The 57671-nt window shown below is 71.3% G+C and carries 50 protein-coding genes (1 of these 50 running past the window's edge); 31 read left to right on the top strand and 19 right to left on the bottom strand.

Annotation, left to right across the window (positions count from 1 at the left end; genetic code table 11):
* Positions 1-1189: the 3' portion of an adenosylhomocysteinase gene (locus tag ACZ6SA_RS07970; RefSeq protein ID WP_443152896.1), read on the top strand. 47 nt of this gene lie to the left of the window's left edge; the window shows 1189 of its 1236 coding nt (coding positions 48-1236); its start codon lies beyond the left edge, outside the window; the stop codon is at positions 1187-1189.
* Positions 1190-1279: 90 nt separating this feature from the next.
* Here the strand turns inward: ACZ6SA_RS07970 and ACZ6SA_RS07965 are convergent, their stop codons facing one another.
* Positions 1280-1915, bottom strand: coding sequence for a DUF305 domain-containing protein (locus tag ACZ6SA_RS07965; RefSeq protein ID WP_347643252.1), 636 nt, complete (start codon positions 1913-1915; stop codon positions 1280-1282).
* Between the two features lie 166 nt (positions 1916-2081).
* On the opposite strand from ACZ6SA_RS07965, the gene ACZ6SA_RS07960 reads away from it, so the two are divergent.
* Complete coding sequence (locus ACZ6SA_RS07960) at positions 2082-3479, top strand: LVIVD repeat-containing protein (protein ID WP_465827130.1); 1398 nt, start codon at positions 2082-2084, stop codon at positions 3477-3479.
* 36 nt (positions 3480-3515) lie between these two features.
* Positions 3516-4895: an LVIVD repeat-containing protein gene (locus ACZ6SA_RS07955; protein ID WP_347643254.1), complete on the top strand. Its 1380-nt coding sequence runs from the start codon at positions 3516-3518 to the stop codon at positions 4893-4895.
* A gap of 297 nt (positions 4896-5192) precedes the next feature.
* Here the strand turns inward: ACZ6SA_RS07955 and ACZ6SA_RS07950 are convergent, their stop codons facing one another.
* Positions 5193-6194, bottom strand: a complete 1002-nt coding sequence (locus ACZ6SA_RS07950; protein ID WP_465827129.1) for an RDD family protein — start codon at positions 6192-6194, stop codon at positions 5193-5195.
* Positions 6195-6245: 51 nt separating this feature from the next.
* Between ACZ6SA_RS07950 and ACZ6SA_RS07945 the strand changes: the two genes are divergently transcribed.
* On the top strand, positions 6246-7238 hold the full coding sequence (locus tag ACZ6SA_RS07945; RefSeq protein ID WP_132516475.1) for a stage II sporulation protein M: 993 nt from the start codon (positions 6246-6248) through the stop codon (positions 7236-7238).
* Positions 7239-7355: 117 nt separating this feature from the next.
* Here ACZ6SA_RS07945 and ACZ6SA_RS07940 read toward each other — a convergent pair whose 3' ends face one another.
* From ACZ6SA_RS07940 to ACZ6SA_RS07920, 5 genes are all read right to left on the bottom strand, one after another.
* Positions 7356-8729 carry a DUF58 domain-containing protein gene (locus tag ACZ6SA_RS07940; protein ID WP_465827127.1) on the bottom strand — a complete coding sequence of 458 codons (1374 nt, stop codon included), beginning with the start codon at positions 8727-8729 and terminating at the stop codon, positions 7356-7358.
* Between the two features lie 125 nt (positions 8730-8854).
* Positions 8855-9835 (bottom strand): AAA family ATPase, encoded by a 981-nt coding sequence (locus ACZ6SA_RS07935; protein ID WP_347643257.1) that lies wholly within the window; start codon positions 9833-9835, stop codon positions 8855-8857.
* Positions 9825-11000: a DUF4350 domain-containing protein gene (locus tag ACZ6SA_RS07930; protein ID WP_465827126.1), complete on the bottom strand. Its 1176-nt coding sequence runs from the start codon at positions 10998-11000 to the stop codon at positions 9825-9827. Before ACZ6SA_RS07930 ends, ACZ6SA_RS07935 begins: the two co-directional genes overlap by 11 nt.
* Positions 10997-11662 carry a DUF4129 domain-containing protein gene (locus ACZ6SA_RS07925; RefSeq protein WP_347643259.1) on the bottom strand — a complete coding sequence of 222 codons (666 nt, stop codon included), beginning with the start codon at positions 11660-11662 and terminating at the stop codon, positions 10997-10999. The genes ACZ6SA_RS07930 and ACZ6SA_RS07925 overlap by 4 nt, the downstream gene beginning before the upstream one ends.
* Positions 11659-12690: a DUF7847 domain-containing protein gene (locus tag ACZ6SA_RS07920; RefSeq protein ID WP_443152889.1), complete on the bottom strand. Its 1032-nt coding sequence runs from the start codon at positions 12688-12690 to the stop codon at positions 11659-11661. Before ACZ6SA_RS07920 ends, ACZ6SA_RS07925 begins: the two co-directional genes overlap by 4 nt.
* 503 nt (positions 12691-13193) lie before the next feature.
* Between ACZ6SA_RS07920 and mtrA the strand changes: the two genes are divergently transcribed.
* The 6 genes from mtrA to ACZ6SA_RS07890 all read left to right on the top strand — a co-directional run bounded on the left by mtrA (position 13194) and on the right by ACZ6SA_RS07890 (position 20297).
* A complete protein-coding gene (gene mtrA, locus ACZ6SA_RS07915; RefSeq protein WP_043620615.1) occupies positions 13194-13871 on the top strand; it encodes an MtrAB system response regulator MtrA in 678 nt (225 codons plus the stop codon).
* Positions 13872-13889: 18 nt separating this feature from the next.
* Positions 13890-15638, top strand: a complete 1749-nt coding sequence (gene mtrB, locus ACZ6SA_RS07910) for an MtrAB system histidine kinase MtrB (RefSeq protein WP_465827124.1) — start codon at positions 13890-13892, stop codon at positions 15636-15638.
* Positions 15625-17361 carry an LpqB family beta-propeller domain-containing protein gene (locus tag ACZ6SA_RS07905; RefSeq protein ID WP_443152887.1) on the top strand — a complete coding sequence of 579 codons (1737 nt, stop codon included), beginning with the start codon at positions 15625-15627 and terminating at the stop codon, positions 17359-17361. Before mtrB ends, ACZ6SA_RS07905 begins: the two co-directional genes overlap by 14 nt.
* A gap of 85 nt (positions 17362-17446) precedes the next feature.
* Complete coding sequence (locus ACZ6SA_RS07900; RefSeq protein WP_347643263.1) at positions 17447-18145, top strand: ComF family protein; 699 nt, start codon at positions 17447-17449, stop codon at positions 18143-18145.
* 612 nt (positions 18146-18757) lie between these two features.
* On the top strand, positions 18758-19426 hold the full coding sequence (hpf, locus tag ACZ6SA_RS07895) for a ribosome hibernation-promoting factor, HPF/YfiA family (protein ID WP_347643264.1): 669 nt from the start codon (positions 18758-18760) through the stop codon (positions 19424-19426).
* Positions 19427-19598: 172 nt separating this feature from the next.
* The gene (locus tag ACZ6SA_RS07890; RefSeq protein WP_347643265.1) at positions 19599-20297 is read left to right on the top strand and encodes a response regulator transcription factor; all 699 of its coding nucleotides are present in this window, start codon (positions 19599-19601) and stop codon (positions 20295-20297) included.
* 93 nt (positions 20298-20390) lie between these two features.
* Here ACZ6SA_RS07890 and ACZ6SA_RS07885 read toward each other — a convergent pair whose 3' ends face one another.
* Positions 20391-21587, bottom strand: a complete 1197-nt coding sequence (locus tag ACZ6SA_RS07885; protein WP_465827122.1) for a winged helix-turn-helix domain-containing protein — start codon at positions 21585-21587, stop codon at positions 20391-20393.
* Positions 21588-21860: 273 nt separating this feature from the next.
* Positions 21861-22121 (bottom strand): HGxxPAAW family protein, encoded by a 261-nt coding sequence (locus tag ACZ6SA_RS07880; protein WP_132596035.1) that lies wholly within the window; start codon positions 22119-22121, stop codon positions 21861-21863.
* A 223-nt stretch (positions 22122-22344) separates the two neighbouring features.
* Here ACZ6SA_RS07880 and secA point away from each other — a divergent pair, with 223 nt between their 5' ends.
* A complete protein-coding gene (secA, locus tag ACZ6SA_RS07875) occupies positions 22345-25134 on the top strand; it encodes a preprotein translocase subunit SecA (protein WP_465827120.1) in 2790 nt (929 codons plus the stop codon).
* A 95-nt stretch (positions 25135-25229) separates the two neighbouring features.
* On the opposite strand, the gene ACZ6SA_RS07870 is transcribed toward secA, so the two are convergent.
* From ACZ6SA_RS07870 to ACZ6SA_RS07855, 4 genes are all read right to left on the bottom strand, one after another.
* Entirely contained in the window at positions 25230-25682 is a 453-nt protein-coding gene (locus ACZ6SA_RS07870) for an Rv3235 family protein (protein ID WP_347643268.1), read from the bottom strand.
* A gap of 205 nt (positions 25683-25887) precedes the next feature.
* Positions 25888-27147 carry a PTS transporter subunit EIIC gene (locus ACZ6SA_RS07865; protein ID WP_347643269.1) on the bottom strand — a complete coding sequence of 420 codons (1260 nt, stop codon included), beginning with the start codon at positions 27145-27147 and terminating at the stop codon, positions 25888-25890.
* A gap of 43 nt (positions 27148-27190) precedes the next feature.
* Positions 27191-28534: a PTS transporter subunit EIIC gene (locus ACZ6SA_RS07860; RefSeq protein WP_347643270.1), complete on the bottom strand. Its 1344-nt coding sequence runs from the start codon at positions 28532-28534 to the stop codon at positions 27191-27193.
* Positions 28535-28565: 31 nt separating this feature from the next.
* A complete protein-coding gene (locus ACZ6SA_RS07855; protein WP_347643271.1) occupies positions 28566-29291 on the bottom strand; it encodes a GntR family transcriptional regulator in 726 nt (241 codons plus the stop codon).
* 124 nt (positions 29292-29415) lie between these two features.
* On the opposite strand from ACZ6SA_RS07855, the gene ACZ6SA_RS07850 reads away from it, so the two are divergent.
* The 6 genes from ACZ6SA_RS07850 (at position 29416) to nagZ (ending at position 34596) form a co-directional block, all read left to right on the top strand.
* A complete protein-coding gene (locus ACZ6SA_RS07850) occupies positions 29416-30450 on the top strand; it encodes an SIS domain-containing protein (protein ID WP_347643272.1) in 1035 nt (344 codons plus the stop codon).
* A gap of 51 nt (positions 30451-30501) precedes the next feature.
* Positions 30502-30738: a PTS sugar transporter subunit IIB gene (locus ACZ6SA_RS07845; protein WP_347643273.1), complete on the top strand. Its 237-nt coding sequence runs from the start codon at positions 30502-30504 to the stop codon at positions 30736-30738.
* 10 nt (positions 30739-30748) lie between these two features.
* On the top strand, positions 30749-31195 hold the full coding sequence (locus ACZ6SA_RS07840; RefSeq protein WP_347643274.1) for a PTS sugar transporter subunit IIA: 447 nt from the start codon (positions 30749-30751) through the stop codon (positions 31193-31195).
* A 113-nt stretch (positions 31196-31308) separates the two neighbouring features.
* Positions 31309-31569: an HPr family phosphocarrier protein gene (locus ACZ6SA_RS07835; RefSeq protein WP_132596043.1), complete on the top strand. Its 261-nt coding sequence runs from the start codon at positions 31309-31311 to the stop codon at positions 31567-31569.
* On the top strand, positions 31566-33233 hold the full coding sequence (gene ptsP / locus ACZ6SA_RS07830; RefSeq protein WP_465827118.1) for a phosphoenolpyruvate--protein phosphotransferase: 1668 nt from the start codon (positions 31566-31568) through the stop codon (positions 33231-33233). Before ACZ6SA_RS07835 ends, ptsP begins: the two co-directional genes overlap by 4 nt.
* Positions 33234-33294: 61 nt before the next feature.
* Positions 33295-34596, top strand: a complete 1302-nt coding sequence (gene nagZ, locus ACZ6SA_RS07825) for a beta-N-acetylhexosaminidase (RefSeq protein WP_347643276.1) — start codon at positions 33295-33297, stop codon at positions 34594-34596.
* A gap of 46 nt (positions 34597-34642) precedes the next feature.
* On the opposite strand, the gene atpB is transcribed toward nagZ, so the two are convergent.
* The 4 genes from atpB to ACZ6SA_RS07805 form a co-directional block, all read right to left on the bottom strand.
* Positions 34643-35455 (bottom strand): F0F1 ATP synthase subunit A, encoded by an 813-nt coding sequence (atpB, locus tag ACZ6SA_RS07820; RefSeq protein WP_465827116.1) that lies wholly within the window; start codon positions 35453-35455, stop codon positions 34643-34645.
* A gap of 99 nt (positions 35456-35554) precedes the next feature.
* On the bottom strand, positions 35555-36331 hold the full coding sequence (locus tag ACZ6SA_RS07815; protein WP_347643278.1) for an ABC transporter permease: 777 nt from the start codon (positions 36329-36331) through the stop codon (positions 35555-35557).
* Positions 36328-37902 (bottom strand): DUF1349 domain-containing protein, encoded by a 1575-nt coding sequence (locus tag ACZ6SA_RS07810; protein WP_465827115.1) that lies wholly within the window; start codon positions 37900-37902, stop codon positions 36328-36330. Before ACZ6SA_RS07810 ends, ACZ6SA_RS07815 begins: the two co-directional genes overlap by 4 nt.
* The gene (locus ACZ6SA_RS07805; RefSeq protein ID WP_465827114.1) at positions 37899-38816 is read right to left on the bottom strand and encodes an ATP-binding cassette domain-containing protein; all 918 of its coding nucleotides are present in this window, start codon (positions 38814-38816) and stop codon (positions 37899-37901) included. Before ACZ6SA_RS07805 ends, ACZ6SA_RS07810 begins: the two co-directional genes overlap by 4 nt.
* A 135-nt stretch (positions 38817-38951) precedes the next feature.
* Here ACZ6SA_RS07805 and ACZ6SA_RS07800 point away from each other — a divergent pair, with 135 nt between their 5' ends.
* The 6 genes from ACZ6SA_RS07800 to ACZ6SA_RS07775 all read left to right on the top strand — a co-directional run bounded on the left by ACZ6SA_RS07800 (position 38952) and on the right by ACZ6SA_RS07775 (position 44508).
* Positions 38952-40355: a sensor histidine kinase gene (locus tag ACZ6SA_RS07800; RefSeq protein WP_465827112.1), complete on the top strand. Its 1404-nt coding sequence runs from the start codon at positions 38952-38954 to the stop codon at positions 40353-40355.
* The gene (locus ACZ6SA_RS07795) at positions 40352-41023 is read left to right on the top strand and encodes a response regulator (protein WP_465827111.1); all 672 of its coding nucleotides are present in this window, start codon (positions 40352-40354) and stop codon (positions 41021-41023) included. Before ACZ6SA_RS07800 ends, ACZ6SA_RS07795 begins: the two co-directional genes overlap by 4 nt.
* A gap of 54 nt (positions 41024-41077) precedes the next feature.
* Positions 41078-41725 (top strand): HAD family hydrolase, encoded by a 648-nt coding sequence (locus ACZ6SA_RS07790; protein WP_347643283.1) that lies wholly within the window; start codon positions 41078-41080, stop codon positions 41723-41725.
* 272 nt (positions 41726-41997) lie between these two features.
* Positions 41998-42498 carry a DUF6912 family protein gene (locus tag ACZ6SA_RS07785; RefSeq protein ID WP_347643284.1) on the top strand — a complete coding sequence of 167 codons (501 nt, stop codon included), beginning with the start codon at positions 41998-42000 and terminating at the stop codon, positions 42496-42498.
* Between the two features lie 546 nt (positions 42499-43044).
* Entirely contained in the window at positions 43045-43671 is a 627-nt protein-coding gene (locus tag ACZ6SA_RS07780) for an HAD family hydrolase (protein WP_347643285.1), read from the top strand.
* 129 nt (positions 43672-43800) lie between these two features.
* Positions 43801-44508, top strand: coding sequence for an HAD family hydrolase (locus ACZ6SA_RS07775; RefSeq protein ID WP_347643286.1), 708 nt, complete (start codon positions 43801-43803; stop codon positions 44506-44508).
* Between the two features lie 30 nt (positions 44509-44538).
* Here ACZ6SA_RS07775 and ACZ6SA_RS07770 read toward each other — a convergent pair whose 3' ends face one another.
* A complete protein-coding gene (locus tag ACZ6SA_RS07770; protein ID WP_465827109.1) occupies positions 44539-46071 on the bottom strand; it encodes a penicillin-binding transpeptidase domain-containing protein in 1533 nt (510 codons plus the stop codon).
* 171 nt (positions 46072-46242) lie between these two features.
* Between ACZ6SA_RS07770 and ACZ6SA_RS07765 the strand changes: the two genes are divergently transcribed.
* The 3 genes from ACZ6SA_RS07765 to ACZ6SA_RS07755 are packed head-to-tail and all read left to right on the top strand — an operon-like array spanning position 46243 to position 50108.
* The gene (locus ACZ6SA_RS07765; RefSeq protein ID WP_347643288.1) at positions 46243-47172 is read left to right on the top strand and encodes a LysR family transcriptional regulator; all 930 of its coding nucleotides are present in this window, start codon (positions 46243-46245) and stop codon (positions 47170-47172) included.
* A 43-nt stretch (positions 47173-47215) separates the two neighbouring features.
* The gene (locus tag ACZ6SA_RS07760; RefSeq protein ID WP_465827107.1) at positions 47216-48073 is read left to right on the top strand and encodes a serine hydrolase; all 858 of its coding nucleotides are present in this window, start codon (positions 47216-47218) and stop codon (positions 48071-48073) included.
* Positions 48074-48131: 58 nt separating this feature from the next.
* Positions 48132-50108: an acetoacetate--CoA ligase gene (locus tag ACZ6SA_RS07755; protein WP_465827106.1), complete on the top strand. Its 1977-nt coding sequence runs from the start codon at positions 48132-48134 to the stop codon at positions 50106-50108.
* On the opposite strand, the gene ACZ6SA_RS07750 is transcribed toward ACZ6SA_RS07755, so the two are convergent.
* Complete coding sequence (locus ACZ6SA_RS07750; protein ID WP_465827104.1) at positions 50095-51780, bottom strand: alcohol dehydrogenase catalytic domain-containing protein; 1686 nt, start codon at positions 51778-51780, stop codon at positions 50095-50097. The genes ACZ6SA_RS07755 and ACZ6SA_RS07750 overlap by 14 nt on opposite strands.
* Positions 51781-51883: 103 nt before the next feature.
* On the opposite strand from ACZ6SA_RS07750, the gene ACZ6SA_RS07745 reads away from it, so the two are divergent.
* The 5 genes from ACZ6SA_RS07745 to rhaS all read left to right on the top strand — a co-directional run bounded on the left by ACZ6SA_RS07745 (position 51884) and on the right by rhaS (position 57571).
* Positions 51884-52882, top strand: coding sequence for an AraC family transcriptional regulator (locus ACZ6SA_RS07745; RefSeq protein WP_347643292.1), 999 nt, complete (start codon positions 51884-51886; stop codon positions 52880-52882).
* A 106-nt stretch (positions 52883-52988) separates the two neighbouring features.
* Positions 52989-54485 carry a sugar ABC transporter ATP-binding protein gene (locus tag ACZ6SA_RS07740; protein ID WP_347643293.1) on the top strand — a complete coding sequence of 499 codons (1497 nt, stop codon included), beginning with the start codon at positions 52989-52991 and terminating at the stop codon, positions 54483-54485.
* A complete protein-coding gene (locus tag ACZ6SA_RS07735; protein WP_347643294.1) occupies positions 54482-55525 on the top strand; it encodes an ABC transporter permease in 1044 nt (347 codons plus the stop codon). The genes ACZ6SA_RS07740 and ACZ6SA_RS07735 overlap by 4 nt, the downstream gene beginning before the upstream one ends.
* Entirely contained in the window at positions 55518-56504 is a 987-nt protein-coding gene (locus ACZ6SA_RS07730) for an ABC transporter permease (RefSeq protein WP_347643295.1), read from the top strand. The genes ACZ6SA_RS07735 and ACZ6SA_RS07730 overlap by 8 nt, the downstream gene beginning before the upstream one ends.
* Positions 56501-57571, top strand: a complete 1071-nt coding sequence (rhaS, locus tag ACZ6SA_RS07725; RefSeq protein ID WP_347643296.1) for a rhamnose ABC transporter substrate-binding protein — start codon at positions 56501-56503, stop codon at positions 57569-57571. Before ACZ6SA_RS07730 ends, rhaS begins: the two co-directional genes overlap by 4 nt.
* Positions 57572-57671 lie beyond the last annotated feature (100 nt).

Raw genomic sequence — 57671 nt, 5'->3', positions numbered from 1 at the left:
TTCGATGCCGGTGTTGACGGCGATCGGCGAGCGCTTCGGCCTCGAACGGCCGCTCGCCGGGCTGAAGATCGCGGCCTGCCTGCACGTCACCGCGGAGACGGCCGTGCTCATGGGGGCGCTGAAGGCCGGGGGCGCCGAGATCGCGCTCGCCGCCTCCAACCCGCTGTCGACGCGGGACGACGTGGCCGAGGCGTTGCGCGCGTACGGGATCGCGGTGCACGCGAGGGCCGGCGTCGACCGGCCGACCTACTACCGGCACATCCACCAGGCGCTCGATCTCGGGCCCGATCTCGTGCTCGACGACGGGTGCGACCTGGTGAACATCCTGCACACCGAGCGTACCGACCTGCTCGACGGCGTCGGCGGCGGCTGCGAGGAGACCACCACGGGGATCATCAGGCTGCGCCAGATGACCGCGGAGCACGCGCTGAAGTTCCCGGTCGTGGCCGTGAACGACACCCGCACCAAGCGCATGTTCGACAACCGCTACGGCACCGGGCAGTCGACGCTCGACGGGATCATGCGGGCCACCAACATCATGCTCGCGGGGCGCACGGTGGTCGTGGCCGGGTTCGGGTTCTGCGGGCGCGGGGTGGCCGAGCGGGCCAAGGGCTTCGGCGCGCGGGTGATCGTCACCGAGATCGACGCCGTCAAGGCGCTCGACGCGACGCTGCAGGGCTACGAGGTGCGGCCGATGGCGCAGGCGGCGCTGCTCGGCGACCTGTTCATCACCGTGACCGGCAACCGCGACGTGATCAGGGCCGAGCACCTGGCCGCCATGAAGGACGGCGCGATCCTGGCCAACGCGGGGCACTTCGACGTGGAGATCGACGTGCGGGCGCTGGACGAGCTGGCCGTCGAGGTGATCCGTGGCGTGCGGCCCAACACCGACGAGTACGTCATGCCCGACGGGCGCCGGCTGCTGCTGCTCGCGGAGGGCCGGCTGGTCAACCTGACGGCCGCCGAGGGGCACCCGGCCGCGGTCATGGACATGTCGTTCTCGGCGCAGGCCCTGGCCGTGGCCTGGTTGGCCGGCGAGCGGGCACGTCTGGAGCCGGGCGTCTACGACGTGCCGCCGGAGATCGACCACGAGGTGGCCAGGCTCAAGCTGGCCGCCACCGGCATCGGCATCGACGAGCTCACCGCCGAGCAGGAGGACTACCTGCACTCCTGGCGCGTCGGCTCCTGAGCGTCGCGGCGTCTCCGGCACGCGCCTCCTGAGGCAGGCGGCTCCTGAGGTTGCGCGCTCTTGGGAGGCGCGGCTTCTGAGGTCGCGCGGCTACAGCGCCGACTGCATCTCGCGCATGCGGCGGATCTCGGCCATCTGGGTGACGCTCACGTCGCCGGCCAGCTCCTCGATCCTGATGTGGGAGCCGCTGGTCAGCACCTTCTCCGACATCGTGATCGCGCCCTGGTGGTGGTTGATCATGAGCTGCAGGAACATCCGGTCGAAGTTGCTGCCCGTCGCCGCCCGCAGCTCCTCCAGCTGCTCCGGCGTCGCCATGCCCGGCATGCCGTCGTGCGCCGCGTGGTGGTCGGGCACCTTCTGCTCCTGCTCCCGCAACCACGTGGTCATGTACTGGATCTCGGGTGCCTGGGCGGCCTTGATCCGGCCGGCCAGGCTCTTCACCTTGGCCGACTCCGCCCTGTTCGGGGCCAGCAACGCCATGTCCAGGGCCTGCCGGTGATGGACGATCATGTCCTGGACGTAGGTCACGTCGGCGGCGTTGGGGGTGGGGGAGGGCACCGCGGTGGCGGCCTCGGCCGGCGAGAGCGTCCGGTCCTGCTCGCCCGGCCGGCCGGGCGCGATCACGGGGGCGGTCGAGCCGGCCCGTGGCGCCTGAGGTGACGTGCTGGAGCTGCAGCCGGTGAGGGTGACGACCGTGGCCGTGACGACAATGAGCGCGGCTCGCACCCAGCCTCCCTGACAAACGTGGTGGAGAATGCGCACTCTAAGTCATGAACCCGGGTTATGAAAGAGGTCGAACCGGAACAAAAATTGACAGATTGGACGCTGGTCAACGGCGGTGAAGAGAGCGACCATAACGGAGGTTTATGCCCCCTTTATCGGAGGTCCCCGAGTGTTCACCCGCCGCAGGGTCCTCATCCTGGTCGCGGCCCTGGCCGCGCTGGCCGGCGTCACCCTGCCGGTCCAGGCTGCGGACGTCCCGGCTCCTGGCGAGATCGTCATGAGCCCGAACATCAAGCACGTCACGAACGTGCCCAAACCCGAGGCCCTGGCCGACATCCACACGGACATGGCATTCCACGGCAACTACGCGTACGTCGGGAACTACTACGGCTTCTCGATCTACGACATCCGCAACCCCAAGCGGACCTCGCTCGTCAGCTCCGTGGTATGCCCCGGCGGCCAGATGGACGTGAGCGTCCACGGCGACCTGCTGTTCGGCTCGGTCGACTCCTCGCGTAACGACGACTCGTGCAACAGCACCTCGCAGCCCGCCTCGGTCAAGGAGTCGTGGGAGGGCGTACGCATCTTCGACGTCTCCGACAAGTCACACCCGAAGTACATCAAGGCGGTCGAGACGAACTGCGGCTCGCACACGCACACCCTGGTCCCCGACCGGCGGGGGCGCAACGTCTACATCTACGTCTCCTCCTACGGCCCGAGCGACGCGTTCCCCGACTGCCGGACGCCGCACGACCTCATCTCGATCATCAAGGTGCCGCTGCGGAACCCGTCCGCCGCCACCGTCATCGCGACGCCCAACTTGTTCCCCGACGGCGGCTACCCGGGCAAGCAGCTGCCCTATCCCGACGGCAGGTCCGCCACCACGGGCTGCCACGACATCACCGCCTACCCGGAGAAGGGCATCGCGGCGGGCGCCTGCATGGGTGAGGGCATCCTGCTCGACATCCGTGACCCCGAGCGGCCCAAGGTCACCGCGACCGCGCGCGACGAGGAGAACTTCGCCTTCTGGCACTCGGCCACGTTCAACAACGAGGGCACCAAGGTGATCTTCACCGACGAGCTCGGCGGCGGCGGCGCGGCCACCTGCAACGAGGCCATCGGACCCAACCGGGGCGCCAACGCCTACTTCGACATCAAGCGGGGACAGCTGGTCTTCAGGAGCTACTTCAAGATCTCCCGCCACCAGGACGACAGCGAGAACTGCGTCGCCCACAACGGCTCGCTGATCCCGGTCAAGGGCCGCGACATCATGGTGCAGGCGTGGTACCAGGGCGGCATCTCGGTGGTCGACTTCACCGACTCGGCGCACCCCCAGGAGATCGCCTACTTCGAGCGCGGCCCCGACAACACCGCACCGGCGCTCAGCGGCGGATTCTGGTCGGCCTACTACTACAACGGCCACATCTACGGCTCCGACTTCAACCTGGGCCTCGATGTGCTGAAGATCAACGACTGGCGTACGAACCGGGCGAACGGCGTCAAGATGCGCGAGCTCAACGCGCAGACCCAGACGTCCTACCCCGAGCGTGGCCACGGTCACCACTGACCAGCCGCCGGTCCCCGTACGAAGGAGGCATCCCGCATGTCCAGCCCGCGCCGTGTCCTCGCGATGGCCGGGGCAGCCGTCGCCCTGCTCCTCACCGCGTTACCCGCGACCGCCAGTGACATCCCGCCACCTGACGCCGTCGTCACCAGCCCCAACGTGACCCACGTCAGGAACGTCCCCAAGCCGGACGCCATCGCCTCGTCCATCAACACCGACATCGCCTTCCAGGGCGGCTACGCCTACGTCGGCAACTACGGCGGCTTCTCCATCTACGACATCAGGAACCCCAAGAAGGCCAGGGTCGTGAGCTCCGTCGTCTGCCCCGGCGGGCAGATGGACGTCAGCGTCTACGGCAACCTGCTGTTCGCCGCCGTCGACAGCTCCCGCAGCGACGACTCCTGCGCCAGCACGGACCGGCCCGCCTCCGAGAAGGACGCCTGGGAAGGCGTTCGCATCTTCGACATCTCCCACAAGACCAGGCCGAGGTACGTCAAGGCGGTCGAGACGGCCTGCGGCTCCCACACCCTGACCCTGGTGCCGGGCAAGGGCCGCGACCGGAACAAGAACGTCTACGTCTACGTCTCCTCGTACCTGCCGGCGGCGAACTTCCCCGACTGCCAGCCGCCGCACGACAAGATCTCGATCATCAAGGTGCCGCTGCGCCACCCGGAGGCCGCCCACGTCGCGGCCACCCCGGTCGTCTTCCCCGACGGCGGCAACGAGGACCAGCCCGGCCTGCTCATCCCCACCACCGGCTGCCACGACATCACCGCGTACGCCGAGAAGGACATCGCGGCGGGCGCGTGCATGGGCGACGGCGTGCTGTTCGACATCTCCGACCGGCTCGACCCGAAGGTCACCGCCAGGACCACCGACCCCAACTTCGCCTTCTGGCACTCGGCGACCTTCAGCAACAACGCCGAGAAGGTCGTCTTCACCGACGAGCTCGGCGGCGGGGGCGCGGCCACCTGCAACGAGGCCACCGGCCCGAACCGCGGCGCCGACGCGATCTACGACATCGCGCGCGGGCAGCTCGTCTTCAAGAGCTACTTCAAGATCTCCCGCCACCAGGACGACAGCGAGAACTGCGTCGCCCACAACGGCTCGCTGATCCCCGTCAAGGGCCGCGACATCATGGTCCAGGCGTGGTACATGGGCGGGCTGTCGGTCTGGGACTTCACCGACTCCACCAGCCCGAGGGAGATCGGCTACTTCGAGCGCGGCCCCCGCTCGGGCGGCGGTGGCGGCGGCATCTGGTCCGCCTACTACTACAACGGCTACATCTACGCGGCCGACTTCCACGAGGGCTTCGACGTCGTCAAGATCGACGACCGGCTCACGGACAGCGCCAGGCACGTGCGTACCGACCGGTTCAACGCGCAGACGCAGGAGTCGTACCGCAACGGAAGGCACTGAGTTGATGGCCTCGCTCCGCTCGGCGGGTTCGGTCGCCCGATGCCGCCGCCTTCCCCCGCTCTGGTCGCTGCGCTCCCGCCGCTCCTCCAGACGACGGCGCTCCCTCACGTGTTGGGGGCCTCGCTCCGCTCGGCGGGTTCGGTCGCCTGATGCCGCCGTCTTCCCCCGCTCTGGTCGCTGCGCTCCCGCCGCTCCTCCAGACGACGGCGCTCCCTCACGTGTTGGGGGCCTCGCTCCGCTCGGCGGGTTGATGGCCTCACCCCGTGAGGCGGGTTCGGTCGTTCGGGGCCGTCCCGGTCACTGGGGTGGCGCGAACCCGCCCGGGGTCGCCTGTGGCGGCTCCGGCGCGGGTGCGGGCGGCGGAGCCGGTGGGCCAGGCTGCGAGTACGGGCCGGGCGCCGGGTGGGGAGGCCCCGGCTGGGCGTAGGGGCCGTACGAGCCCGGCGGAGGAGGGCCGGGCTGCGGATATGAGCCCGCCGGAGGAGGGCCGGGCTGCGGGTACGGGACCGGCGAGGGCGGCGCGTACGGGCCCTGGGGCGCGCCGCCGTTTCCCGCCCGCTGCGCGAACCGGGCCTGCTCACGGCGGCGGCGCTCGGCCAGGACGGCGCTCAGGTAGGCGTACGGCGGCGTCCCGGCAGGGGCGGCGGGAGAGACGAAGGACGCCACCTGGGTCGCGATGCGCACGCCCATCTCGTGCTGGACCTGCGGCGACAGGTCAACCCAGCGCAGCAGGTACTGCCTGGCCGCCTGCGCCACCTCGTCGGGCAGCTGGGAGAGCTCCAGCGTGGCCGCCCAGCTCGCCAGCGGCGGCGGCATCATGATGGCCTGCCCCGCGTCGCGCGGCGCCCGGTCGGAGATCACGATGGTGCCCGCGAACACGTCGCCCAGCCGCTTGCCCCGCTGCGAGACCAGCGAGGCGATCAGCGCCGGCGCGCCGGCGAGCAGCCAGAACTCCACCACCCCGGCCAGCCCGCGGAACAGCGCCTGCCGGAAGCGCTCGGGGCTGCCGTCGTCGCTGACCACCCGGAGCCCGAGCGCCAGCTTGCCGAGGCTGCGGCCCCTGGTGACGGACTCGAAGATCACGGGGTAGCCGATCATCACCAGCACCAGCAGCACGATCATGACCGCGCTGAACATGGCCAGATCCGTGACGCCGGCGAACGCTCCTAAGAGCGCGTAGGCGCCGAACATCGCCGTGAACTGCACCGCCATGTCAATGACGACCGCCAGCGCCCGCGAGGGCATCTGGGCCACCCGCACTTCGACGACGACGGCGTCGCCGGTCACTACCTCCGACATAAGTGGAGCCTAACGGCTATGTCGCACTGATTGAGCGGCCAGAATGTTCGGGTGGACATCGATGCTTTCGTCGCGGCGCACCGCCCCGTGTGGGACCGGCTCGACTACCTGGTGAAGAATCGTTCGTCGCTGACGGGCGTCGAGGTGGACGAGCTGGTCGACCTGTATCAGCGGGTTTCGACGCATCTGTCCATCGTGCGTTCCTCGTCGAACGACCCGATGCTCGCCGGGCGGCTGTCCGCGCTGGTGGCCAGGGCCAGATCCGCGGTGACCGGCGCGCACACGCCCGCCTGGCGGGAGCTGACGAGGTTCTTCACGGTGACGTTCCCCGTGGTGGCCTACCGGGCCCGGTGGTGGTGGCTGGCGAGCTCGGCCGCGTTCCTGGTGGTCGCCTTCGTGATGGGCGCGTGGGTCGCGAACAACCCCGAGGTCCAGGCCGCCATCGCCAGCCCTGAGGAGATCACCCAGCTGGTCGAGGAGGACTTCGCCGACTACTACTCGGAGAATCCCGCCGCGTCCTTCGCCAGCCGCGTGTGGGTGAACAACGCGTGGGTCTCGGCGTTGATGATCGCCTACTCGGTGTTGCTGGGGCTGCCGATCCCGTACGCGCTCTACGCGAACGCCGAGAACGTGGCCGTCTCCGGCGGCCTCATGGCCTCCAGGGACAAGCTGGATATCTTCTTCGGCCTCATCATGCCGCACGGGCTCCTGGAGCTGACCGCGGTGTTCCTCGCGGCGGCCGTCGGCATGCGCCTGGGCTGGACGGTCGTCGACCCCGGCCCCCGCAAGCGGGTCGAGGCGCTGGCCGAACAGGGCAGGGCGGTGATGAGCGTGGCGCTCGGGCTGGTCGTGGTGCTGTTCGTGTCGGGGCTGATCGAGGCGTTCGTGACCCCGTCGGGACTGCCGACGTGGGCGCGGGTGGGCATCGGGGTGCTCGCCGAGGCGGTCTTCCTGACGTACGTGATCGTCTTCGGCCGCCGGGCGCTGGCGCGGAACGAGACCGGCGACCTCGAACGCGCCCCCGACGTCGCCCCGTCAGCCTGACCACAGGCCGTCAGGGGCGCCCTGCCGCAGCCGGCCTCCGGGGCGGCCTCCGCGGCGTCCTCCGCGGCGTCCTCCGCGGCGTCCTTCTGGGCCCCGCCCTCGCGGCGCCCTCCGGCGTCAGAGGCGTCCCGCGGCCTTCAACACCAGGTACGCGTCCGCGAGCGCGGGCGCGATGTCGTCCGGCGCCGCGTCGACCACCTCGACCCCATGCCGGCGCAGCCTGGCGGTGATGCGCCTGCGCCCGAGCCGCGCGTGCTCGGCGGCGGCCGCGTCGTAGACCTCCTCGGTCGAGTCGCGACGGCCGGCCATGGCCGCCACCCGGGGATCGGAAACCCCGGCCACCAGCACCAGGTGCCGCGCGGACAACTGCGGCAGCACCGGCATCAGCCCTTCGTCCAGCGCCGCGGAGTTCAGGTCGGTCAGCAACACGACCAGGCAACGCCGCTTGGCCCTGGACAGGATGGCGGCCACCATGCCCTGCGAGTCGGCCTCGATCAGCTCCGCCTCGATCGGCGCCATCGCGTTGACCAGCGACGACAGCAATTCGGTACGAGACTCGCCGCTCACCCACGCGCGTACCGCGCGGTCGTAGGCCAGGAAGTCCACCTGGTCGCCGGCCCTGGCGGCCAGCGCGGCCAGCAGGAGCGCGGCGTCCATCGACCAGTCGAGCCGCGGCCAGCCGGGCGCCGGCCGCGGATCGGGCCGCATCAGCAGCCCGCCGCCGCCTCCCCCCGCGCCGGCCAGGGGGATCGGCGCGTCCCCCACCCTGCCCGCCGAGGTGCGGCCGGTATCGAGCACGATCAGCACGCGGCGGTCACGCTCGGGACGCCAGGTGCGCACCACGACGTCGTGGCGGCGCGCGGTGGCCCGCCAGTCGATGGAGCGTACGTCGTCGCCCACCACGTATTCGCGCAGCGAGTCGAACTCGGTGCCCTGCCCGCGCACCAGCGCCGGATGTTGCCCGTCCAGCTCGCGCAGCCTGGCCAGCCTGGAGGGCAGATGCTTGCGCGACAGGAACGGCGGCAGCACCCGCACCGACCACGGAGCCTGGTGGTCGCCCTGGCGGGCGGCCAGGCCGAGCGGGCCGACCGAGCGCACCGTGACGGCCACGGACGTCCGGTCGCCGCGCCTGGTCGGATCGAGGGTCACGACGATCTTGCGACGCTCGCCGGCCGGCACGTCCAGCGGGGCGACGCGGGGCGAGGCTCCCGCCGAGGGCTGCCAGGCGTCCCTGAGCACGCCGCGTACGCGCCGGGGACCCGGATTCTCCACCACCAGCTCCACCGTGGCCCGCTGGCCCAGGCGCATCAGGGTCTCGCCGGAGCGATGGAACCTGAGCGGGCGCACCGCGCCGGCGAACACCAGGTCCACGATGATCGCGGCGGCCAGCAGCAGGCACACCCCGGCCAGCGCGGGCCCCGGCAGGGGCGCGAACATCACCACCAGGATCCCGATCGCCGCGAGAAGCCCGGCACGTCCGGTCAGCGCCATAGATCGCTCACCCTCCTCACTCGCTGCGCGGAGTGCCTCCTGCGTCGGCCCTCCACTCCGCTCGCTGCGTCGGGTTCGCTCAGCGCCATAGATCGCTCACCCTCCTCACTAGCCCGGCTTTCCTGTCAGCGGGGGACGGGGACGGAGGCGAGGATGCCGTCGAGCAGGCCGTCCGCGGTCGCCCCTTCCAGCTCGGCCTCGGGCCGGAGCTGGACGCGGTGCCGCAGCGCGGGCCTGGCCAGCGCCTTCACGTCGTCGGGCGTGACGTACTGGCGCCCGGACAACCACGCCCACGCCCGGGAGGCCGCGAGCAGGGCGGTGGCGCCGCGCGGCGAGACGCCGAGCTGCAGCGCCGGCGAGCTCCTGGTGGCGCGGGCGACGTCGACGATGTAGCCGAGCACCTCAGGCGCCACGTGCACGCCGGCCGCCGCCTCCCGGCCCGCGGCCAGGTCGGCGGCCGTGGCGACGGCCTTGACCTCCGACAGGTCGCGGGGGTCGAAGCCGCGGGCGTGCCGGTCGAGCACCGAGATCTCCTGCTCGCGCGGCGGCAGCGGCACGGTCAGCTTGACGAGGAACCGGTCGAGCTGCGCCTCGGGAAGCTGGTAGGTGCCTTCGTACTCGACGGGGTTCTGGGTGGCGCACACCACGAAGGGGTCGGGCAGCGCCCGGGCCGCGCCCTCGACGCTGACCTGCCGCTCCTCCATCGCTTCGAGCAGGGCGGCCTGTGTCTTCGGCGGGGTGCGGTTGATCTCGTCGGCGAGCAGCAGGTTGGTGAACACCGGGCCCTCGCGGAACTCGAACCGCGCGGTCTTCGCGTCGTAGATCAGCGACCCCGTCACGTCGCCCGGCATCAGGTCGGGCGTGAACTGCACCCGCTTGAAGTCGAGCGACAGGGCCGCCGAGATCGTGCGCACCAGCAGCGTCTTGGCCACGCCCGGCACGCCTTCGAGGAGCACGTGGCCCTTGCACAGCAGCGCGATGACCATCCCCGTCACCACCGCGTCCTGACCGACCACGGCCTTGGACACCTCGGTGCGCAACGCCGCCAGCGCCTCTCTCGCCGAGTCGCCCGAACCCGTCACGCGGTAGGTCTCGTCAAAGTTCACTCAACTGCCTTTCGATCAAGTCCAAGTATCCGGCCAGTTCGACGAGCCCGGCGTCGTCCGCCGGCGGCGGCCCGTACAGTGCCGCGCCGAGCTGGTGCGGGTCCTCCACCGTGCGGGCGGCGAGCGCCGCGACGACCTCATGCGGCCCTGCGCCGTGGCCCAGCCCCAGCCTGGCCGTGAGCCGGTCGATCGTGCCCGCGCGCAGCGCGGCGGCCGCGCGTTCCCTGGCGTGCCTGGCCCGGTAGAGCCTGCCACGCCCCTCGACCGTCTCGGCGGCCCTGACGACGACGGGCAGCTTCTCCACCACCACCGGCCCGAGCCGCCTGCCCCGCCAGAACGCCGTGAGCGCCACGGCGATGATCGCCATGAAGACGACCCAGCGGACGTTGCCGGGCATCAGGTCGTACATCGACTGGCCCTGCTCGCCGGCCAGCTCCCTGGGCGGCGGGTTGTCCGGGGGGACGAGCCAGGTCACGGGCTTGCCGGTGCTGAGGAGGTTGAGCGCGAGCGCCGCGTTGCCGTCCTCGGCCAGCCGCTGGTTCGTCATGAAGCCGCCGTCGCCGACGACGGTGGTGACGCCCCCGCCGCTGGCGTAGCTGACCAGCGTGTGCCCGTCGCCCGCCGGGTAGCAGGCGGTCGAGCCGGGCGGGCCGCGGAAGGCGACGCCGCCCATGTAGGCACTGCCGGCGGCCCGGGCCGCCGGCAGCGGGCACTCGGGCTCGCGCGATCGGGGACGCGGGCGTTGGGGCAGCGCGCGCACGCCGGGGGCCAGGGCGGACAGGTTGATGACGTCGCCGACGATCAGCCGGTCGCCGGGGAGACCGGCGAGGCGGCGCTCGTCGACGTACGTCCGGTCGGTGATGAGCAGCAGGCGGTCGCCCGTGGCGGCCTTGTCGACGGCGGCCTGGGCGGAGTCGACCCGGTCGACGGTGACGCCCTTCTCGCGCAGCAGCTCGGCCAGGGCCTTGGAGCCGGCCAGCGAGGTGTCGTCGGGGTCGAGGGGCCGTGCGGGGGCCCCGCCGGAGCCGAGCAGCACGCTCGCCACCGCCGCGAGCACGACGACCAGGCCGAGGAGCACGATGAGCCGGCCGGCGCGCCAGGTGGAGCGGGGGGTAGGGGAGGTCGGCCGGGATCGGGTGGGGGGAGGGGCAGTGGTCACGTTCATGGGGCTCCTCCGCTCCCCGGCCACGGGCTCGCGCCGGGCGCCGCCGCAGCGGGGGACACGATGGGGACCGGGCGGGCCTGGCCGAGGCGGTCGTCGAGGCCGGCCATCCGCGTGTAGGCGTCGCGGGTGCCGGGCACCCCGCCGTACGTGACGTCGTCGAACGAGCGGGCCGCCGCGGCCAGCTCGTCCGCGAAGCCCGGCAGGGAGACGGCGGCCTCTGCGGCCAGCTCGTCGGCCGTGCGCCCGGGCATGCCGTCGACGAGCGCGCGCTCTTCCAGGTCGCGGGCGATGGCACGGAGTCGCTCCTGGACGGCGGGAGTCCACTGCCCTTCGCCGGCCAGCCCTTCCGCCGCCTGCCGGTGCTCGGCCGCGCTCATCGCCCGCTCGCCGAACAGCGCGCCCGTCGCCGTCGCGTTCTTACGCGCGGACCTGCGCAGCTGCCACGAGATCAGCACGATCACCCCCAGGATGATCAGCACGATCACCACGGACGCGATGACCCCGCCGGCCGGGCCGCCGCCCGTGGCCGCGTCGATCAGGTCGCCCAGGAACTGCATGACCCATCGGTAGATCCGGTCGGGCAGCGACTCCGTCTCGTAGGCGGGGTCGAGCAGCTCGCGTGCGGCCTGCCGCGCGGCCTCCTCCCTGTCGATCGGGCTCACGACCTGGCGGAGTTGGACGGGTGCCAGAGCTCGTCGGCGGAGGCGTGCACCCAGCCCTGGCGCTGCTGCTCGATGGCCGCGGTCTGCAGGACGAGGTCGAACGCCTCGCTCCGCATGCGGCGGTCGGCGTAGAGCAGGCCGGAGACCCCGGCTTCGAACGGATAGACGAACATGGCGCTCAGCGTGCCGCCGATGGCGATCAGCACGGCGGACACGACCGCCGTGGCCGCCGAGCCCGCGCCGAGCATGCCGAAGAGCGTGCCCGCGATCGTGAACGGCACCGACAGGATGCCCGCCACGAGCCCGACGAGCAGCGAGGTGAGCAGCAGGATGCCGAACACCCGCCAGAAGTCGCCGGTCACCAGGTGCCATGAGCGGCGCATGGCGTCGAGCGGGCTGCGGCCCTCGAGGACCACGGCGGGCGAGGCGAAGGCGAAGCGGGTCCTCATGAACAGGTAGTAGCCGATGTACACGACGATGAACAGGATGCTCAGCAGGGCCAGCCAGCCGAGGTCGCCGGCGCCGGCGTTGAGCGAGAAGGCCACGATGAGCAGCACGAAGACGAGGGCGGGCACCAGCATGATCGCGGCCATCAGCCCCACCACGCCGAACAACGCCGGCACCCGGCCCTTGACCAGCTGCCAGGCCTCGCCGGCGGTGAGCTTGCCGCCGAAGACGGCCCGGCCGAGGATGCGGGTCAGCACGCCGGTCAGCAGGGTGACCACGACGAACTGGATGGCGTAGGAGAGCAGGGTGCCGCCGTACTGGGCGGCGAAGCCGTACAGGCCGGTGAGCTCGCCCTGCGTGGCGACCAGGCTGTCGGGGTCGGCGAGCGCGCTGCCCACGGAGTTGAGGAGGAACGCCTGCCCCACCGCCAGGGGCACGGACGCGAGCAGGGCGGCGATGGCCGACAGGCCGAGCACGGCTTTCGGGTTGGACCTGATGAGCTTGATCGTGCCGTCGAGCAGGTCGCCGAGTTGCAGCGGGCGCAGCGGGATGATGCCCGGCCGCAGCGCGGGCGGCGGCATGGCGCCGTATCCGGGTTGAGGATACGGATGTTGCGGATAAGGTGGCTGCGGCCCGTGGGGCGGCTGCTGCGGTGGTTGTGGCCCGTAGGGAGCTCCGTGAGGGGATTGTTGGTGCGAGCCCGGCGCGGTCCACGGGGACGCCGGCGGGGCGCTGTAGGGCGGGGGCTGTTCGGCCGACCAGCCTGATGGCGTCTCGGGCGTGGGACCGTGACCGTCTGACATATCCCCAATCCTGGCATGCTGGGCGGGACATTGGTGTCGCCCAGTGGAGCCGGGCTGATCCGACGCCCTGGCTTGGCCGCATTCTTCGGCGAATCCGGCCCATGTTCGCGTCCAGGGATGGCAGAAAGTTGCTCTGTTACCGCAGACTGAGATGGCGATCGCGGGGGCGGACCGGAAATTCGCCTTTTGCGGGGCTCCGAGTCACACTCATGAGCTCGCCAAGGGTAACCTTCAGCGATCGTGCGGGTATGTCCCAGAATGCGTAGAACGAATGAGGGGCCATGAAAGGTCGCGTGCTGGTCGTCGATGACGACGCCGCTCTCGCCGAGATGTTGGGGATCGTGTTGCGGGGGGAGGGTTTCGAGCCGTCATTTGTCTCCGACGGCGACAAGGCCCTTGACGCTTTCCGCGATACACGCCCCGACCTGGTGCTGCTCGACCTGATGCTGCCGGGGGCCGACGGCATCGACGTCGCGCGCAGGATCAGGGCGGAGTCGGGAGTTCCGATCGTCATGCTCACGGCCAAGAGCGACACCATCGACGTCGTCCTCGGGCTGGAGTCCGGCGCCGACGACTACATCGTCAAGCCGTTCAAGCCGAAGGAACTCGTCGCCAGGGTGCGGGCGCGCCTGCGCCGCACCGACGAGCCGACCCCCGAGATCCTGCAGATCGGCGACATCACCATCGACGTGGCGGGACACTCGGTCAAGCGCGGCGAGGAGACCATCAACCTCACGCCGCTCGAGTTCGACCTGCTCGTCGCGCTGGCCCGCAAGCCGCGCCAGGTGTTCACCCGCGAGGTCCTGCTCGAGCAGGTGTGGGGCTACCGGCACGCGGCCGACACGCGCCTGGTCAACGTGCACGTCCAGCGGCTCAGGGCCAAGATCGAGAAGGACCCGGAGCACCCCGAGATCGTCGTGACCGTCCGCGGCGTGGGCTACAAAGCCGGACCCGCCTGACCTCCGCCCAGCCCTGCCATGCCCCCGACCACGAAGACGAGAACACGCAGGCGTACGCTCCGCCAGATCCTCGGCGGAGCGCGCCGGCGGGTTCGTCGTGCGGCGGGCAGGACGCGCAGCGTGTGGCGGCGCTCGCTGCAGCTCCAGGTCGTCACCAGCACGCTGGTGATCTCCGTGATCGTGGTGGTGGTGCTCGGCACGTTCCTGTTCGGGCAGATCAGCAAGTCGGTGGTCGACAGCAGCCAGCGGTCCTCCGTCAGCGACGCGTTCGCCGACCGCCTGCAGATCGCCGACGCCCTGGCCCCCGACACGGACGAGCAGACCAAGACCGCCGACACCGTCAAGAGCGGCGCGGTCAACCCGCTGGACGAGGTCATGGACACCGTCACGGGCTCGGGCGAGGACGGCTCCAAGAAGCGCTACGATGTGCTGATCCTCAACCCGGCCACCCCGGGCCAGTCGCGGGCGTCCGGCAGCGTCGTGCGCTCCAGCGTGCCCGCCAACGTCAGGGCGCACCTGCAGCGCTACATGCGCAACCACGAATACGGCAAACCCGTCGGCAACGTCCACCAGATCAAGTTTCCCGGCGAGAGCCAGCCCCGGCTCACCTTCGTGGTCGGCGGCGTGGTGCACGTGCCCACCAGCGGCCAGAACTACGAGGTCTACCACTTCTTCCCGTTCGACGAGGAAGAGGAGCTGCTCACCAACGTCAGGCTCGCCATCACCGTGGTGGGACTCGGCCTCGTGCTGCTGCTCGCCGCGATCGCGTACCTGGTCGCCCGCCAGGTCGTCTCCCCCGTACGGCTCGCGCGCCAGGCCGCCGAGCGCCTCGCCGCCGGCAAGCTGGACGAACGCCTCAAAGTGCGCGGCGAGGACGACCTGGCCCGGCTGGCGAACTCGTTCAACGAGATGGCCGCCAACCTGGCGCTGAAGATCCACCAGCTGGAGGAGCTCTCCCAGGTCCAGCGGCAGTTCGTCTCCGACGTCTCCCACGAGCTGCGCACCCCGCTGACCACCGTGCGCATGGCCGCCGACCTGCTCTACGACGCCCGCGAGGACTTCGACCCGATGGCCTCCCGCTCCGCCGAGCTCATGCAGGCGCAGCTGGAGCGGTTCGAGGCGATGCTGGCCGACCTGCTGGAGATCAGCCGCTACGACGCCGGCGCCGCCACGCTCGACCTCGAGCCGGTGGACGTGCGCGACGTCGTGCTGCGGGCCATCGGCGACTCCGAGGCGCTGGCCGAGCGCCACTCGACCCGCTTCGAGCTGCGGCTGCCCAACGAGCCGTGCATGGCCGAGATCGACAACCGCAGGGTCGAGCGCATCCTGCGCAACCTGCTGTTCAACGCGATCGAGCACGGCGAGGGCAGGGACGTCGTGGTCACCGTGGGCGCCGACAGGGACGCCGTCGCCATCGCCGTGCGCGACCACGGGATCGGCCTGAAGAACGGCGAGGACACGCTGGTGTTCGACCGGTTCTGGCGGGCGGACCCCTCGCGTGCGCGCACCATCGGCGGCACGGGGCTCGGGCTGGCGATCTCCCGCGAGGACGCCGCGCTGCACGGCGGCTGGCTCCAGGCGTGGGGGCAGCCGGGCGAGGGGTCGCAGTTCAGGCTGACGCTGCCCCGGGCGGCAGGGGCCGACCTGAAGGGCTCGCCGCTGTCGCTGGTGCCGCCGGAGATCGAGATGCGGCGTACGTGGCGCGGCGCCATGACTCCCGTACTGCTGCCCGCCTCGGCGGACGGGGGCGGTCATGACGACGATTAGGCGGCTCGGCGCCGCGGTCGCGATCGCTCTCGCCATGGTCGTCGCGGGCACCGGGTGCACCGTGATCCCCGTGACCGGCCCCTACATGGTGGGTGACGACGGCACCGGCGGCGACCCGCTGAACAAGCCGTTCCAGCGCATGATCGCCATGCCGCCCCAGCCGAACTGGGGGCCCGAGGACACCATCAAGGGCCTGCAGGCCGCCATGGCCGCCTACGCCGACGACCCGTCGATCCTGCCCCAGTACCTGACCCCCGAGGCACGGGGCAAGTGGAGCGCCGCCGGCCCGGTGAAGGTGATCGAGGACGCGTTCGAGATCACCTATCCCACGCCGCGCGACGGCACGGAAACCGTGCTGCAGGTGACGCTCAAGGCCCAGTGGGTGGCCAGCATCGGGACCGACGACGCCTATGCCCCCACGGCCGGCACCTGGGACGGCGGGACGTTCGAGCTGGTCAAGACCCAGCAGGGCGGCTACCTCGTCAACAAGCTGCCCGCCGGGCTCCTGCTCACCAACTCCGACGTGGTGCGCGCGTACCGCCCCGCGAACCTCTACTACCTGAACGCCGACATGCCGGACCGGCTCGTCGTCGACCGCGTGCGCCTGCGGATGAAGCCGACGGAGAGCTTCGCGCGGACCATTCTCGAACGCCTGCTCAAAGAGCCCACCACGGCCCTTCGCGACGCGGTGACCACGAGCTTCCCCGAGGACACGACGATCGAGTCCATCAGGTGGAACGAGGAGCGCGTGCTGGTCAACCTCTCCGGCCCGCTCGATCCGCTCGACCTGAGCGCGGAGGCCGCACTCAGGGCGCAGATCAGGCACAGCTTCGCCGACAACGACGTCGCCAAGGGGCGCATCATCGAGATCCAGGTCGACGGCGAGACGTACGCCGTCGACCGGCCGGATCCCGCCGACCCCTGGCTGGACGACGGGGGCGACACCGCCTACTTCGTCGACAACGGCGCCGTGCACTTCATGGGGAAGGAAGGCCCCGCCGGCGCCGTGCCGGGCGCCGCGGGCGAGCAGCGCGCGGGCTACACCGACTTCGCCCTGTCGAAGGAGGAGACGGCCCTCATCGCCGCCAAGACCTCCACCGGCATCTCCATGGCCAAGCTCGCGCAGGACGGGCGCTGGCAGGAGGTCATCCAGGGCACGGAGCTCACGCCGCCGACGTTCCACCGGGACGGGACCCTGTGGACGTACGACAACAAGAACGGCGTGCTGCTCCGGTACGACCCGGGGAGCGGGCGGGGGCCAGAGCGGGTCTCGGCGCCCAAGCTCGCCGGCCTTGACGTCGCCCGCCTGAGGATCGCCAGGGACGGCGTGCGGGTGTCCGTCACCACGGGCGAGAACACCGTGCAGATCGGCGCGCTCACCTCCACTCCCGACGGGCTCGTGCTCGGCAACTTCCGCAGCCTGACCACGACCGAGGTGGGAGACGAGATCGTCGACGTCACCTGGAGCGATGACGAGCACCTGCTGGTCCTGGTGGAGAGCAAGGCCGGGCAGATACTGAACGAGATCAACGTGGGCGACGGGGAGACGGTGGGAGTGCCGTTGAAGGACCGGCTCGCCTCGCTCGCGGCGCTGGACGACCGGGTGCTGGGAGAAGTGCGGACCGACAAGGAGACGAAGATCGTCGAGCTGAACCAGGACCGCCAGACCTGGGTCCCGAAGGTCGAGTCCAACGCCGGCAGCCCTCTCTTCCCCCTGGGCTGACCTGACGCTCCGCCTTACCGGTCCGCCGGGTTCGCCGCTGCGCGGTCGCCGGGAACTGTCGGTGCCGGGCGGCACGCTGGGCCGTGTGGTGACTGCCGTTCTCGATCTGGTTCTCCCCGGCACGTGCGCTGGCTGCGGCGCCAAGGGGGCGCGCTTGTGCGACGGCTGCGTCGCCGAGCTGACCGCGTCACCCGCCCCGCGCAGGCCCGACCCGTCCCCGCCCGGCCTGCCCGACTGCTGGTCGGCGGCGCCCTACACCGGCGTGGTCAGGAAGTCGGTGGTGGCCTACAAGGAGCGCGGCGCGGTGGCGCTGGCCGGGGTGCTGGCGCAGGCGGCGACGTTCACCGCCGTGACGGCGATCGGGCGGACGCGGGCATCGTGGGCGCGTGGCCGGTTCGCGGTGGTTCCCGTGCCCAGCGCGCGGCGGAGCCTGCGCGGCAGGGGGCACGATCCGGTGGGGCGGCTGGCCGTGCTGGTCGCGCGCGACCTGCGGGCGCTGGGGCTGCCGGCGCGGGCGTGGACGGGGCTGGTCCAGGCCCGGGGCTTGGCCGACCAGGCGGGCCTGAGCTCGGCCGAGAGGGCCGCCAACCTCGCGGGGTCACTCCAGGTCGCCTCGCCCGCCGGAGGCCCTCCAGCGCCCGTTGCGCTGCTCCTGGACGACATCGTGACCACCGGCGCCACGCTCGCCGAGGCCGCGCGGGCGCTGCGGTCGGCCGGCGTGAAGACGCCGCTGGCGGTCACCGTCGCCGCGACACGCCGAAGATCTTGTAAGTCGTTACGGTGACGGTGAGTAAAGAAAGATCCAATTCGCCGCTCTAGCCTGAAGGTGACATGTGCCTTGCCCGAGTGACATGCCGGGGCAGCTCAGCAGTCAGGACGTTCGCGCCCGTAAGGGGTGCCGACCGGGTGTGCCGAGCCCGGGAATGCGCTTTCCATACCGTGGAAAATCACGGAAAGTGATCGTTTGATCATCCCTCCGGCTGACATTCTCCCTGGATACGGATAGCGTTCTGACATGGCACCCGTTCGGGTCCGTGGTTGCGCAGGGCCGGTGTTCCCGGCTCTGCTAGCCGATGCCAGCCGCAGGCAAAACGGTCCACGTAAGGCGACTCTTTGTCGACCGATCACGGTGCGGCTTAGGGGTAAGTCCTGCCTTCCCGAGGGGCCAGATGTCCCTCGCCAGAAGAGAAGGGCAGTAGTGGCGACTGAGCTGCGAGACCCTCAGCAGGCGGATGTGGGGTCGAAGACCAGGTCGGCCGGGCGGGTGCCCACTGAGTTCCCGGTGACGGCGAGTCGGAAGAGGGTAACGGTGGCAGAAAGGCAGACAGAAGACCCCGCCCGGCACGCGCATCGTCGGGCGCTCTTGCTCAGTCGTTAGACGAAGGGGGGCTGTTGCATGGACATCATCGTCAAGGGCCGGCACACAGGAGTGAGTGAACGGTTCCGAGACCACGTGACGACCAAGCTGGCCAGGATCGAACGTCTGGACAACCACATCATCCGAGTCGACGTGGAGGTGTCGAAGGAACGCAACCCGCGCCTCGCCGACCGACGCGAGCGCGTCGAGCTCACCATTCACTCGAAAGGACCGGCCATCCGCGCCGAGGCGTCGGCCGACGACCGGTTCGCAGCCCTCGATCTCGCCCTCGACAAGCTGGAAGGCCGCCTCAGGCGCCTGGCCGACCGGCGCAAGGTCCATCACGGCAACCACTGCCCGCCCTCTGTGGCGGAGATCACCGCGACGCTTCCTGACGCCGCCGGGCTTCCCCCGGTCACCCGGCCATCCGTCCCCGAGCAGGCCCAGGAGCCGGACGAGGACGAGCAGGAGAAGAGCGACCGGCTCTACGACGACATCGTCCCGATCGAGATGGACGGCGACGGCCCGCTCATCGTCCGGGAGAAGTTCCACAAGGCGGAGCCCATGACCATCGACCAGGCCCTCCTCGAGATGGAGCTGGTCGGACACGATTTCTACCTGTTCCGTGACAAGGAGAGCGGCCAGCCGTGTGTCGTCTACAACAGACGCGGTTACAACTATGGTGTGCTGCGGCTCGTAGAGCCCTGACAGCGCGCTGAAAGATCTTCTCGACCACCCGAGAACCGCGGCACCCGTGCCATCATGGCGGTTCAACGGCTCTGGCCCCCCGACGAGGAGGAGACGTGAGCGAGCTCAGTCAGGTTCAGATGAGCGAGCGAAGCGACGAACACACAGTCGCGAGGCTGCGCAAGGAGGCCTCGTGACCGAGTCCGGCGAGGTCCGCGCGTCCGAGAGCGAGCCGATCCGCGTGCTGATCGTGGACGATCACGAGCTGATCAGGCGCAGCCTGGCGCTGGCGCTGGCCGCTGAGCCCGACATCGAGGTGGTCGGTGAGGCGAGCGACGGGCAGGAGGCGGTCGAACTGGCCGACCGCCTCATGCCCGACGTCGCCCTCATGGACGTGCGCATGCCGCGGCAGGACGGCATCGAGGCGGCGAAGGGCATCAAGGCCTCCGTCCCGAGCACCCGCATCATCATGCTGACGGTGAGCGACGAGGAGGAAGACCTCTTCGAGGCCATCAAGGCGGGCGCCACCGGCTATCTGCTGAAGGACGTCCAGATCAACGACGTCCCCGCCGCGGTGCGCGGCGTGCACGAGGGCCAGTCGTTAATCAACCCGGCGATGGCGGCCAAGCTCATCACCGAGTTCGCCAACATGAGCCGCAAGGAGGCCGAGCGCCCGCCCCAGCTTCCCGTGCCCCGGCTGACCGACCGGGAGATGGAGGTGCTGCGGCTGGTGGCCAAGGGCATGAACAACCGCGAGATCGCCAAGCAGCTGTTCATCTCCGAGAACACCGTGAAGAACCACGTGCGCAACATCCTCGACAAGCTGCAACTGCACTCGCGGATGGAAGCCGTGGTCTACGCGGTGCGCGAACGCATGCTGGAGATCACCTAGGAAGCTCCACGAGCACGGTGATGGGCTCCGGCTGGACCCCCGCCCTGGGCGCCCCGTCGAAGATCTCGGACAGGGCGCCTCTCGAAACGGTGCTCAACCCCTCCTGGCCGTGCTCAGGATCGGTGCGAGTTCAGGAGGGTCGGCGCGGTCGACGCGGACGGAGTCGCAGCCGACCCAGTCGGCCGCCGACCACAGGGCCTCGCGCAGGGCGTCGGCCCACCGGGCGGAGGAGAGGCCGGGCTCCAGGCTGAGCTGCCTGGCCACCAGCGTGGTGCCCTCGCGCGCCGGGTCGACGCGGCCGATCAGCCGGCCGCCGGCCAGCACCGGCATCGTGAAATAGCCGTGGACGCGCTTGTGCTTGGGCACGTAGAGCTCCAGCGTGTAGCGGAAGCCGAAGACGCGCTCGGTGCGGCCGCGGTGCCAGATGAGCGAGTCGAACGGCGACAGCAGCGTCGTGCGGTGGCGGCCGCGCGGCTCGGATGCCAGGGCGGCCGGATCGGCCCAGGCGTTGGCGAGGCCCTTCTTGCCCGGCCAGCCGGTGACGGCGACGGGCACCAGCCCCGCGGCCCCGCTCAGCAGCACCTCGTCGAGTGTCGCCGCGTGACGCCCCTTGAGCCGGAGGAAGTCGATCAGGTCGGTGCGGTTGGCCACGCCCAGCGCACGGCCCGCGATGGCGGCCAGGCGCGTGATGCACTCCTCGTCGGGCAGGTCGTCGCCCAGCAGGTCGGCGGGGACGGCGCGCTCGGCCAGGTCATAGACGCGCCGCCAGCCGACGCGGCGGGTGCAGACCAGCTCGCCGATGTCGAGCAGCCACTCCAGGCCGATCTTGGAGTCGGACCAGTCCCACCACGGGCCGCCGTTCTTGGCGCCGCCCACGTCGGACGTCGTCAACGGCCCCGACTCGCGCACCTTCTCCAGCAGCTTGTCGACGTCGTCGGGGACCTCGTGCCAGCGGAAGCGCCGCTCGCGGTAGGCGCGGCGGCGGAACGAATAGAGCGGCCAGTGCTCGATGGGCAGGATGCAGGCCGCGTGGCACCAGTATTCGAAGCTCTGGGCGGGGTTGTGCCAGTATGCGCGCTCGATCTTGGACCTGCCGACCGCGCCCAGGCGGGCGTAGGCGACCAGCTCGTGGGAGCGGGCGAGGACCGAGATCGTGTCGAGCTGCACGGCGCCCAGCCTGCGCAGCATGGCGTGCACCCCACCCTTGCGCGCGTCGGCCCCGATGAGGCCCTGGGCGCGCAGGATGATGCGTCGTGCCTCGTCGGCGGTCAGATCCGGTAGGGGGGTCATGTCGGCATGTCCGTACGGCGGTGCATGCGAGCAATCTAGCGGCGGCCACCGACAGAACCGCCCGCCCGGCCGCCGGGGTGAGGGGAACAGGGCCTCCAGGCCCTGGCTCACGGACGTGCAGGACGGGCACCCGCAGACCGTTCGGGGTGCGCCGGGGGAGAGCGGGATGGGTAGCGACGTAGGGGGCGCGGGGCGGGACACGCCCGGGGGATCGCTGGAACGAAAAAACGGCGGGCGGCCCACTGGATGGGCGCCCGCCGTGCGAAGCGTACGTCAGCGGTGGTCTTCGGCTCGCATGCCCACGCGCGGAGCGTCGATCACGACGTCGGTGAAGATGTCGAAGACGAGAGCGAGGATGCCGCCCACGACGAACACACCGGCACCGATCCAGACGAGCGTCCAGTTACCGGCGGTCAGCCCGAAGCCGGCCACCACCGTGCCCACCAGCATCACGGTCACCGCCAGCCACGATGATGCGCGCCCGCCGTGGCTGCCAAGATTCTCGGTTTGCTCCGACTTCTTCCCCTCAACCATGACAAATCCTTCCTTTGCCGGTTATCGCGCTATTGGTGCGAGCCGGCTCTCAACCGGCATATCCTCTGCCTTGAGCCCATTCTCCCAGACCAGTCTTGCGCCCTCGTCGGCACGGTGGCTGTGTCTGCTTGCGGAACCACCTACCATGGCAACGGGGAAGTTTGTCTCGGCCTCTCCTCCTGGCGGCGCCGCCGGGGTAGACCTGCGAGGAGCTTTACATAAAGTGGCAGCCATTCTCGACAAGATCCTACGTGCCGGCGAAGGCAAGATCCTACGCAAGCTGAAGCGGTACGCAGACCAGGTCAACTCCATTGAGGACCATTTCACAGGCATGTCCGACGCGGAGTTGCGGGCGATGACGGACGAGTTCCGCAAGCGCCACGCCGAAGGCGAGAGCCTCGACGACCTGCTCCCCGAAGCGTTCGCGACGGTCCGTGAGACGGCCCGCCGGGTGCTCGGCCAGCGACCCTTCGACGTGCAGATCATGGGTGGCGCCAACCTTCACCTGGGCAACATCTCGGAGATGAAGACCGGTGAGGGCAAGACCCTGACCTGCACCCTGCCGAGCTATCTCAACGCGCTGGCCGGTAAGGGCGTGCACGTCGTCACGGTCAACGACTACCTCGCCAAGCGTGACGCCGAGAACATGGGGCGCATCCACCGTTTCCTCGGCCTCGAGGTCGGCTGCATCGTGTCGGGCCAGCAGCCCGACGAGCGCCGCAGACAGTACGAAGCCGACATCACCTACGGCACCAACAACGAGTTCGGCTTCGACTACCTCCGCGACAACATGGCCTGGTCGCTCGACGAGTGCGTGCAGCGCGGCCACTTCTTCGCGGTCGTCGACGAGGTCGACTCGATCCTGATCGACGAGGCCCGCACGCCGCTGATCATCTCCGGCCCTGGCGAGCAGTCGGGCAAGTGGTACAACGAGTTCGCCAAGATCGTGCCCCGCCTGCGCAGGGGTGTCGAGGCGAAGAACCCCGGCGAGGAGAGCACCGGCGACTACGTCGTCGACGAGAAGAAGCGCACGGTCGGCATTCTGGAGTCCGGCGTCGAGAAGGTCGAGGACTGGCTCGGCATCGACAACCTCTACAAGCCGGAGCACACGCACCTCGTCGGCTTCCTGAACAACGCGCTCAAGGCCAAAGAGCTGTTCAAGAAGGACAAGGACTACATCGTCGCCGACGGCGAGGTGCTGATCGTCGACGAGTTCACCGGCCGCATCCTGCACGGCCGCCGCTACAACGAGGGCATGCACCAGGCCATCGAGGCCAAAGAGAGCGTCAAGATCAAGGACGAGAACCAGACGCTCGCCACGGTCACCCTGCAGAACTACTTCCGCCTCTACGAGAAGCTGGCCGGCATGACCGGCACGGCCGTCACCGAGGCCAACGAGTTCAACAAGACCTACAAGCTCAACGTGGTCCCGATCCCGACCAACCGGCCGATGATCCGTAAGGACCAGGCCGACGTGGTCTACAAGACCGAGGACGCCAAGTTCAACGCGGTGGTCGACGACATCAAGGAGCGCTACGAAGCCGGGCAGCCGGTCCTCGTCGGCACGACCTCGGTGGAGAAGTCCGAGCGGTTGTCCAAGGCGCTCAAGCGGCGCGGCGTGCAGCACGAGGTGCTCAACGCGAAGAACCACGCGCGTGAGGCCTCGATCATCGCCGAGGCGGGCCGCAAGGGCGCCGTCACCGTCGCCACCAACATGGCAGGTCGAGGCACCGACATCCAGCTCGGCGGCAATCCCGAGTTCCGCGCCGACCTCGAGCTGCGCCAGCGCGGGCTCGACCCGGTCGAGACGCCGGAGGAGTACGAGAAGGCCTACCCCGAGGCGCTGGAGAAGGCCAAGGCGGCGGTCAAGGCCGAGCACGACGAGGTCACCAAGCTCGGCGGCCTCTACGTCCTGGGCACCGAGCGGCACGAGTCGCGGCGCATCGACAACCAGCTGCGCGGACGCTCCGGCCGCCAGGGCGACCCCGGCGAGTCGCGGTTCTACCTGTCGCTCGGCGACGACCTCATGCGCCTGTTCAACTCGGCCAGGGTCGAGATGATCATGACCAGGCTGCAGATCCCCGACGACCAGCCGATCGAGTCCAACATCGTCTCCAAGGCGATCGCCTCCGCCCAGCACCAGGTCGAGCAGCAGAACTTCGAGATCCGCAAGGAAGTTCTGAAGTACGACGAGGTGATGAACCGCCAGCGCAAGGTCATCTACGCCGAGCGCCTCCGCGTGCTGGAGGGCGCCGACCTGCACGAGCAGGTGCGCGGCTTCATCAGCGACGTGATCGACGGCTACGTCCAGGGCGCCACGACCGAGGGTTTCGCGGAGGAGTGGGACCTCGAGAAGTTGTGGAAGGCGTTCGGCGAGCTCTACCCGGTCCAGGTCACGATCGAGGACATCGTCGAGGAGGCCGGCTCCCGCGAGGAGGTGACCGCCGAGCTGATCAGCGAGCGGATGAAGGCCGACGCGCTGGCCGCGTACACCAGGCGCGAGGAGGAGTTCGGTCCCGAGACCACGCGTGACCTCGAGCGCCGCGTGATCCTCTCGGTGCTCGACCGCAAGTGGCGCGAGCACCTCTACGAGATGGACTACCTGCGCGAAGGCATCGGCATGCGGGCCTACGCGCAGAAGGACCCGCAGATCGAATACCAGCGCGAGGGCTACGAGATGTTCTCCGCGATGCTCGAGGGCATCAAGGAGGACTCCGTCGGCTTCCTGTTCAACCTCGAGGTCGAGGTGCAGGAGAATCCGATCGTCGCCGAAGAGGACGACGCCCTGGCGGAGACCCGTTCGATCATCGCGCGCGGGCTGCGGGGTCCCGAGCGGCCGGCCGAGCTCGAATACTCGGCGCCGGGCGAGCAGGGAGAGGTCGAGCACACCCGGGTGCGCACGACCTCTGCCGAGCGGGCCGCCTACGGCAACGTGGAGCGCAACGCGCCCTGCCCGTGCGGGTCGGGCAAGAAGTACAAGCGCTGCCACGGCGACCCGAAGAACGCCGCCTGACGGTTCCTGCGAAGACCCTCACCTCTCCGGGGTGGGGGTCTTCTGCGCTGTACGGACCCGCACCCTCTTCGGACGGCCGGTTGCGCGCGACCTCGTCAGGCGGTCTCGAAGTCGGTGCAGAGCCATTGGTGGCCGCGCCGTTCCAGGCGGGCGGCGAGCACGTGGTCGCGCTCGCCGCAGTGCACGACCACGCACATCTCCAGGGCGCCTTCCCTGGGTTCGGTCACGTGCGGCCTCCCGGCGAACGGGGGGCGGCTGGCCGCGATCATCCGCCCGGCCCTGACGAGGTCCCGGTAGGCCCGCTCGGTGAGCCGGCCGGCCAGCGTCTCGGGCGGGCGGCGGCCGGTGAGCACCTCCGCCAGGGCCTGCCCCAGATGGCGTAGCCTGCGCTCGTCCGGGGCCGCCCCAGGTGCTCCCCACACCAGGGGACGCGCGTCCAGGGCCAGGGCTCCGTGGGTCCGGGACGCCGCGCCGCCCGCCCCGCGCCGCCCGTCGTCGTAGGGCGGCTCGGGGGCGGGGGCGATGCCGACGTGGGGCAGTGCGGACACGCATCCTCCAGGTGCTCGGGCGGAGAAACAAACGTCATAAGGAGTTTTCGGCCCGGCCCAGGAATACAGCGGTCACCAGCTTCCCGAGGCTGGGGTCGCTTCTTGTCCCGCTGTGCGAAGAAGGTCCTCCGGAGCTGGATCCCCCTCGTCGGGGGCTGTGCGCCGTTTCGGGCGCGGAGCGGCGTACGCATCGGCCGTCCTGAACTCAGGCCGGTTCGCGGCCGGGCGTGGGGAGGTTCAGGGAGCGGATCAGTACGGTGAACAGCACGTAGTAGAGCACCAGGTACACCAGCCCGAACCCGACGATCAACCCCAGCTCGTGCGTGTTGGACTTGCCGGCGTTCAGCAGCAGGTCGATGGCGCCGCCGGAGAACGTGAACCCGAGGCGCGCCCCCAGCTCGGCCATCAGCGCCATCGACAGGCCGGTCAGGAGCGCGTGCACGCCGAACAGGATCGGCGCCACGAAGATGAAGGCGAACTCCAGGGGCTCCGTGATGCCGGTGACGAAGGCCGTCAGGCCGGCGGAGAGCATGATGCCGCCGACGGCCTGGCGGCGGGCGGGGTCGGCGGCCCGCCACATGGCCAGGGCGGCGCCCAGGAGGCCGAACATCATGACGGGGAAGAACCCGGTCATGAAGATGCCGGCGCCCTGCTCGCCGGCGAAATAGCAGTTGAGGTCCCCGGCCGCGTCCCTGGTCGCGCCGTTCACGCCCGCGCGGCACTCCGGCAGGGTGAACCAGACGATGGTGTTGAGCACGTGGTGCAGGCCGAGGGGGATGAGCAGGCGGTTGGCCACGCCGTAGATGCCGGTGCCGACGGTGCCGTGGGCGGACAGCCAGTCGCCCGCCTGCGCCAGCCAGTCGCCGATCGGCCGCCACAGCAGGCCGAAGGCGACGCCGAGGAGGAGGGCGACGACCGCGGTGATGATGGGTACGGAGCGGCGCCCGCCGAAGAAGGCCAGCCACGAGGGCGGTTTGAGCCGGTGGAACCGCTGCCAGAGCAGGGCGGCGGTGATGCCGATGAGGATGCCGCCGAGGACCCCGGTCGGGTTCTGCGCTCCGAGGTCGAGTGCGGGGGTGCCGTCGCGCAGCAGCACCGTCACCTTGTCGTGGACGGCGCCCTGGCCGGCGTCGAAGAAGAGGGTCTTGGTCACCCGGTCGAAGACGAGGTAGCCGACGACGGCGGCGAGCGCGGTGCTGCCGTCGGACTTGCGGGCGAAGCCGATGGCCACACCCACGGCGAACAGCAGCGGCAGGTTGTCGAAGAGGGCGCCGCCCGCCGCGGCGAGCACGCCGGCCACCGGGAGGAGCCAGGGCAGGACGCCGCCCAGGCCGCCGGCGCCCAGGAGGTCGTCCTGGCCGAAGCGGAGGAGCAGGCCCGCGGCGGGGAGCACCGCGATGGGCATCATGAGCGAGCGTCCCACGCGCTGCAGCCCGCCGAACACCGACGACCAGCCAGGGCTCATGACGGTGGTCCCCCCACATCGCTCACGGGGGTCGCGGGGATTACTACCCCGGGGCGGATCGCGGGGAACCGGCGCCGGTCTCGCCGGAGTCGACGTCCGGTTCGGGTTCCCGGCCGGGTGTCAGGATGTTGAGCCTGCGGATCAGGAACGTGAAGACGACGTAGTAGAGCACGCCGTAGACGGCGCCCAGGGCGAGGATGCCGGGTAAGTTCTCGGTGTTGGACTTGCTGGCGTTCAGCAGCAGGTCGAGCAGGCCGGCGGAGAAGCCGAAGCCCAGCTGCCCGCCGATCAGCGTGGTCAGCGCCATGGCCAGGCCGGTCAGGATCGCGTGCACCACCAGGAGCAGCGGCGCCACGAAGATGAAGGCGAACTCGATCGGCTCCGTGATTCCGGTGACGAACGACGCCAGCGCCGCCGACAACATGATGCCGCCCACGCTGGCCCGCCGGTGCGGCGGCGCGGCGCGCCACATGGCCAGGGCGGCGGCGGGCAGGGCGAACATCATGATGGGGAAGAAGCCGGCCATGAACTGGCCCGCGTGCGCCGCGCCGCCGAAATAGCAGTTCCAGTCGCCGCCCAGCAGCTGGCCGCCGACGTCGCACTGCGGCACCACGTGCCAGACGACGGAGTTGGCGAAGTGGTGCAGGCCGAGGGGGATGAGCAGGCGGTTGATCAGCCCGTAGATACCGGTGCCGATGGGGCCGATCGCGGTGAGGGCCTCGCCCGCGTGCCGGATCCACTCGCCGAGCACCGGCCAGAGCCAGCCGAAGAGCACGCCGATGAGCAGCGCCACGATGGCGATGATGATCGGTACGAACCTGCGCCCGCCGAAGAACGCCAGCCACGACGGCAGCTTGATGCGGTGGAACCGCTGCCAGAGCAGGGCCGCGACCAGGCCCATGACGATGCCGCCGAGGACCTGGGTGGGGTTCTGCATGCCGTAGTTGATGATCTCGACGACGCCCTGGTCCTGGACCTCCTTGATCGCGACGGTGTCGCGGATGTCGGAGCCGAAGAACATCACCTTCGTCACCCGGTCGAAGACCAGGTAGCCGACCATGGCGGAGAGCGCGGTGCTGCCGTCGGACTTGCGGGCGAAGCCGATGGCCACGCCCACGGCGAACAGCAGGGGCAGGTTCTCCAGCAGCGCGCCGCCGGCCGCGGCCAGGACCTCGGCCACCTGGCCCACCCAGGCGAATCCCGCCACGTCCGCGAGGCCGCCGGGTTCGGCGCCGTTCGAGCCGAGCATGTCGGGCTGGCCGACGCGGAGCAGCAGGGCCGCCGCGGGCAGGGCGGCGATGGGCAGCATCAGGGAGCGGCCCAGCCGCTGGAGCACGGTCATCACGCGGGCGCCCGGCGAGGGCCGGGCGGCGGTGGTCTCGTTCACCGGGCGTTCCTCCGGGGGTGGGGGCCGACCCTCAGGGCTCGAGTATGGTGCGCAGCTGGTAGCGGTCGGCGCGGTAGGTGGACACGCCCAGCTCCGCGCAGACGCCACCGGCGAACGACCTGCGCTGGAGCAGCAGCACGGCCCCGCCGCGCGGCAGTTTCAGCAGGTCGGCGTCGCTCGGGTCGGCGATGCCGCCGTCGATGGTGAGCTCGCCGGCGTCCATGACGAGACCGTAGCGGCTCTCCAGCAGCTCATACAGTGATTTGTCGGACAAGTCGTGGTCGGCTAGACCGGGGGCGAGCTTGACCGGGATGTGCGCCCGCTCGATGGACAGCGGCTCCCCGTCGGCCGTGCGCAGGCGCTCGATGAAGTGCACCTCCTCGCCCGGCTGGATGCCCAGCTCCTTGGCCAGGTGGGCGCTGGCGCGCACGATCCTCCTGTCGAGGTCGCGCGAGCCGGGGATCATGCCGCGGGCCCTCATGTCGTCGGTGAACGAGGTCAGCTGCAGCGCCAGCTCGATCTTGGGCCGGGCCACGAACGTGCCCTTGCCGGGGACGCGGTGCAGGCGCCCCTCGGAGACGAGGTGGTCGACCGCCTGCCGTACGGTCATTCTGGACAGGCCGAAACGCTGGCAGAGCTCGCGCTCGGAGGGGATGGCGGCGCCGATGCTGAGCTCGTCGCTGTCGATGAGGTCCAGCAGGATCTCGCGAAGCTGGAAGTATTTGGGCACCGGGCTGTCCGGATCGATGTGCGCCACGGATCCTCCTCTCGAACCGACCAGGGCAATGAGTTATGGTTCGTACTGGTCTAGTCCGGACTAGACCACATGTCGTAAAAGACGGTCAAGTCTAAGCCCCACGGATTTGAGGGATGAGCCCGAGATGACGACGAAGATGCGCCGCGAGATCGCCCAGCAGCCGGCCGCGCTGCAGGCCACGCTGGACGCCCTGCTCCCGAGGGTCGACGAAGTGCGCGCGGTGGGCGAGCACGCGAAGCAACTGCTGTTCATCGCGCGCGGCACCTCTGACAACGCGGCGGTGTACGGGCGCTACCTCGTCGAGTCGCACGCGGGCCGCCTGTCGGCGCTGGCCGCGCCGTCGATCGCGACGACGTACAAGCGCCGGCTCGACCTTGACGGCGTGCTGGCCGTGGCCATCTCGCAGTCAGGGCGTACGGAGGAGATCGTCGAGACGCTGGCGTGGGCGAAGGACTGCGGGGCGAGGACGGTCGGCGTCACCAACGGCGGCGCGGACAGCCCGCTGGCCCAGGCCGCCGACGTGGCCCTCTGCACGGTGGCCGGCGAGGAGGAGGCCGTGCCGGCGACCAAGACCTACACCACCCAGCTCGCCGCGCTGGCCGTGCTCGCGCTGGGTCTCGGCGCCGACGTGGACGTGGCGGAGCTGCGGCGGGTGCCCGAGGCCGTGGAGAAGCTCATCGCGGCACCTGGCGACCTCGACGCTCTCGTCGAAGGGCTGCTGGACAAGCCGGGCGTCGTGGTGTCGGGTCGCGGGCTGGCGTTCTCCACGGCTCTGGAGACCGCGCTGAAGCTCAAGGAGGCCTGCTACCTGCACGCCATGGGGCTGTCGTACGCCGACCTGCTGCACGGGCCCATCGCCGTGGTCGACGCCGACACCCCCGCGCTGCTGGTCGCCTCCGAGAACAGCCCCACCCTGCCCGGTACGGTCGCCCTGGCCGAGCGGGTGGTGGCCGCGGGGGCGGCGGCGTACACGATCGGGGGCGGCGAGGCGCTCGCGCGGGCGGGCACGGCCGCGCTCAACGGTCCCGACCTGCCCGAGTGGGTCGCGCCCATGGGCCTGATCGTGCCGGGGCAGCTGCTCACCGAGGCGCTCGCCCGCAGGCTCGGCGTCGACCCCGACGCGCCGCGCGGCCTCAACAAGGTCACTCAGACGGACTGATCACAAAGCGTCGTCTAGCCTGGTCGGAGTGTTAGCGCAAGGGAGGACCGGATGGCGGCTGACGTCAACGCGATCATCGCGGCGCTCGGCGGTGCCGGCAACATCATCGAGATAGAGCCCTGCATCACCCGGTTGCGTACGGAGGTGCGCGACGCGTCCATGGTCGACCAGGCGGCGCTCAGGGCGGCGGGCGCGCACGGCGTGATGGCCGCGGGCAACGTGGTCCAGGTCGTCGTCGGGCCGGAGGCGGACACGATCGCCAGCGACATCGAGGACATCATCGGCTGAGGGCGAGGTCATGACGACTGTTCTCGCCCCGGTCGAGGGGGCGGCCGTGGGGTTGGCCGCGGTGCCCGATCCGGTGTTCTCCGCGGGCATGGTGGGGCCGGGAACGGCGATCGATCCGCTCAGAGGGCCGGGCAAGGCCGTTGCTCCCATAGCGGGAAAAATCATGAAACTGCATCCGCATGCGTACGTCATCGTGGGGGACGACGGCAGAGGCGTGCTGGTGCACTTGGGCATCGACACGGTCCAGCTCAAGGGCGAGGGGTTCCGGCTGCTGGCGACCGAGGGCGACAGGGTGCGCGCCGGCCAGGCGGTGGTGGCGTGGGACCCGTCGGCCGTCGAGGCGGGCGGACGCTCGCCGGTCTGCCCGGTGGTCGCGTTGGACGCGCTCTCCGATGCGGTGACCGGGGTCGCACGGGGCAGGGTGCAGGCAGGAGACGAGCTGTTCATATGGGAATAGACCCGCTGCCAAGGCGTCACAATAGGCATGCCGCTGATCCGACCCCGATCGGCAGGCGCCGTACGAACCCGGGTCCGGCTGGTCCGGACCAGCGCAGAAGGAGGAAGAAGCAGATGGGTGAGCGCAAGGTCACCGTAGCGGCGGAGGTGGGGCTGCACGCCCGTCCCGCGGCGACGTTCGTGCAGCGGGCCAAACAGGCTCCGATGGACATCGCGGTGGCGAAGGCCCACGGCGGCGACCCCGTCAACGGCAAGAGCATTCTCGCGATCATGGGGCTCGACGTCCGCCAGGGCGAGACCGTCGTGATCTCCGCGGAGGGCGAGGGCTCGGAAGAGGTGCTCGACGAACTGGCAGAGATCGCCGGTAAGCCATGAATCTGCGGGGGGTGGGGGTCAGCCCGGGCATCGGGCACGGCCCCGCGTACGTACTGACCGCCTCCGTGCCCGAACCCCCCGAGGGCGCCACCTACACCGGTGAGGCGGAGCAGGAGAAGGAGCGCGCGATGGCCGCGCTCACCCGGGTCGCGGGCGAGCTGGAGGCCCGCGGCAACCAGGCGGGCGGCGAGGCGGAGGAGATCCTCAAAGCTCAGGCGCTGATGGCCGAGGACCCCGGCCTGGTCGTGAAGGTGCGCTCCCTGATCGACCGCGGGCTGGCCGCGCCGAGAGCGGTCTACGAAGCTTTCACGAAATATCGGGACGTGCTTGCCGGCTCCGGCGGATACCTGGGCGAGCGGGCCGCCGACCTCAACGACATCAGGGACCGCGTCGTCGCGCTCCTCTACGGGCACGCGATGCCAGGGCTGCCCGCCGCGCCGGCGGAGCCGTACGTGCTGGTCGCCCGGGACCTCGCGCCCGCCGACACCGCGCTGCTGTCCAGGGGCGACGTCGCCGCTTTCGTCACCGAGGAGGGCGGCCCCACCAGCCACACCGCGATCATCGCCAGGGCGATGGGCGTGCCCGCCGTCGTGGCCTGCCCGGGCGCGACCACCATCCGGCAGGGCGTGCGGGTGATGGCCGACGGCGGCTCGGGCGAGGTGCGCCTGGAGCCGGCCGAGTCCGACGTGGCCGAGGCCGTCGGCGCCGCGACGGCCAGGCAGGCCGCGGTGTCCGAGGCGGAGGGCCCCGGCCGGACAGCCGACGGCCACCTCGTTCCGCTTTTCGCGAACATCGGCAGCCCGGCCGACCTGGCCGCCGCCCGGGAGGCGGGGGCCGAGGGCATCGGCCTCTACCGGACCGAGTTCCTCTTCCTCGACCGCGCCGAGGCGCCGTCCGCCGCGGAGCAGCGGCGCGCCTACCAGGCGGCGCTGGAGGCGTTCCCCGGCGGCAAGGTCGTCGTCAGGACGCTCGACAGCGGCGCGGACAAACCGCTGGCGTTCCTGCCCTCCACCACAGAGCCGAACCCGGCGCTGGGCGAGCGGGGCCTGCGCGCGTTCCGCAAGTTCCCCGAGGTGCTGGAGGCACAGCTCGGCGCGCTGGCCGAGGTCGCGACCGACGACCTCATGGTGATGGCGCCCATGGTGGCCACGGCCGAGGAGAGCCACTGGTTCGCGCAGCGGTGCCGGGCCAAGGGGCTGCGCGGGGTGGGCGTGATGATCGAGATCCCGTCCGCCGCGCTGCGGGCCAAGGATCTGCTCGCCCCCGTGGGCTTCGTCTCGGTCGGGACCAACGACCTGTCCCAGTACGCCTACGCCGCCGACCGCCAGCTCGGCGCCGTGAGCGCGCTCCAGGACCCGTGGCAGCCCGCGCTGCTCGACCTGGTCGCCATGGCCGCGCACGCCGCCCACGACGTGGGCAAGCCGTGCGGGATCTGCGGGGAGTCGGCCGCCGACCCGGCGCTGGCGTGCGTGCTCGTCGGCCTGGGGGCGACGACGTTGTCGATGAGGGCCGGGGCGCTGCCCGCCGTACGCGCCGGGCTGGCCGCGCACACCCTGCAGCAGTGCACGTTCGCGGCCGAGGCGGCGCGGGAGCAGACGACGGCGGGTGCCGCGCGTGCGGCGGCTCGCGTGCACCTTCCCGAACTCGCCAGGCTGGGGCTCTGACGGGAGGACGGGCCGCGGGCGTGCGGCCAGGCCGGGTCGTCGCACGGATACCTTAGGAGGCATGCCTCACTCCCCTCGACGCATCGCAACGGCAGGCATCCTGACGATCGCGCTCGCCGCGTGCGCCGGTGGCGGCGGTTCGGCGGGCACGACACCGCCGGGGAGTAAGGCGGCGCCGCCCACGCGGTCCACCCCCCAGCGCCCGCCCCAGACGCCGGACAAGCCCGATCCCGTCAAGAGCGCGCTGGCCGGGATGAGCGTCGCGGAGAAGGTGGGCCAGCTGTTCATGCCCGTTCTCTACGGCACCTCCGCCTCCTCGGTGTCGGGGGAGAACCACGCCCGCTACGGCGCCCAGACCCCGGCCAAGGTGATCAGGAAATACCACCTCGGGGGCGTGATCCTCTTCCCGCAGAACGTCAGGAGCTCCCGCCAGGTCGTCGATCTCACCAACGGCATGCAGCGCGCGGCCAAGGGCGTTCCCCTCCTGGTGGCCACCGACCAGGAGAACGGCCCGGTGTCGCGGATGTCTGCGCTCATGACCGACTTCCCCGGCGCGGGCGAGATCGGCGCGAAGAAGGACCCGTCGCTGTCGCGGGCCGTGGCCGCGGCCACCGGCCGGGAGTTGCGGGCGCTCGGCGTCAACCTCGACTTCGCGCCCGTCGCCGACGTCAACGTCAACCCGGGAAACCCCGTGATCGGCAGGCGGGCCTTCGGTGACGACCCGAAGAAGGTGGCCAAGATGGTCTCGGCGGCGGTCAAGGGCTTCGACGACGCGAAGGTCGCCGCCACGGCCAAACACTTCCCCGGCCACGGCGACACGACCGTCGACAGCCACAGCGGGCTGCCCGTGATCAAGCACACCAGGGCCGAATGGGAGCGGATCGACGCGCCGCCGTTCAAGGCCGCGATCGCCGCGGGCGTGGACGCCGTGATGAGCGCCCACATCGTCTTCCCCAAGCTCGACCCGTCGGGGGACCCGGCGACGCTGTCCAAGCCCATCCTCACCGGCCTGCTGCGGGAGAAGCTGGGCTTCAAGGGCGTGATCTCCACCGACGCGCTCAACATGGGCGGGGCGCGCACGAAGTACGACGACGGCGAGGTGGCGGTCCGTGCCGTGCTGGCCGGCGCCGACCTGCTGCTCATGCCCAACGACCTGCCCGAGGCCCACCGGGCGGTGCTGGCGGCGGTGAAGTCGGGCCGCATCTCCGAGCAGCGGCTCGACCAGTCGGTCACCAGGCTGCTCACGCTCAAGCAGTCGAAGGGCCTGCTGGCCGAGGCCCCCGTCGCCTCCGCCGAGGAGGCGGCCCGCGTGCTGCGCTCCGCCGAGCACCGCAAGCTGGCCGCCCGGGTCTCCGGCGGCTGACGCCCGGCCCTCGATCGGTGAGCGCCCGATGACCCCGTCGCTGGAGCTAGTGCGAGCCGCGTAGCCCGCTGGCGATGAACATCGCGGCCAGGATGGCGAACAGGAATGCCTGCAGAAACTGGATGAACATCTCGAACGCGGTCATCACGATCGTCACCAGCACGCCGACGACGCCGATGCCCGCGCCCAGCGGCGTGAGCCGCTCGAACAGGAACCAGAAGCCCACCGAGCTGAAGAAGGCGACGATGATGTGGCCGGCGAACATGTTCGCGAACAACCGCACGAAATGCGTGAACAGCGACGTGATGAACACCTCTGCCAGGATCATCGGGGTGTAGAGCCCGTACGCCCAGCCGGGCAGGCCCTCCAGGTGCACGATGCCCCTCAGGTAGCCGCGCAGGCCGTGGTGCCTGACGCCGAGGTAGAGCTTGATCCCGTAGACGGTGAGCGCCAGCACCAGGGGGAAGGCGATGTGCGCGGAGACGGGGAACTGAACGAACGGGACGATGCCCATCAGGTTCCAGACGAGCACGGTCAGGAAGATCGTGAGGAGCAGGCCCATCCACCGGTCGGAGTCCTGGCCGAGGTTGGGCTTGGCGATCTGCTCCCGTACGAACATGTAGACGTACTCGCCGAGGTTCTGGCGCCCGCGTGGCACGACTCTCGGCCGGGCGAACGCGGCCCAGCACAGGGCGATGACGATGGCCGAGCTGAGCAGGGCGATCAGCACCGGCTTGGTGAACCAGTGCGGCCCGCCGGGGAGGATCGGCGCGAACTCGAAGAGTTCGGGTCCGGGGGCCTGCCACTGGCCGGGGGAGGGATTCGGGCTGCTGGAGGTGATCAGGATCGTCGTCCGCACGGCGGTCCTTTCCGGGTAGCGTCCTAACGCTGGAAAATCACCCTAGCGATCGAAAATACGGGCATTTATGGGTGGTTCCGTTCGGTCCCGAAACCGCGGTCAGGCGTCGCGCCGGCCCAGCAGCAGCCCGCCGGCCAGCAGCGCGGCCGCCGCCCACGCGGCGAGCACGCCCAGCCCCGCCCACGGGCCGAGCGGCAGGCCGGCGGCGTCGGTGGTGGCCTGGACCGCGAGCCCGGCGCTGGCCGGCGACAGCTGCCAGAGCAACCGCTGCGTCCCCTCGTCGGCGACCATCCGTACGGCGAGCGGGAACAGGTAGAGCAGTCCCAGCACGCTGCCCGTGGCCGCGGCGGAGTCTCGTACGGCGGTGGCGAGGCCCAGGCTGAGCAGGGCGATCAGCGCCAGATAGAGCACGGACCCGGCGGCGGCGCGCAGCGTCGGGCCGTCGGCCGGCGACAGCGGCGGGTAGCCGTGGGCCGGGGTGAACCCGCTGCCGGGGAGCAGCAGCCGCCCGGCCAGCACCGACCCCAGCACGCCGGCGGTCCCCGCGGCCAGCGTCAGGCCGGTGAGCACGGTGGCCTTGGCGGCCAGGACGGTGGTGCGGCGCGGCATCGCGACGAGGCTGGTGCGGATCATGCCCGTGCCGTACTCGCCGCACACCATCAGCACGGCCAGCAGCGCCACCGTCGCCTGGCCGAGCTGGACGCCCTGCAGGCCGATCCTGGCGGCGTCGTGGCCGCAGCCCGCCGACGCGCACGTCACGGAGGAGGCCGCCACAGCGCTCAGCGCCACCGTCAGCACCGCCGTCCCGGCCAGCAGCCACCCGGGCCCCGGCGCGGTGCGCAGCTTCGTCCACTCCGCGTACACGGCGTGTCTCATACGTCGCTCCCGCGCAGCCGGTACGCGGCCACGGCGAGGGCGGCGGCGGTGTAGCCGCACAGGACGGCGAAGCCGGCCCACGGCGCCAGCGGGTAGTAGCCGGCCACCGGCGCGTAGTGGGCGATCACCTGCGGATATTCGGGCACGCTCTGCTGGATCGCGAACCCGGCCGCGGGCGTGATCCGCAGCAGCCACTCCGACACGCTCTCCGGCAGGAAGGACAGGATCGCGAGCACGTACGGGACGAGGGTGGCCGCGACGGCCACGATGACCGCCGTCGCGCTGCGCCGGAACAGCGCGCCGAGCGCCAGGCCGAGGACGGCGGCCACGGCCAGCAGCGCGGCGACGCCAGCGATCACGCGCAGCTCGGTGAGCAGGGGGACCGGCTGGGTGAAGACGCCGTTGCCGCTCAGGATGCGCCGCCCGGCCGGCAGCGTGACGCCGGCGGCGGCCAGCCCGGCGAGGAACGTCACCGAGCCGACCACCACGGCCTTGGCCGCCAGCACCCGGCCCCGTCGCGGGCTGGCCAGCATCGTGGTGTGGATCAGCCGCCGCCGGTACTCGGCGGTCACGAACAGCACCCCCACGACGATCACCGCGATCAGCCCCGCCATCGCGCCGGTCAGCGTGCGCTCGACGGTGCTCCCGCCCGTGAGGGGCGCGACGTCCCCGACTCCGGTGACGGCGAACGTGCCGCCGGAGCGCTCCAGCCTGCCCGGGTGATGGGGCGTCACGCCGTCGAGGTCCATCGTGACTCCGATGTCGTCGCTCTTCCACGTGCCGCCGGTGCCGGCGCCGCGCACGCTGACCCGGTCGGCGACGGCGGTGGCCTCCGCGAAGCGGGACGCCGCGATGGACCCGCCGGCGGCGTTCGGCGAGATCGTCAGGTCACCGGGGGAGGCGGCGAACAGCCCGATGCGGACCTGCGCCGGCAACCCCTCCAGGCGGGCGGTGCCGACCCGGGTCCACCGCCTGCCGTCGGGTGACTCCTCGCCGGTGATCGTGTCACCCAACCGGGTGAGCCGCAGCCAGCGCGGGGATCGCGGCGAGACGCCGCCGGGGCGGCCGGCGACGTCCTCGGTGAAGTCGTGCTGCATGCGCACGCCGTGGCCGCCGGTGACCATCACGGCCGCGTAGGAGGCGCCCTGCTCCGTGCTCTCCTTGATCATGAGGCCGGCCTTGGCCCAGGGCACGACACCTTCGACCACGTTCCTGACGCCAGGGGTGGCGTCGGGCTTGCGGATCTGGCCGGTCATGGAGGTGACGCGCGCGGTGATGGCGCCGTCGCCGTCCAGCGGCTGGTGGACGAAGAAGAACCGGTCCTCCACAGCCTGGCCGCCAGGGCCCAGCGGAGGGACGGGACAGGGCACCTCCACCGGCCCCTTGCTGCAGGAGGCGTGGCTGCCCGCGGCGAACGACAACCCGAGGCCCACGACGAGCAGCGCCCCGGTCGCCACGCCGGCCCCCCACCCGCGAACGGTGCGGAACTTGGTCCACTCGGCGCGTACGAGCTGCCAGAACCCGTCCCGCCCGGCTCGCAGGTCCGAGCGGTAGGGGGTGACGGCGGTCATCGCGCGGCCCCCCGGTGGTCGACCGCGTCCCTGGTCAGGTCGAGGTACGCCTCCTCCAGCGTCGCCCGGTGGGCGCTCACCTCGGAGAACGGCACGGACTGGTCGCCGAGCAGCCGTACGACGTGCTCGGCGGCCAGCCCCGCGACGGTGAGCGTGTCACGTCCGGTGACGGTCACCGTGGCGCCCGCTCCGGCCAGCGCCGACATCGCGGGCTCCCGTGCCGTCGTGCGGACCGTGACCTGGCCGCCGGACGCGGCCGCGATCAGGTCGGCCACGCTGGTGTCCGCGACCACCCGGCCCCGGCCGGCCACCACGAGGTGGCCGGCGGTGTCCTGCAGCTCGCTCATCAGGTGGCTGGACACCAGCACGGCCCGCCCTTCGGCGGCCAGCGACCGCAGCAGCCCGCGGATCCACACGATGCCCTCGGGGTCGAGGCCGTTGAACGGCTCGTCCAGCATGAGCATCGGCGGATCGCCCAGCAGCGCCGCGGCGATCCCCAGCCGCTGGCGCATGCCCAGCGAGAACCCGCCCGCGCGGCGTCTCGCCGCGGCGGCCAGCCCGACCCGCGCCAGCAGCGCGTCGGCCCGGCCGGCGCCCAGCCCTTGGGAGCGGGCCAGCCACAACAGGTGGTCGCGCGCGGTGCGGCTCGGTTGCAGCGCACCGGCGTCGAGCAGCGCGCCGACGTGCAGCAAGGGGGTGCGCAGGCTCCGGTACGGCCGCCCGCCGACCAGTGCCCTGCCCTCGTCGGCGGTGTCCAGGCCGAGCACCACCCGCATGGTGGTGGACTTGCCCGCACCGTTGGGGCCGACGAAACCGGTGACCTGGCCCGGCCGTACGGTGAACGACATCCCGTCCAGAGCCTGGGTCGCGCCGAACCGCTTGCGCAGCCCGGAGACTTCGATGGTTGCTTCCACGCCAGGCAGACTAGGCAGCGGGCCCCGTGCCGGTCGTCACGCGACGGAGCCATCTCCGACCTCCCTGACGCCCGCTACGGCCCGTCCCTCGTACGAGGGATGGCGGCGGGCCGCTCGACGGTGACAATGGCTTGCGTGAAGCGAGCGGGCGGCGGGCGGGTGGCGTGGGTGCGCCGGATCCCGGCCGCGTGCACGGCGCTGGCACCGTATGCGCCCCTGGCGACCGGCGTGCTGACGGCACTGCTCGCCGTGGCCGAGTCGCTGGCGTTCTCGTCGACGCAGCCGGTGATGGGCGACACGGTGAGCGTGCCCGCGGGCACCCCGGACGGGCCTGCGGGCACCCCTGCCGGCGCCCCTCCGGCCACGGACCCGGCGGGTCCGGGGGTGCCGGATCCGGCCCAGGTCATCGTGCTGCCGCTGCTCGCGCTGGCCACCACGCTCCCGCTGCCGCTGTTGTGGGCGCAGCCGCTCGCGGGGGCCCTGGTCGCCTGCGCGGCGGCGGTGATGTCGATCGCGGCCTTCGACACGTTCACCGTGGCGGGCGCGGTCACGCAGCTGATCGCCGCCCACCGGTCCGGCCGCCACGGGTCGCCGGTCCCCGCCGTGCTGGCCGTGGCGCCGTTCCCGCTGCTGGCGGTGGCGCTGGCGGTGGCGGGTCGTACGGACGGCCAGGCGTGGATGCTCGCCCTGCTGGCGGCGTGCACGGCTCCGGCGGCCGCGCTGGCCGGGATCGCGCGGCGGGCCCGCCGCCGGGCGATGGCCGACACGGCGGCCCGGCAGGTCATGTCGGAGAGCCTGCTGGAGCACGCGGCCAGGGGCGAGCGCGCCCGTATCGCCCGCGAGCTGCACGACGTGGTCGCCCACCACATTTCCATGGTCGCCGTGCAGGCGGAAACGGCCCGGCTCGCCGTCCCCGGGATGCCCGATGCCGGTGCGGAGAGGCTGCTGGCGATCGGCGACACCGCCAGGGCGGCGCTGACCGAGATGCGGCGGTTGCTCGGCGTGCTGCGCGAGGACGCGGAGGCGGAGCCGGCCTGGCGGCCTCAACCGGGCCTGCGCCTGCACGAGCTCAACGAGCTGCTCGACGCGTCGCGCGAGGCGTCGGGCACGGTCACCAGGCTCGTCCTGCGCGGCACTCCGGCAGAGCTCGACCCGGGGGTGGAACTGGCCGCGTACCGGATCATCCAGGAGGCTCTCACGAACGTGCGGCGGCATGCCCCGGGCGCGGCCGTGGACGTGGAGCTCGACTACGGTGACGAGGTCGTGCGGCTGCGCGTCCGCGACAACGGGCCGGGACCGCGCGGTATTGAGCCCGGTGATGAGCCCGGTGATGAGCCCGGTGATGAGCAGGGTGATGAGCAGGGTGATGAGCAGGGTGACGGGCAGGGTGGTCACGGCCTGGCGGGCATGCGCGAGCGCGCCGCGGCCGTCGGCGCCGACCTGCACACGGGGCCCGCGCCGGGCGGGGGTTTCCTCGTCGAGGCCCGCCTCCCACGCAGTGACGAACGCCTCCCGGGAAAGGAACGACCGAGCGGATGAGTGGCTCCAAGGTCCGTGTCGTCATCGCCGACGATCATCTGGTGGTGCGCACCGGGTTCGCCGAGCTGCTCGACACCCAGCCGGACTTCGAGGTCGCCGGCACCGCCGCCGACGGCGCCGAGGCGGTGCGGGTGTGCCACGAGCGGTCGCCCGACGTGGTGCTCATGGACGTGCGCATGCCCGGCATGGGCGGCATCGAGGCCACCCGGCTGCTCGTGGGGCCCGGCGGGCCACGGGTGCTCATCCTGACGACGTTCGACCTCGACGAGTACGTCTACGACGCGCTGCGCGCGGGGGCCAGCGGCTTCCTGCTCAAGGACGTCACCGCCGAGCGGCTCTTCGACGCCGTACGCGTCATCGCCGCGGGCGAGGCGCTGCTGGCTCCGGCGGTCACCCGGCGGCTGATCAGCGAGTTCGCCCGGCAGGGCCCGAGGGGCGAGGCTCCCGTGGCGGAGCTGGCCAGGCTCACCCCGCGCGAGACGCAGGTGCTGAGACTGGTCGCGGAGGGGTTGTCCAATCCGGAGATCGCGGGGCGGCTGCTGGTGACGGAGGAGACGGTCAAGACGCACGTCAGCCGCGTGCTGAACAAGCTCGGCCTGCGTGACAGGACCCAGGCGGTCGTCGCCGCGTACGAGACGGGGCTGGTGGTGCCGCGCGGCCGGGCGTGAGCGCGGGCCGCGGGACGCCCTATTCTGGAACGACGTTCGAGCCTGGAGGTGGTCGTGGTCACGGGTGTGCTGATCGACTGGGGCGGGGTGCTCACGACGAGCCTGTCCGACTCCATCGGCAGGTGGATTCGCGAGGACCGGATCGACGCCGACCATTACTACGTCGTGATGCGCGAGATGGTCGATCACGCCTACGGCGACGGCGCGGGGGAGAGCACGGTCCACGCGCTCGAACGCGGCGAGCTCGACGGTCCCGCCTTCGAGCGCGATCTCGCGGCCCGGCTGCTCACGCTCGACGGGGTGCCGCCGGTGCCGGAGGGGCTGCTGGATCGGATGTTCGCGGGGTTCGAGCCGGTCGAGGCAATGTACGACGTGCTCCGCGACGTGCGGAAAAATGGCCTTAAAACGTGTTTGCTCTCCAACTCCTGGGCGAACACGTATGCCCGCGACGGCTGGGACGACCTCTTCGACGCGGTCGTGATCTCAGGCGAGGTCGGCATGCGCAAGCCAGAGCCGCGCATCTTCCACCACGCCCTCGGCCAGATCGGGCTCCCCGGCGAGGAGTGCGTGTTCATCGACGACATCGAGGCCAACATCCTGGCCGCCCGCGCCCTCGGCATCGCCGGCATCCATCACCGCGACGCGGAGTCGACCATCACGGAGCTCGAGTCCCTCCTCCGCCTCACGCTGCGCCGGGCCTGACAGCCTGCCGGGAATCGTGGCGGGCACAGCGCGAAGGAGAACCGCGTCACCCGAGCCGACTTCGCCTGCACGGCGTGCGGGCATGCCGCGCACGCCGACGTCAACACGGCGATCAACATCTTGAGGGCAGGGCTTGCCCTTCGCCAGGCTGCGCAAGCGGCTTGGCGAGAAGCCGCTCCCTCAGGAAGCGGAGGAGTCACCAGTAATGTGTCGGTCTGGTGGCTCGGGTTTCCCGATGGCCGGGCCCTGGCGAAAGCGTGGAAAGGTACGTCATGCGCGTCTATCTGCCGTGCACTCTCCCTGCCCTGGCCGCGGCGGTCGAGGCGGGAGAGGTGGGTCCGGCCCCGTTGACCGGCTACGCGGTGACCCCCGCGCTGACCGAGTGGTACGCCTCGGGCGACACCGAGGAGCTCGAATACGTCGCGCTCACCGAGGCGGCCCGCGCCTCGCTGCGCATGCTGGCCGGCGCCGGCGGGAAGGCCGCGCCCAGGCGCGTCGTGGTGGCGGCCGAGGTGCCGGACCGCGAGGTGTCCGCCGGCGTCGGTCTCGAGGAGCGGGGCAGGGTGCGCCTCGCCGGGCCGGTCCCGCTGGCCAAGGTGGCCGCCGTGCACGTCGACGACCACGACGCGGTGGCCGACATCGAGGCCGCGATCGCCGCGCTGCCGGCCTCCGACGCGGGCGACGACGACGCGAAGTTCACCGTGGACGGCGCGGAGGCCCACGAGCTCATGTGGTACGCGACCCAGGAGATCCCCGAACTTCTCGGTGAGTAACGGCCGCGCGGTGAAGACCGCGAAGATCAAGAGCCGTGCCAACGGCACCATCGGCACCATCAGAGCCTCCTGAGGGGACCGTCGCCTTCAGGCGATGGGGGAATCGGGAGCGGGAGGGCCGCCAAGGCCCGGGCGTTCAGTGGCAGAACCTCGGACACCGTCGCCTCCTGCGGATAGGATGGTGCTTGTGCTTTCGGGCATCGGTCAGGGCTTGGCCGTCGTCTCCCGCGTAAGCGGGGCGAGAAGCCGCTTTTTTCAGGGAGCGGAGGAGTCACCAAGGTCTACGCCAGGGACGGACGCTACGACACCTTCTCCTACAAGGCCGGCAACGGGGGCCGCCACTGGGGCGACATGATCTGGGCGAACAACATGTGCGCCTGGGGCACCGCCACCGTGCGGTGGAACGGCGGCCGGGGCGGCCAGAACGGCTCCGGCATGACCGCCAAGGCCTGCGGCTGAGGCACGCCGGCGAAGGCCGCGGCCGGCCGGCCGCGGCCTTCGCACGTTCCGTGGAATGTCACGCCGGCCCACTATGCTGGTCATGACATGACAAAGCACATTGTTTGGGATTGGAACGGCACCCTCTTCCACGATCTCGACGCCGTGGTCGAAGCCACCAACGAAGTCTTCAAGCCGTACGACCTGCCTGCGATGACCGCCGACGGATTCCGCGCCGTCTACACGCGCCCGGTCTGGCTCGCCTATGAGCGCCTGCTCGGCCGCCCGCTGACCGAGGGCGAGTGGCAGTTGCTCAACGATGGGTTCCACGAGCACTACTACCGGTTGTGCGACAGCTGCCGGCTGGCCGCCGGCGCCGAGGTCGTGCTCTCCAGCTGGACGGGCACGCAGTCGCTCTGCTCGATGGCGCCGCACGCCCATCTGGTGCCCAAGGTCGACTCGTTCGGCATCACCCGGCACTTCACCAGGATCGACGGGCTGCTCGGGCTGACCGGCGGCGAGAAGGCGGCCCACATGACCGCGCACATCGCGACGCTCGGCATCGACCCCAGCGACATCCTGGTGATCGGCGACAGCGTGGACGACGGGCTCGCCGCCAAGCACGTGGGAGCCAGGGCGGTCCTCTACACCGGCGGCATGACGACCAGGGCCGAGCTCGAAAGCACCGGCCTGCCGGTGGTCGACACCCTGGCCGACGCCCTTGACCACGCCTAGACAGCGCTCGGGCCATGCTCAGGCATGCTCGGGGCATACGAAAATCGCCCGGGCGCGGGCCCTGAGCCCGGTGGCGGCCGTACCCTTGGCAGGGATCACCCCCCTCAGGAGGCCGCCATCAACCGCCTTGTGCTCTGGAACGTCGACCTGACCCTGGTCGACGTCGCCATCGTGACCAGGGACGCCTACGCCGAGGCGTTCCGCCTCGTGACCGGGCGACCGCTGGTCAAGCTCGTTCCCCCGCTGGGCCGCCCCGACTCCGAGATCGTCTTCGAGACGCTGGCCGTCAACGGCGTCCAGGCCGAGGACGCCCACCTGCCCAGGTTCCTGGCGGCGCTGGCCATGGCGTTCGCCGACCGGCGCGGGCGGCTGGCCGAGCAAGGCCGGATGATGCCCGGGGCGAAAGACGCGCTCAAGTCGGTGTCCAAGCTCGACGGCGTGGTCCAGACGGTGCTGACCGGCACGATCAAGAGCAATGCCGCGCACAAGCTCAAGGCGTTCAAGCTGGACAAGTACATCGACTTCGAGCTCGGCGGCTACGGCGAGGAGGTCTATCCCAAGGCGACGCTGCTGCAGGTCGCGCAGTCGCGGGCCAAGCAGCGTCTCGGAGTGCCGTTCACCGCGGCCAACACCGTGGTGATCGGCGACTCCACTCGTGACGTGCAGGCCGCCAAGATCGGCGGCGCGGCCATGATCGGGATCGCCTCCGGGCGGTCGACGGCGGCCGAGCTCAGCGACGCGGGCGCCGACATCGTGCTGCCCGACCTGTCCAACGCCTCGGAGGTGGTGGCCGCGGTCGCCGGCCTCACGTCCCCTCTCGACCGCAAGGCCGGCTGACCTCCCTCCCGGCCGGCCGTACCTCGGGGGTCAGGGCAGGGCGTCGAGGAAGCGGGCCGCGATAGGAGCCGCCACCGCGCTGCCCGCGCCGCCGCCCTCGACGACCACCGCGAACGCCAGGTCACCCTGGTAGCCGATGAACCAGGAGTGCGCGGGCGGTTCCTTGCCGGAGCCGTACTCCGCGGTGCCGGTCTTGCCCGCCGTGCCGGCCGGGAACCGTACGGCGTGGGCGGTGCCGTCGGTGACGACGGCGGGCATGAGCTTGCGCAGCGCCGCCACCACCTCTCGCTCCAGCGGGCGCGGCCGGGACGGTTGCGCGTCGGGGATGTGCTCGTCCTTGACGAGCCTGGGCGGGATGTACGCGCCGGAGGCGATGGCCGCGGCGACGGACGCCATGTTCAGCGGGCTCGCCAGCACCCTGCCCTGCCCGATGGCGGCGGAGGCGAGGTCGGTGTCGTCCTTCGGGTCGGGGAACTCCGCCCGTACGGCGGGCACGCCGGGCGTGATCGGGACTCCGAAGCCGAAGCTCCCGGCGACCTCGCCCAGCCGGCCGCCGTTCAGTTCGGCCACGGCGAGCTCGCCGAACGTGGTGTTGCACGAATGCGCGAACGCGTCACGGAACGGCAGCGTGCCGAAGTCCTCGTAGCCCGCGTTGTGGAACGGGAAGCCGCCGATGTTCCGCTCGGCGGGGCAGGCGACCTTCTCGCTCGGCTCGGTCCCGTCGGCGACCAGGGCGGAGGCCGTCACGACCTTGAAGGTCGAGCCCGGGGGATACTTGCCGAGCAGGGCCCGGTTGAACCCGCCGGGCGCGTTGATCGCCGCGAGGATCTCTCCGGTCGAGGCCCGCAGCGCCACCAGCGAGCGGGGCTTGGACACGCCTTCGAGCGCCCGGGCCCCCGCCCGGTGCACCTTCAGGTCGATCGTGGTCCTCAGCGGCCGCTTCCCGGCGGGTTTCACGACCGTCTGGAGGACCTTGTCCCCTTCGTACAGGTCGATTCTGGTGCGTTCCGCTGCCTGGAAGCGGTCGGGAAAGGTCTGCTTGATCCCTTCGACGAGCTGCTGCACGGAGCCGGGCGCGTCCGGGGTGCTGATGGCGGTGCCGTCCGCGGCCACGACCGGAGGCCCGTCGCCCTGCTCCGTGACCGCCCGCAGCGAGCGGTCCTGCTTCAGCAGGGGGTGCAGGGCGGCGGGGGTCCAGGCCACTTTCCAGGTACGGCCGCTCTCGACGAGCTTGAGCGCCCCGCTGTAGCGCCAGTCGTGTTTCCCGGTCACCTGGGCGACGAAGCCGACGACGCCGTCGCCGTCGGCGGCCGAGCGGGCGAAGACGCCTGTCGGCTCGGGACGGTGGAAGCCGGCCCTTGTCGCCTTGAGGTCGGTGAGAAAGCGCCGGTGCCGGCGCTCGAAGTCGGCGGGCGGGTCGACGACCCGCTCCCGCATGGCCGCGTAGTCCTGGCCTGACCAGGCCGCGAGATATTCGTCGGCCGTCCGTTCCGGCGAGCCCTCCGTACGCAGCGCCCAGATGACGCCGCCGGCCGCGACGACCGGGACGAGCAGTCCCGCCACGATCCACGGCCATCGCCGGCTCCGGCGCCGCGGCGGTTGTTCAGGCCGGAGGTAGGCATAGTTTGTCCCCGTTTGTGGTGCCATGACGGAGAGGACACCAGAGCGGGAGTGGTGGTGTCCAATACTGATATGACCGCTCAATGGATATATATCTGGATATAGTTGCTGTTCATGGACCTCGTCCGGCACCTTCGCTACTTCACCGTGGTCGCGGAGGAACTCCACTTCGGCAACGCCGCGATCCGGCTCGGCATGGCGCAGCCGCCGCTCAGCCAGCGCATCAAGCGCCTGGAGGAGGAGCTCGGCGTGCGGCTGTTCGACCGCTCGGCCCGCCAGGTCAGGCTCACCGAGGCCGGCCGGCTGCTGCTGGGCGAGGCCCGCGAGATCGTGACCAGGGTGGACCGGCTGCACGAGCTGGCCAGGCAGGGCCAGGGCACGGTGCTGAAGGTCGGCGTCCCGCCCGACCTGGCCGCCGCCGCGATCGCCGCGCTCGTCGCCGGTTTCCGCGAGATCAAGCCGGAAGTACGCCTCGCGCCCGCCGAGATCTGGACCGCCGACCAGGTGACGGCGCTGGCGGAGGGCACGATCGACGTCGGCCTGGTCCGCCATCCGGTCTCCGCGCCCGGCCTGGAGTACGGCCGGATCCTCGTGCAGGCGCAGGGCGTGCTGCTGGCCGAGGGCGACCCGCTGACCGCCGTCGGCGAGGTGCACCTGGCCGACCTGGCGGGACGCGAGCTGGTGATGCCACCCAAGGAGGGCGAGCCGGGGCTGCACGCCGAGGTGCTGTCGGAATGCCGGCGCCACGGCTTCGTCCCCGCGCAGGTGCACCAGGGCGCCGGGCTCGGGCTGGTCCTGGCCGGGGCGGCGGTGGCGTTCGGGCCGAAGGCGGAGCTCTCGGGGCTGGCCTGGCGGCCGCTGCTAGGCTCGCCGATCATGTCCCGGGTCTCCACGGCCTGGCGCATGGCGACGGCGTCCGGCAACGACCTGATCGGCGACTTCTCCGCCGTGGCCGTACGGACATTGAAGGAGAGAGCGGGGATGACGGACGAGGGCGCCGTACCCGCACGGCGGATCAGCCGCAGGCCGGGGATGCTGGCATGAGGCGCGGACGCGACCCGCTGGCGCGGCCGGTGAAGGAGGGCACGTGAGCACGCCCGACTTCGACGCCCTGTTCAGGGCGGCCGGCGTGAACGGCTGGCTGCACGCCGTCGACGTCGACTCGGGCCGGGAGATCGGTCACGGGGCCGACGTGCCGCTGCCCACGGCGTCGATGTTCAAGGTGCCGCTGCTGGTGGAGTTCTGCCGGCAGGCCGACGCCGGGCTGCTCGACCCCGCCGGCCGGATGACCGTGCCGGCGACCGGCCGGTCGTCGGGGCCGACGGGCATCTCGGCGATGCTGGACGAGGTGACGCTCTCGCTGCGCGACATGGCGTACCTGATGATCGCGGTGAGCGACAACGGCTCCGCCGACGTGCTGCTGGCCGAGGTCGGGCGCGAGGCGGTCAACACGATGCTGGCGGCGCTGGGGCTGCGCGGCACGCGTGTCCTGCAGAGCTGCCAGGAGTTCAACGACAGCATGCGTGACGACGCAGGCCACCCGTGGCCGTTCGTCGACCCCGACGACATCGCCCGCCTGAGCGCGCTCGACCCCGAGCGGACCAACCGGAGCACCCCGCGCGAGATGGCGGAGCTGTTCGGGCTGATCTGGCGGGACGAGGCGGCCTCGGCCGAGTCGTGCGCCTGGATGCGCGCGGCGCTCAACAAGCAGGTCTGGCCGCACCGGCTGGCCTCCGGCTTCCCGTACGACGACGTGGCCGTCAGCGGCAAGACCGGCACGGCCCCGACATTGCGCACCGAATCGGGCGTCGTCGAATATCCCGACGGCAGGCGCTACGCGGTGGCCGTGTTCACCCGCTCCTTCAGCACCGCGCTGAACCAGCCGCGCGCCGACGCGGTGATCGGCACGGCCGCGCGTATGGCGGTGGACCACCTGAGGAAGTAGCAACTTGTGGGGAAGTCCGGGTATGACTTTCCGTTGATCAAGCGACAGGATGGGACACATGGTTGCTGAGGGCGAGCTTGTCTGGGAGCCGAGCGAAGAGGTCGTCGCATCGGCCAGGCTGACCCGCTACCTGGAGTGGCTGGGGCGGCCCACCGACTACGAGGACGCGTGGCGGTGGTCCGTCGACAACCCCGAACAGTTCTGGACGTCGATCTGGGACTACTTCGACGTGATCGGCGAGCGTGGCGACGGGCCGGTGTTGTCCGGCGCGATGCCCGGCGTCACGTGGTTCGGCGGCAGCACCCTCAACTACGCCGAGAACGCGCTGCGCCCGCGCAGCACTGACGGCACTGAGGGCGCCGCCCTGGTGTTCGTCTCGGAGGACGGCGCCCGCCAGGAGATGAGCCACGCCGAGCTGCGCGAAGAGGTCGCCCGCGTGCGGGCCGGGCTGCGCCGCCTCGGCGTCGGGCGCGGCGACCGGGTGGCCGCCTACGTGCCCAACATCCCGCAGGCCCTCATCGCCTTCCTGGCCACCGCCTCGCTGGGCGCGATCTGGTCGGCGGGCTCGCCCGACTTCGGCGTGCCGAGCGTGGTCGACCGGTTCACCCAGATCGAGCCCAAGGTCCTCATCGCGGTCGACGGCTACCACTACAACGGCAAGAGCTACGACCGTTCCGCGGCCGTCAACGAGATCGCCGCCGCGCTGCCGTCGCTGCGCGCGACCGTGTGGATCCCCTACCTGGCGGCGGCCGGGGAGGGCCACGCGCCGCAGCAGGCCGAGCCTGCCTCCCCGCACGCCGCGGAGCCGCCGCACGGCGAGGTGATCGGCTGGGAGGGGCTGCGCGCCGAGCAGGGCCCGCTGGAGTTCGAGCGGGTGCCCTTCGACCACCCGCTGTGGATCCTCTACTCCAGCGGCACGACCGGGCTGCCCAAGCCGATCGTGCACGGGCACGGCGGCGTCGTGCTGGAGCACCTCAAGTCGCTCACCTTCCACCAGGACATGGGTGAGGGCGAGGTGTTCTTCTGGTACACCACCACGGGCTGGATGATGTGGAACTACCTCATCGGAGCCCTGCTGGTGAGGGCCACGCCGGTGCTGTACGACGGCTCGGCCACCTATCCGTCGGCGGCGGCGCTGTGGCGGATCGCCGACTCCGAGCACGTGACCTACTTCGGGGTCGGGGCGCCCTACATCATGGCCTCGCAGAAGGCGGGCCTCCATCCGGAAGGGCTGGAGAAGCTGCGCGGCGTCGGCTCGACCGGGTCGCCGCTGCCGCCCGAGGGGTTCACGTGGCTGGCCGCCGAGCTGCCCGGCATCCCGCTCGGGTCGTTCTCCGGCGGCACCGACGTGTGCACGGGCTTCGTCGGGGCCACCGTGCTCCACCCGGTCAGGGCCGGCATCATCCCGTGCCGGTCGCTGGGGGCGAAGGTGGAGTCGTACGACCCCGCGGGCAAGCCGGTCGTCGGCGAGGTGGGCGAGCTGGTGGTGACCCGGCCGATGCCGTCGATGCCGGTGAAGTTCTGGAACGACCCGTCGGGTGAGCGCTATTTCGGCAGTTACTTCGACGTCTACCCCGGCGTGTGGCGGCACGGCGACTGGATCAAGATCAACGAGGACGGCAGCTGCGTGATCTACGGCCGCTCCGACTCGACGCTCAACCGCGGCGGCGTCCGCATGGGCACCAGCGAGTTCTACCGGGTCGTCGAGCGGTTCGAGGAGGTCGCCGACAGCCTCGTGATCGACACCGGGCAGCTCGGCCAGGAGGGGCGGCTGCTGCTGTACGTCACGCTCGCCGAAGGGGCCGAGCTCACCGAGCCGCTCCAGCGGGCCCTCTGCGACGCCCTCCGCAAGGAGTTGTCGCCCCGCCACGTGCCCAACGAGATCCACGCCGTGCCGGGCATCCCGCGCACGCTGTCGGGCAAGAAGCTCGAGGTGCCCGTACGCAAGATCCTGCTGGGCGCGCCCGTCGAGCAGGCGGCCAATCCCGACGCCATGGCCAACCCGGAGGTCCTGCGGCACTTCAGACCGGCGTGATGACGATCTTCCCGCGGGTCCGCCCCGACTCCGCCCTGCGGTGGATCTCCGCCAGCGCCGCCAGCGGGTGGCACTCGGACGGGCCGGCGACCAGATCTCCCCGGTCCACCAGGGCTGCCAGCTGAACGAGCTGGCCGGGGTCGTTGCGGGTCACGAAGTGTGTGCCGCCCTCGATCGGGGTGGCGATCGTGACCACCGTTCGGCCGAGCCCGGCCAGCGCGGCGGCGTCCCGCGGAGGGACGGCGGCCAGGTTCAGCAGCACGTCCATGCCGTCGGGCAGCGGCGTGGCGGTGTAGTCGATCACTTCGTCGGCGCCGTACCCCTTGACCGCCGCCGCGCTGCGCGGGCTCGCCGTGGCCGTCACGACCGCGCCCGCCAGCCGGGCGAGCTGGACAGCGAACATGCCGACGCCGCCACCCGCGCCGTTGACCAGCACGCGCTGTCCCCTGGTGATGCGGGCGTGCTCGTGGACCGCCTGCCAGGCGGTGAGCCCGGCCACCGGGATGGTGGCCGCGTGGGCGAGCGGGATGCTCTCCGGGGCTCTGGCCAGCATGTTCGCGGGCGCGGTCACGTACTCGGCCGCGGCGCCGTCCACCTGGCCGAACACGCGGTCGCCCGGGGCCAGGCCGGTGACGTCCGCGCCGGTTTCCAGCACGGTTCCGGAGACGTCCCAGCCGAGGGTGCGCGGCAGGCTCGTCCCGAAGATCTCGGTCAGCAGGCCGGAGCGCAGGCCGATCTCGGCCGGGTTGAAGGACGTGGCCGCCACCTCGATCAGCACCTCTCCCGGGCCGGGCCGCGGCACCGGGATCCGGTCGTGCCGGATCACAGACGGGCCGCCGAACTCGTGGATCCGGGCGGCGCGCATGGTGCCGGCCGGTACGGGGGCGGTGCGGAAGGCCGTAGCGTGCTCCGCGGCCCACTCGCGGAACGTGCGGGCGGCGCTCCGCGTGACCTCCTCGACCGTCCGCGTGACCGGGAGCGGGGCGGTCACCAGGGCGGCCTGAGCCTGGAGGGCCTCGTCCACCGCGAGCGGGGGCCACCCCTCGGCCAGGAGTTCCGCGCGGGCATGGTGCGGCGGGACCTCCTCCCAGCGCGCCGGGAATCCGGCGATCTCGGCGAGCACGCCCACCTGGCCGGCCTGGGTGATCGGCTCAGGGCCGGTCAGCACGTAGGCGGCGCCGTGGTGGCCGTCCTCCAGCAGCGTCCGTACGGCGACCGCCGCGATGTCCCGCTCGTGCACCGGAGCCATGGCGGCCCGGCCGTACGGCGCGCGCACGACTCCGGCCCTGAGCCGCCTGGCCCACCGCAGCGCGTTGGCCGCGAAGGCGTGCGGGCGCAGGAACGTCCACTCCAGCCCGGACTCCTCGATCAGCCGCTCGACCTCGCGTTCGTGCTCGCGGACCGCGGCGGAGGAGAGGTAGACCACGCGGCGGGCACGCGCGGCGAGCACGTCGACCACCGCCCGCGCACCCTCGGCCGTCGCGAACGGCCACACCAGGAACACCGACTCCACCCCGTCGAGAGGCAACGATCCGGGGTTTTTGAGATCACCCGTACGGCCCCCCGCAGGGGTCCTCGTCAGGGGCGTGACCTCGGCGCCTGCCGCCCGCAACTGCTTCGCCACCTGGCTGCCGACCGTGCCGGTCGCCCCGGTGACCAGAACCGCACCCATAGAGCGCTCCTTTCGTCGCAAAGCAACCGTAGGAGCGCCCATCGAGACATCCAATGCGCCATTAGCGCGTATTTCATACGTCATCGTCTTAAACTCCTGGGTTATGGACGTGCTCAGTGACGTGATCGCGCTCATGCGCACAGGGCGCCCCCGGGCGGCCCGCGTCGCGTGGCACGCACCCTGGGGCCAGCGGTTCCCGGCGGTCCCCGGCTCGGCCGGGTTCCAGGTCGTCCTGGAGGGGACCGGCCGGCTGATCCCACCGGACGGCGAGTCGGTCGCGCTGTCGGCGGGTGACGTGCTCTTCTTCCCGCGCGGGCACGGCTACGCCATGGCCGACTCGGCGTCCACCCCGCTGGCCGAGCCGGCGTGCGACCCGCTGCAGGATGAGCTCGGCCTGTTCGCCGCGGACTCGTTCGGCGGCACGGGCGCGGCGACGGTGCTGCTGTGCGGTGGTTACCGGTTCGACACGAGCCGCGCCCATCCCATCCTGGCCGACGTGCCCGACCTGGTGCACCTGCCGGGGGCGCTCGGCCTGGACGCCGAGCTGAGCGCCGCGATCGGCCTGCTGAGCACGGAGGTCCGGCGGCCGGGCGGGGGCGCCGACACGATCGTGACGTCGCTCCTGGACATGCTCCTGCTCTACATCCTGCGGGCCTGCTTCGCCGCGGAGCCGGGGCGCTGCCAGGTCGGCGGCTGGGCGGCGGCCCTGGCCGATCCGGGGATCAGCGCCGTGCTCGACGCCGTGCACCGGGATCCGGCACATCCGTGGACCGTCCAGGAGATGGGCGAACGGGCGGGCCTGTCGAGGTCGGCCTTCGCCAGGCGGTTCACGGCGCTGGTGGGGCAGCCGCCGCTCACCTACCTGACCTGGTGGCGCCTGGCCATGGCCGCCCGGCTCATGCGGGAGTCGGACGCGGTGCTGGGGGAGATCGCCGCCCAGGTCGGCTACGGTTCGGAGTACGCCTTCGCCAACGCCTTCAAGCGGGAGCACGGCATGTCGCCCGGCCGGTATCGCCGTGAGGCCGGTCTGCTCGCGCCGCCGCCCGGTCGAAGCCGGCGGCGGGCCGTGTTCCGCCAGGTCCCCGACGTGATTAAAACGTAGCAATCACAATGCCGTCATACCTTGGAGCAAGGCATTGACGCTTGCTGGACACAGCGCCTAGATTCCGGACAGCCACCCGTTAAAACGTTTGTTGTCGGGAGGATGGATGGCCGTTCCCCCCACGCTGGCCCTGGCGAACGTCAGCAAGTCGTTCGGCGCCGTGCGCGCGCTGCGTGACGTCTCCATCGAGTTGTTCGCCGGCGAGACGCACGGGCTGGCGGGGGAGAACGGCGCCGGCAAGTCCACCCTGGTCAAGACGCTCGCGGGGGTGCACCGCCCCGACAGCGGCCAGGTGCTGCTCGGGGGCGAGCCGGTCGAGTTCGCCGGACCGGCCGACGCCCAGCAGGCGGGCGTGGCCGTCATCTACCAGGAGCCGACCCTCTTCCCCGACCTGTCCGTGGCCGAGAACATCTTCATGGGCCGCCAGCCCCGGCGCGGCCTCGGCAGGATCGACCGCGGGGCCATGCACGCGCGTACCAGGGAGTTGTTCGGGCGGCTCGGCGTGGCCCTCGACCCCGAGCAGCCCTCGCGCGGGCTGTCCATCGCCGACCAGCAGCTCGTCGAGATCGCCAAGGCGATCTCCAGGGACGCCCGCGTGCTGGTCATGGACGAGCCGACGGCCGCGCTCTCCGGCCACGAGGTGACCCGGCTGTTCTCGGTCGCGCAGGCGCTGCGCGAGCAGGGTTGCGCCCTGCTGTTCATCTCCCACCGGCTGGACGAGATCTTCACCCTGTGCCAGCGGGTCACGACCCTGCGGGACGGCGCCTGGATCGCCAGCGAGCCCGTCGAGGGCCTCACGCACGACGACCTCATCCGCCGCATGGTGGGCCGCGAGGTCGCCACGCTGTTCCCCAAGGAGGAGGCGGCCGTCGGCGAGGTCGCGCTGAGGGTCGAGCGGCTGACCCGCGAGGGCGTGTTCACCGACGTGTCCTTCGAGGTGCGCAGGGGCGAGATCGTCGCCCTGGCGGGGCTGGTCGGCGCCGGCCGCAGCGAGGTGGCCAGGGCCGTCTTCGGCATCGACCGCTGGGACGCCGGGTCCGTCACGGTGGACGGCGTCACCCTGCCCGCGGGCAGCCCCACGGCCGCCATGAACGCGGGGCTGGCCCTGGTGCCCGAGGACCGCCGCCAGCAGGGGCTCGTCATGGACCTGTCGATCGAGCGCAACATCGGGCTGACCGGCCTGCGCGAGCTGCGCCGCGGCCCGACGATCTCCCGCGGGGCCGAGCGCGACCGGGCCGGGGACTGGGCGCTGCGGCTGCAGCTGAAGTTCGCCCGGCTGGCCGACGGGGTGGGCGTGCTGTCCGGCGGCAACCAGCAGAAGGTGGTGCTGGCCAAGTGGCTGGCCACCGAGCCGTCCGTGCTGATCGTGGACGAGCCGACGCGCGGCATCGACGTCGGCACCAAGGCGGAGGTGCACCGGCTGCTGTCGGAGCTGGCCGGCCAGGGCATCGCCGTCCTCATGATCTCCTCCGAGCTGCCGGAGGTGCTCGGCATGGCCGACCGGGTGCTGGTCATGCATGAGGGCCGGCTGGCCGCCGAGATCCCCAGGGCCGAGGCGACCGAGGAGAGCGTGATGAGCGCCGCGACCGGGAGGGCCGCGTGACCGGACCCACCACCACGGTGGCCGCGCCCTCCGAGCAGTCCCCCGGAGGGCGCAGCGCCAGGAGCCTGGTCGACCTGGTGTTCAGGGCCCGCGAGCTGAGCCTGGTCATCGCCCTGGCCCTGCTCATCGGCGTGACCGGCGCGGTCAACCCCAACTTCCTGTCCGGGCAGGGCATCGAGGACATCCTGCTCAACACCGCGATCCTCGCCCTGCTGGCCGTCGGGCAGTCGGTCGTGGTCATCACCCGCAACCTCGACCTGTCCGTCGGCTCCGTGGTGGGGCTGGTCGCGTTCGTCACCGCCGACGTGCTCGCGAGCGGCTGGGGCCTGGTGCCCGGCGTCGTGTTCGGGATCGCCGTCGGCGCGGCCTGCGGCCTGCTCAACGGGCTCCTCGTCAGCTTCTGCCGGGTCCCGGCCCTGGTCGTGACGCTCGGCACGCTCTACGTGATCCAGGGGGTCGACCACTACATCGCGCACGGCCGCCAGATCAACGCCGTCGACCTGCCGCCCGCGCTGCTGTCGCTCGGCAACGGGTCGGTGCTGGGTGTTCCGTACCTGCCGCTCATCACGCTCGTGGTCATGTTGCTGATCGGCTACTACCTGCGCTCCTACCCGAGCGGCCGGGAGTTCTACGCCATCGGCTCCAGCCCCGAGGCGGCCAGGCTGGCCGGCGTGCCGGTGCGCCGCCGTGTCCTGACCGCCTACCTCGTCAGCGGCTGCCTGGCCGGGCTGGCGGGCGTGCTCTGGCTGGCCAGGTTCGGGACGGTCATCGGCGACTCCGCCAACGGCTGGGAGCTCATCGTGATCAGCGCGGTCGTGGTGGGCGGCGTCGCGATCACCGGCGGGGTCGGCAGCGTCTACGGGGCGGCACTCGGCGCGCTGCTGCTCACCACGATCGGCAGCGCCCTGGTGGTGCTCCGTGTCAACCCCTTCTGGCAGCAGGCCATCACCGGCGCGCTGCTCCTGCTCGCCATCAGCGTCGACCGGGTGCTGGCCATGAGGGTGGCCCGCCTGCTCAGGAACAGGAGCCGTCATGGCTGACCAAGCGGGCGGCCGTTCCGTCATGGGCAGGGTCCTGCGGTGGGACGTCCTGGTGGCGTCGCTGCTGGTCGCCGTGTTCGCGGCGGGTTCCTTCACCACCCCCGGCTTCGCGACCACCGGCAACCTGTCGTTCGCGCTGAGCGACCTGGGCGAGATCGCGCTCATCGCGCTGGCCATGACCATGCTGGTGGTGGCCGCCGAGGTGGACCTGTCGGTCGCCTCCGTGCTCGGCCTGTCGAGCGCGCTCGTCGGCGCCATGTGGGAAGGCGGCATGGCGATCGAGACGATCATCCCGCTCGTGGTGCTCGTCGGCGCCGCCTGCGGGCTGGTCAACGGGTTGCTCGTGACCCGGCTCGGCCTTCCCTCGCTGGCCGTCACGATCGGCACGCTCGCCCTCTACCGTGGCCTGGCGTACGTGGTGCTCGGAGACAAGGCCATCGCCCAGTTCCCGCCCGGCTACGTCGCGCTGGCCGTGGACGACGTGCCCGGCACGCCGATCCCGTACCCGATCGCGCTGTTCATCCTGCTCGCCGTCATCGTCGGAGTGGTGCTGCACTCCACCGGCTTCGGCCGCTCGCTTTACGCCATCGGGGCGCAGGAGCAGGTCGCGTTCTTCTCCGGCATCCGCGTCAAGCGCATCAAGCTCCTCCTCTTCGTCGTCTCCGGCACGGTCGCGGCGTTCGCCGGGGTCGTCTTCACCCTCAGGTACGGCTCCGCCCGCGCCGACAACGGCCTGGGCATCGAGCTCGCCGTCATCGCGGCCGTCCTGCTCGGCGGGGTCGACTTCGACGGCGGCAAGGGCACGCTGGGCGGGGTCATCGCCGGAGTGCTGCTCATCGGGTTGCTCCGCAACCTGCTGATGCTCGGCGACGTGTCGACGGAGATCCAGTCGATCGTCACCGGGCTCCTCCTCATCGTGTCGGTGCTCACCCCGCGCCTCGTCTCCCTCATCAGGCCGGCCCTGAAAGGAACACCATGACCCCGATGCGCCTCACCGCCGTCGCCACGCTGCTCGTCCTCGGCGTGGCGGCCTGCGGCGGCACCACGAGATCGTCCGTCACCGCCGCTCCCCAGGAGGCCCCCGCCTCCTCGGCCGCCGCCTCGGCGAACCCCGACGCGCCGCTCAAGGAGGGCATCAAGCTGGCGTTCCTGCCGAAACAGATCAACAACCCGTACGAAGTCATCGTCGACGAGGCCGGGATCGAGGCGGCCAAGGAGTTCAAGGGCGAGGCCAAGGAGGTCGGCCCGTCCGACGCGTCGGCGTCGTCCCAGATCTCCTACATCAACACGCTGACCCAGCAGGGCCACGACGCGATCCTCATCGCCGCCAACGACGCCAACGCCGTCTGCGGCCCGCTCCAGCAGGCCCGCGCCAAGGGCATCAAGATCGTGTCGTACGACTCGGACGCGGCGCCGCAGTGCCGCGACCTGTTCATCAACCAGGCCAGCTCCGAAGAGGTCGGCCGCAGCCAGGTGCAGCTGCTCGCGGAGATGATCGACCACAAGGGCGAGATCGCCATCCTGTCGGCCACGGCCAACGCGACCAACCAGAACACCTGGATCGAGTTCATGAAGGAGGAGCTGGCCAAGCCGGAGTACAAGGACATGAAGCTGGTCAAGGTCGCCTACGGGGACGACGACGACCAGAAGTCCTTCACCGAGACGCAGGGCCTGCTGCAGGCCTATCCCGACCTGAAGGGCATCATCTCGCCCACCACGGTCGGCGTCTCGGCCGCGGCCCGCTACATCTCGGGTTCGAAGTACAAGGGCAAGGTCGTGCTGACCGGCCTGGGCACGCCCAACCAGATGCGGCAGTTCGTCAAGGACAAGACCGTGGAGAAGTTCGCCCTGTGGAACCCGAAGGACCTGGGCTATCTCGCGTCGTACGCGGCGGCGGCGCTGGTGTCGGGGCAGATCACCGGGGCCGAGGGCGAGACGTTCAAGGCGGGCAAGCTGGGGGAGCGCACGATCGGCGAGAACGGTGAGGTCATCCTCGGGCCGCCGTTCACCTTCGACGCCTCCAACATCGACCAGTTCGACTTCTGACGCGTGGTGGGGGGGGGGGGGGGGGGGGGGGGGGGGGGGGGGGGGGGGGGGGGGGGGGGGGGGGGGGGGGGGGGGGGGGGGGGGGGGGGGGGGGGGGGGG

The organism is Nonomuraea sp. NPDC049378, from assembly GCF_055586745.1.
The sequence above is the reverse complement of the archived record's forward strand: the minus strand, read 5'-3'. Positions and strand labels throughout refer to the sequence as shown.

Bases quoted from the DNA above. Each gene is read 5' to 3' on its own strand.
- ACZ6SA_RS07730 (WP_347643295.1), top strand. From the start codon at position 55,518: ATGGCTGACCAAGCGGGCGGCCGTTCCGTCATGGGCAGGGTCCTGCGG.
- ACZ6SA_RS07815 (WP_347643278.1), bottom strand. From the start codon at position 36,331: ATGAGACACGCCGTGTACGCGGAGTGGACGAAGCTGCGCACCGCGCCG.
- ACZ6SA_RS07950 (WP_465827129.1), bottom strand. From the start codon at position 6,194: ATGTCGGAGGTAGTGACCGGCGACGCCGTCGTCGTCGAAGTGCGGGTG.
- mtrA (WP_043620615.1), top strand. From the start codon at position 13,194: ATGAAAGGTCGCGTGCTGGTCGTCGATGACGACGCCGCTCTCGCCGAG.
- ACZ6SA_RS07845 (WP_347643273.1), top strand. From the start codon at position 30,502: ATGGCGGCTGACGTCAACGCGATCATCGCGGCGCTCGGCGGTGCCGGC.
- ACZ6SA_RS07795 (WP_465827111.1), top strand. From the start codon at position 40,352: ATGAGTGGCTCCAAGGTCCGTGTCGTCATCGCCGACGATCATCTGGTG.
- ACZ6SA_RS07840 (WP_347643274.1), top strand. From the start codon at position 30,749: ATGACGACTGTTCTCGCCCCGGTCGAGGGGGCGGCCGTGGGGTTGGCC.
- ACZ6SA_RS07755 (WP_465827106.1), top strand. From the start codon at position 48,132: ATGGTTGCTGAGGGCGAGCTTGTCTGGGAGCCGAGCGAAGAGGTCGTC.
- ACZ6SA_RS07930 (WP_465827126.1), bottom strand. From the start codon at position 11,000: ATGAACGTGACCACTGCCCCTCCCCCCACCCGATCCCGGCCGACCTCC.
- ACZ6SA_RS07780 (WP_347643285.1), top strand. From the start codon at position 43,045: ATGACAAAGCACATTGTTTGGGATTGGAACGGCACCCTCTTCCACGAT.
- ACZ6SA_RS07905 (WP_443152887.1), top strand. From the start codon at position 15,625: ATGACGACGATTAGGCGGCTCGGCGCCGCGGTCGCGATCGCTCTCGCC.
- ACZ6SA_RS07865 (WP_347643269.1), bottom strand. From the start codon at position 27,147: ATGAGCCCTGGCTGGTCGTCGGTGTTCGGCGGGCTGCAGCGCGTGGGA.
- rhaS (WP_347643296.1), top strand. From the start codon at position 56,501: ATGACCCCGATGCGCCTCACCGCCGTCGCCACGCTGCTCGTCCTCGGC.
- mtrB (WP_465827124.1), top strand. From the start codon at position 13,890: ATGCCCCCGACCACGAAGACGAGAACACGCAGGCGTACGCTCCGCCAG.
- ACZ6SA_RS07885 (WP_465827122.1), bottom strand. From the start codon at position 21,587: ATGACCCCCCTACCGGATCTGACCGCCGACGAGGCACGACGCATCATC.
- ACZ6SA_RS07940 (WP_465827127.1), bottom strand. From the start codon at position 8,729: ATGGCGCTGACCGGACGTGCCGGGCTTCTCGCGGCGATCGGGATCCTG.
- ACZ6SA_RS07785 (WP_347643284.1), top strand. From the start codon at position 41,998: ATGCGCGTCTATCTGCCGTGCACTCTCCCTGCCCTGGCCGCGGCGGTC.
- ACZ6SA_RS07750 (WP_465827104.1), bottom strand. From the start codon at position 51,780: ATGGGTGCGGTTCTGGTCACCGGGGCGACCGGCACGGTCGGCAGCCAG.
- ACZ6SA_RS07920 (WP_443152889.1), bottom strand. From the start codon at position 12,690: ATGCCGCCGCCCGCGCTGCGGCCGGGCATCATCCCGCTGCGCCCGCTG.
- ACZ6SA_RS07955 (WP_347643254.1), top strand. From the start codon at position 3,516: ATGTCCAGCCCGCGCCGTGTCCTCGCGATGGCCGGGGCAGCCGTCGCC.
- ACZ6SA_RS07880 (WP_132596035.1), bottom strand. From the start codon at position 22,121: ATGGTTGAGGGGAAGAAGTCGGAGCAAACCGAGAATCTTGGCAGCCAC.
- ACZ6SA_RS07810 (WP_465827115.1), bottom strand. From the start codon at position 37,902: ATGACCGCCGTCACCCCCTACCGCTCGGACCTGCGAGCCGGGCGGGAC.
- ACZ6SA_RS07740 (WP_347643293.1), top strand. From the start codon at position 52,989: ATGGCCGTTCCCCCCACGCTGGCCCTGGCGAACGTCAGCAAGTCGTTC.
- ACZ6SA_RS07835 (WP_132596043.1), top strand. From the start codon at position 31,309: ATGGGTGAGCGCAAGGTCACCGTAGCGGCGGAGGTGGGGCTGCACGCC.
- ACZ6SA_RS07765 (WP_347643288.1), top strand. From the start codon at position 46,243: ATGGACCTCGTCCGGCACCTTCGCTACTTCACCGTGGTCGCGGAGGAA.
- hpf (WP_347643264.1), top strand. From the start codon at position 18,758: ATGGACATCATCGTCAAGGGCCGGCACACAGGAGTGAGTGAACGGTTC.
- ACZ6SA_RS07850 (WP_347643272.1), top strand. From the start codon at position 29,416: ATGACGACGAAGATGCGCCGCGAGATCGCCCAGCAGCCGGCCGCGCTG.
- ptsP (WP_465827118.1), top strand. From the start codon at position 31,566: ATGAATCTGCGGGGGGTGGGGGTCAGCCCGGGCATCGGGCACGGCCCC.
- ACZ6SA_RS07745 (WP_347643292.1), top strand. From the start codon at position 51,884: ATGGACGTGCTCAGTGACGTGATCGCGCTCATGCGCACAGGGCGCCCC.
- nagZ (WP_347643276.1), top strand. From the start codon at position 33,295: ATGCCTCACTCCCCTCGACGCATCGCAACGGCAGGCATCCTGACGATC.